The sequence below is a fragment of the Pseudomonas sp. D8002 genome (genome assembly GCF_013385695.1).
Classification (GTDB): Bacteria; Pseudomonadota; Gammaproteobacteria; order Pseudomonadales; family Pseudomonadaceae; genus Aquipseudomonas.
On record NZ_JACAPM010000015.1, the window covers coordinates 114,250 to 170,891 of the forward strand.

General features: G+C 60.4%; 53 protein-coding genes (2 of these 53 only partly in view). 35 read left to right on the top strand and 18 right to left on the bottom strand.

Features of this window, described 5'->3' with window-relative positions:
• From HX807_RS09405 to HX807_RS09420, 4 genes are all read right to left on the bottom strand, one after another.
• On the bottom strand, nt 1–641 hold the 5' end (the start) of the coding sequence (locus HX807_RS09405; RefSeq protein WP_218174058.1) for a hypothetical protein. 1,732 nt of this gene lie to the left of the window's left edge; only the first 641 of its 2,373 coding nucleotides appear in the window; its start codon is at nt 639–641; its stop codon lies off the left edge, out of view.
• Nucleotides 638–949, bottom strand: coding sequence for a hypothetical protein (locus HX807_RS09410; protein WP_134327322.1), 312 nt, complete (start codon nt 947–949; stop codon nt 638–640). The genes HX807_RS09405 and HX807_RS09410 overlap by 4 nt, the downstream gene beginning before the upstream one ends.
• 119 nt (nt 950–1,068) lie before the next feature.
• Entirely contained in the window at nt 1,069–4,416 is a 3,348-nt protein-coding gene (locus HX807_RS09415) for a dermonecrotic toxin domain-containing protein (protein ID WP_023659189.1), read from the bottom strand.
• A 300-nt stretch (nt 4,417–4,716) separates the two neighbouring features.
• On the bottom strand, nt 4,717–5,430 hold the full coding sequence (locus HX807_RS09420) for an SIMPL domain-containing protein (RefSeq protein ID WP_003216012.1): 714 nt from the start codon (nt 5,428–5,430) through the stop codon (nt 4,717–4,719).
• 206 nt (nt 5,431–5,636) lie between these two features.
• Here HX807_RS09420 and HX807_RS09425 point away from each other — a divergent pair, with 206 nt between their 5' ends.
• From HX807_RS09425 to HX807_RS09435, 3 genes are all read left to right on the top strand, one after another.
• Nucleotides 5,637–6,899 carry an ATP-binding protein gene (locus HX807_RS09425; RefSeq protein ID WP_003216013.1) on the top strand — a complete coding sequence of 421 codons (1,263 nt, stop codon included), beginning with the start codon at nt 5,637–5,639 and terminating at the stop codon, nt 6,897–6,899.
• Entirely contained in the window at nt 6,892–7,452 is a 561-nt protein-coding gene (locus HX807_RS09430) for a response regulator transcription factor (RefSeq protein ID WP_003216016.1), read from the top strand. Before HX807_RS09425 ends, HX807_RS09430 begins: the two co-directional genes overlap by 8 nt.
• A gap of 100 nt (nt 7,453–7,552) precedes the next feature.
• Nucleotides 7,553–9,277 carry an ABC transporter ATP-binding protein/permease gene (locus tag HX807_RS09435; RefSeq protein ID WP_003216018.1) on the top strand — a complete coding sequence of 575 codons (1,725 nt, stop codon included), beginning with the start codon at nt 7,553–7,555 and terminating at the stop codon, nt 9,275–9,277.
• A gap of 198 nt (nt 9,278–9,475) precedes the next feature.
• On the opposite strand, the gene HX807_RS09440 is transcribed toward HX807_RS09435, so the two are convergent.
• On the bottom strand, nt 9,476–9,913 hold the full coding sequence (locus HX807_RS09440) for a YhcB family protein (protein ID WP_003216019.1): 438 nt from the start codon (nt 9,911–9,913) through the stop codon (nt 9,476–9,478).
• Nucleotides 9,914–10,060: 147 nt separating this feature from the next.
• On the opposite strand from HX807_RS09440, the gene HX807_RS09445 reads away from it, so the two are divergent.
• From HX807_RS09445 to zapE, 3 genes are all read left to right on the top strand, one after another.
• Entirely contained in the window at nt 10,061–10,690 is a 630-nt protein-coding gene (locus tag HX807_RS09445) for an alpha/beta hydrolase (RefSeq protein WP_102604577.1), read from the top strand.
• A 16-nt stretch (nt 10,691–10,706) separates the two neighbouring features.
• Nucleotides 10,707–12,062, top strand: a complete 1,356-nt coding sequence (locus HX807_RS09450) for a tryptophan--tRNA ligase (protein WP_008437254.1) — start codon at nt 10,707–10,709, stop codon at nt 12,060–12,062.
• Nucleotides 12,063–12,140: 78 nt separating this feature from the next.
• Entirely contained in the window at nt 12,141–13,235 is a 1,095-nt protein-coding gene (gene zapE, locus HX807_RS09455) for a cell division protein ZapE (RefSeq protein ID WP_003216025.1), read from the top strand.
• Nucleotides 13,236–13,429: 194 nt separating this feature from the next.
• Here the strand turns inward: zapE and HX807_RS09460 are convergent, their stop codons facing one another.
• Nucleotides 13,430–14,350, bottom strand: a complete 921-nt coding sequence (locus HX807_RS09460) for a GlxA family transcriptional regulator (protein WP_173406101.1) — start codon at nt 14,348–14,350, stop codon at nt 13,430–13,432.
• Nucleotides 14,351–14,570: 220 nt separating this feature from the next.
• Here HX807_RS09460 and HX807_RS09465 point away from each other — a divergent pair, with 220 nt between their 5' ends.
• On the top strand, nt 14,571–15,707 hold the full coding sequence (locus HX807_RS09465; protein ID WP_003216028.1) for an acyl-CoA dehydrogenase family protein: 1,137 nt from the start codon (nt 14,571–14,573) through the stop codon (nt 15,705–15,707).
• Between the two features lie 123 nt (nt 15,708–15,830).
• Here the strand turns inward: HX807_RS09465 and HX807_RS09470 are convergent, their stop codons facing one another.
• The gene (locus HX807_RS09470) at nt 15,831–16,871 is read right to left on the bottom strand and encodes an NADP(H)-dependent aldo-keto reductase (protein WP_177049800.1); all 1,041 of its coding nucleotides are present in this window, start codon (nt 16,869–16,871) and stop codon (nt 15,831–15,833) included.
• A gap of 248 nt (nt 16,872–17,119) precedes the next feature.
• Here HX807_RS09470 and rplM point away from each other — a divergent pair, with 248 nt between their 5' ends.
• From rplM to HX807_RS09510, 8 genes are all read left to right on the top strand, one after another.
• Nucleotides 17,120–17,548, top strand: a complete 429-nt coding sequence (gene rplM, locus HX807_RS09475) for a 50S ribosomal protein L13 (protein WP_003216032.1) — start codon at nt 17,120–17,122, stop codon at nt 17,546–17,548.
• 14 nt (nt 17,549–17,562) lie between these two features.
• On the top strand, nt 17,563–17,955 hold the full coding sequence (gene rpsI / locus HX807_RS09480; protein WP_003216038.1) for a 30S ribosomal protein S9: 393 nt from the start codon (nt 17,563–17,565) through the stop codon (nt 17,953–17,955).
• 266 nt (nt 17,956–18,221) lie between these two features.
• Nucleotides 18,222–18,818: a ubiquinol-cytochrome c reductase iron-sulfur subunit gene (petA, locus tag HX807_RS09485; RefSeq protein ID WP_003216040.1), complete on the top strand. Its 597-nt coding sequence runs from the start codon at nt 18,222–18,224 to the stop codon at nt 18,816–18,818.
• Nucleotides 18,818–20,029, top strand: a complete 1,212-nt coding sequence (locus HX807_RS09490; protein ID WP_003216042.1) for a cytochrome bc complex cytochrome b subunit — start codon at nt 18,818–18,820, stop codon at nt 20,027–20,029. The genes petA and HX807_RS09490 overlap by 1 nt, the downstream gene beginning before the upstream one ends.
• A complete protein-coding gene (locus tag HX807_RS09495; RefSeq protein ID WP_003216044.1) occupies nt 20,029–20,808 on the top strand; it encodes a cytochrome c1 in 780 nt (259 codons plus the stop codon). The genes HX807_RS09490 and HX807_RS09495 overlap by 1 nt, the downstream gene beginning before the upstream one ends.
• A 145-nt stretch (nt 20,809–20,953) precedes the next feature.
• Nucleotides 20,954–21,571, top strand: a complete 618-nt coding sequence (locus tag HX807_RS09500) for a glutathione S-transferase N-terminal domain-containing protein (RefSeq protein ID WP_003216049.1) — start codon at nt 20,954–20,956, stop codon at nt 21,569–21,571.
• Nucleotides 21,572–21,588: 17 nt separating this feature from the next.
• A complete protein-coding gene (locus tag HX807_RS09505) occupies nt 21,589–22,008 on the top strand; it encodes a ClpXP protease specificity-enhancing factor (RefSeq protein ID WP_008437252.1) in 420 nt (139 codons plus the stop codon).
• A gap of 170 nt (nt 22,009–22,178) precedes the next feature.
• Nucleotides 22,179–22,928 carry a FadR/GntR family transcriptional regulator gene (locus HX807_RS09510; protein ID WP_008437251.1) on the top strand — a complete coding sequence of 250 codons (750 nt, stop codon included), beginning with the start codon at nt 22,179–22,181 and terminating at the stop codon, nt 22,926–22,928.
• A gap of 201 nt (nt 22,929–23,129) precedes the next feature.
• Here the strand turns inward: HX807_RS09510 and HX807_RS09515 are convergent, their stop codons facing one another.
• Nucleotides 23,130–24,284 (bottom strand): phospholipase, encoded by a 1,155-nt coding sequence (locus HX807_RS09515; protein WP_102369912.1) that lies wholly within the window; start codon nt 24,282–24,284, stop codon nt 23,130–23,132.
• 224 nt (nt 24,285–24,508) lie between these two features.
• Here HX807_RS09515 and kdgD point away from each other — a divergent pair, with 224 nt between their 5' ends.
• From kdgD to HX807_RS09540, 5 genes are all read left to right on the top strand, one after another.
• Nucleotides 24,509–25,420, top strand: coding sequence for a 5-dehydro-4-deoxyglucarate dehydratase (kdgD, locus tag HX807_RS09520; protein ID WP_003216058.1), 912 nt, complete (start codon nt 24,509–24,511; stop codon nt 25,418–25,420).
• A gap of 54 nt (nt 25,421–25,474) precedes the next feature.
• Nucleotides 25,475–26,920 (top strand): aldehyde dehydrogenase family protein, encoded by a 1,446-nt coding sequence (locus HX807_RS09525; RefSeq protein ID WP_003216060.1) that lies wholly within the window; start codon nt 25,475–25,477, stop codon nt 26,918–26,920.
• An 87-nt stretch (nt 26,921–27,007) separates the two neighbouring features.
• Entirely contained in the window at nt 27,008–28,372 is a 1,365-nt protein-coding gene (locus HX807_RS09530) for an MFS transporter (RefSeq protein ID WP_167662905.1), read from the top strand.
• 13 nt (nt 28,373–28,385) lie between these two features.
• Entirely contained in the window at nt 28,386–29,939 is a 1,554-nt protein-coding gene (gene garD / locus HX807_RS09535; RefSeq protein WP_177020453.1) for a galactarate dehydratase, read from the top strand.
• 175 nt (nt 29,940–30,114) lie between these two features.
• A complete protein-coding gene (locus HX807_RS09540) occupies nt 30,115–31,056 on the top strand; it encodes an AEC family transporter (RefSeq protein ID WP_003216066.1) in 942 nt (313 codons plus the stop codon).
• On the opposite strand, the gene HX807_RS09545 is transcribed toward HX807_RS09540, so the two are convergent.
• The 6 genes from HX807_RS09545 to gatC all read right to left on the bottom strand — a co-directional run bounded on the left by HX807_RS09545 (nt 31,053) and on the right by gatC (nt 36,312).
• Nucleotides 31,053–31,433: a carboxymuconolactone decarboxylase family protein gene (locus tag HX807_RS09545; protein ID WP_003216068.1), complete on the bottom strand. Its 381-nt coding sequence runs from the start codon at nt 31,431–31,433 to the stop codon at nt 31,053–31,055. The genes HX807_RS09540 and HX807_RS09545 overlap by 4 nt on opposite strands.
• Nucleotides 31,430–32,476 (bottom strand): calcium/sodium antiporter, encoded by a 1,047-nt coding sequence (locus tag HX807_RS09550; RefSeq protein WP_032899620.1) that lies wholly within the window; start codon nt 32,474–32,476, stop codon nt 31,430–31,432. Before HX807_RS09550 ends, HX807_RS09545 begins: the two co-directional genes overlap by 4 nt.
• Before the next feature lie 59 nt (nt 32,477–32,535).
• Complete coding sequence (locus HX807_RS09555; RefSeq protein WP_003216071.1) at nt 32,536–32,907, bottom strand: septal ring lytic transglycosylase RlpA family protein; 372 nt, start codon at nt 32,905–32,907, stop codon at nt 32,536–32,538.
• Nucleotides 32,908–33,100: 193 nt separating this feature from the next.
• Entirely contained in the window at nt 33,101–34,546 is a 1,446-nt protein-coding gene (gene gatB / locus HX807_RS09560) for an Asp-tRNA(Asn)/Glu-tRNA(Gln) amidotransferase subunit GatB (protein ID WP_177049801.1), read from the bottom strand.
• Between the two features lie 10 nt (nt 34,547–34,556).
• Nucleotides 34,557–36,008 (bottom strand): Asp-tRNA(Asn)/Glu-tRNA(Gln) amidotransferase subunit GatA, encoded by a 1,452-nt coding sequence (gatA, locus tag HX807_RS09565; protein ID WP_008437245.1) that lies wholly within the window; start codon nt 36,006–36,008, stop codon nt 34,557–34,559.
• Nucleotides 36,009–36,024: 16 nt separating this feature from the next.
• The gene (gene gatC, locus HX807_RS09570; RefSeq protein ID WP_003216077.1) at nt 36,025–36,312 is read right to left on the bottom strand and encodes an Asp-tRNA(Asn)/Glu-tRNA(Gln) amidotransferase subunit GatC; all 288 of its coding nucleotides are present in this window, start codon (nt 36,310–36,312) and stop codon (nt 36,025–36,027) included.
• Nucleotides 36,313–36,522: 210 nt separating this feature from the next.
• On the opposite strand from gatC, the gene mreB reads away from it, so the two are divergent.
• The 8 genes from mreB to tldD all read left to right on the top strand — a co-directional run bounded on the left by mreB (nt 36,523) and on the right by tldD (nt 47,721).
• Nucleotides 36,523–37,560 carry a rod shape-determining protein MreB gene (gene mreB / locus HX807_RS09575; RefSeq protein ID WP_002555108.1) on the top strand — a complete coding sequence of 346 codons (1,038 nt, stop codon included), beginning with the start codon at nt 36,523–36,525 and terminating at the stop codon, nt 37,558–37,560.
• A gap of 140 nt (nt 37,561–37,700) precedes the next feature.
• Nucleotides 37,701–38,810, top strand: coding sequence for a rod shape-determining protein MreC (gene mreC / locus HX807_RS09580; RefSeq protein ID WP_080673268.1), 1,110 nt, complete (start codon nt 37,701–37,703; stop codon nt 38,808–38,810).
• A complete protein-coding gene (gene mreD / locus HX807_RS09585; protein ID WP_003216081.1) occupies nt 38,810–39,298 on the top strand; it encodes a rod shape-determining protein MreD in 489 nt (162 codons plus the stop codon). The genes mreC and mreD overlap by 1 nt, the downstream gene beginning before the upstream one ends.
• Nucleotides 39,299–39,348: 50 nt before the next feature.
• Nucleotides 39,349–39,945, top strand: a complete 597-nt coding sequence (locus HX807_RS09590) for a nucleoside triphosphate pyrophosphatase (RefSeq protein ID WP_003216083.1) — start codon at nt 39,349–39,351, stop codon at nt 39,943–39,945.
• 70 nt (nt 39,946–40,015) lie between these two features.
• Nucleotides 40,016–41,473: a ribonuclease G gene (gene rng / locus HX807_RS09595; RefSeq protein WP_003216085.1), complete on the top strand. Its 1,458-nt coding sequence runs from the start codon at nt 40,016–40,018 to the stop codon at nt 41,471–41,473.
• 76 nt (nt 41,474–41,549) lie between these two features.
• Nucleotides 41,550–45,365, top strand: a complete 3,816-nt coding sequence (locus tag HX807_RS09600; RefSeq protein WP_177049802.1) for a YhdP family protein — start codon at nt 41,550–41,552, stop codon at nt 45,363–45,365.
• A gap of 48 nt (nt 45,366–45,413) precedes the next feature.
• Nucleotides 45,414–46,262: a carbon-nitrogen hydrolase family protein gene (locus tag HX807_RS09605; RefSeq protein ID WP_008437218.1), complete on the top strand. Its 849-nt coding sequence runs from the start codon at nt 45,414–45,416 to the stop codon at nt 46,260–46,262.
• Between the two features lie 16 nt (nt 46,263–46,278).
• Complete coding sequence (gene tldD, locus HX807_RS09610) at nt 46,279–47,721, top strand: metalloprotease TldD (protein ID WP_010170608.1); 1,443 nt, start codon at nt 46,279–46,281, stop codon at nt 47,719–47,721.
• A gap of 45 nt (nt 47,722–47,766) precedes the next feature.
• Here tldD and yjgA read toward each other — a convergent pair whose 3' ends face one another.
• A complete protein-coding gene (yjgA, locus tag HX807_RS09615; protein ID WP_003216092.1) occupies nt 47,767–48,288 on the bottom strand; it encodes a ribosome biogenesis factor YjgA in 522 nt (173 codons plus the stop codon).
• Nucleotides 48,289–48,396: 108 nt separating this feature from the next.
• Here yjgA and pmbA point away from each other — a divergent pair, with 108 nt between their 5' ends.
• From pmbA to HX807_RS09645, 6 genes are all read left to right on the top strand, one after another.
• Complete coding sequence (gene pmbA, locus HX807_RS09620) at nt 48,397–49,743, top strand: metalloprotease PmbA (protein ID WP_003216094.1); 1,347 nt, start codon at nt 48,397–48,399, stop codon at nt 49,741–49,743.
• 149 nt (nt 49,744–49,892) lie between these two features.
• Nucleotides 49,893–50,288, top strand: a complete 396-nt coding sequence (locus HX807_RS09625; protein WP_008434319.1) for a hypothetical protein — start codon at nt 49,893–49,895, stop codon at nt 50,286–50,288.
• Nucleotides 50,281–51,657, top strand: a complete 1,377-nt coding sequence (locus HX807_RS09630; RefSeq protein WP_008434316.1) for an aspartate ammonia-lyase — start codon at nt 50,281–50,283, stop codon at nt 51,655–51,657. The genes HX807_RS09625 and HX807_RS09630 overlap by 8 nt, the downstream gene beginning before the upstream one ends.
• 27 nt (nt 51,658–51,684) lie before the next feature.
• The gene (locus tag HX807_RS09635) at nt 51,685–52,128 is read left to right on the top strand and encodes a hypothetical protein (RefSeq protein WP_003216099.1); all 444 of its coding nucleotides are present in this window, start codon (nt 51,685–51,687) and stop codon (nt 52,126–52,128) included.
• 1 nt (nt 52,129) lies between these two features.
• A complete protein-coding gene (locus HX807_RS09640; protein WP_003216101.1) occupies nt 52,130–52,741 on the top strand; it encodes a superoxide dismutase in 612 nt (203 codons plus the stop codon).
• A gap of 31 nt (nt 52,742–52,772) precedes the next feature.
• Nucleotides 52,773–53,666, top strand: a complete 894-nt coding sequence (locus HX807_RS09645; RefSeq protein ID WP_003216102.1) for a ZIP family metal transporter — start codon at nt 52,773–52,775, stop codon at nt 53,664–53,666.
• A 13-nt stretch (nt 53,667–53,679) separates the two neighbouring features.
• Here HX807_RS09645 and HX807_RS09650 read toward each other — a convergent pair whose 3' ends face one another.
• A complete protein-coding gene (locus HX807_RS09650) occupies nt 53,680–54,630 on the bottom strand; it encodes a GlxA family transcriptional regulator (RefSeq protein ID WP_087692865.1) in 951 nt (316 codons plus the stop codon).
• 114 nt (nt 54,631–54,744) lie between these two features.
• Between HX807_RS09650 and HX807_RS09655 the strand changes: the two genes are divergently transcribed.
• Nucleotides 54,745–55,746 carry an SLAC1 anion channel family protein gene (locus HX807_RS09655; protein ID WP_008434304.1) on the top strand — a complete coding sequence of 334 codons (1,002 nt, stop codon included), beginning with the start codon at nt 54,745–54,747 and terminating at the stop codon, nt 55,744–55,746.
• 20 nt (nt 55,747–55,766) lie between these two features.
• Here HX807_RS09655 and HX807_RS09660 read toward each other — a convergent pair whose 3' ends face one another.
• Entirely contained in the window at nt 55,767–56,039 is a 273-nt protein-coding gene (locus HX807_RS09660) for an HPr family phosphocarrier protein (RefSeq protein ID WP_003216108.1), read from the bottom strand.
• A 16-nt stretch (nt 56,040–56,055) separates the two neighbouring features.
• On the bottom strand, nt 56,056–56,642 hold the 3' portion of the coding sequence (gene rapZ, locus HX807_RS09665) for an RNase adapter RapZ (RefSeq protein ID WP_003216111.1). It continues 271 nt past the right edge of the window; the window shows 587 of its 858 coding nt (coding positions 272–858); the start codon falls outside the window, past its right edge — the gene reads right to left on this strand; the stop codon is at nt 56,056–56,058.

Consider the following 56,642-nt stretch of genomic DNA (forward strand, 5'->3'; position numbering starts at 1 on the left):
TCCCAGCGAGCTTGAAGTTGTCGGCCGAACGCTTCCAAATCATTGATTTTTGTCCGGTCTTTTTTTTCTATTTCCATTTCAGGAAAATTTAAAACCCCACCACGTGCGGGTCTGTCGTGCGCTAGAGCACCCGCTGCAATTTCCCATGCGAAATAAGTGTGTGTCTGGGTATCAGAGAGATTTTGTGCTGTGCCCATACCGACATAGGTATTGAACGTTACCGTGAACTTTTCATGCGGGTCGAACCCGGCTGCCAATAAACCCCCACTGAAGTATCCTGCGGGGTCCATGAACAGGCGCACGTTCTGGAACTTGACGTTTCGTTCGCCTTCAGTGCCACTTTCTATATTTTCGATCTGCGTCTTTACACGATTGGCATAGGCATCGATATGAGCCTCTCGCTCATTGTAGATATACCCATCGCCTGGCGCGTGAACAAAGTCGGGTCCGTAAATGGTTGCCTTGTAGATATCAGACTCGTTCCTGGCGGTAGTGCCAACGTTGTCCGTTTCATAAATATCGGTACTCTTCAATGGCGTTGGCGGTATCCGTTCCAGCGCCTCGGTACGTTGTTCTTGAGTCGTACCGGGTAGCGGTGTTTGTGGGTAATGGACAATGTTAAGTTGAGCTGAGCTTGTCATTTCAGATTACCTGGCTGGATGTTGATTGCACGCATCTGCGCCGCCATAAACTGTGGATGAGGAGTACGGTGATCTACGCCATGAGTGGTGCAGCGTCCAGGCGTGTTCCGCTCGTTGAGGGTGAGGATGTAGTTGTCCATTGCACGGGTTATAAGTTGAAAAGATTTATCACCAACGCACTTCAATGTGTCCGGACCAGCAGACGCCCGGCGATTAAGCATTTTCTGAAGCTGGTAACCGGTTATTACCGCTGAAACTTCTTGAATTAAGTGCCAGGCAAAAAAAATGCTGCCCGAAGGCAGCGGCATTGCAGTCCTGCTCCCTGAAATGGCAGGTAAACGCTACGCGAACGAGAACGGCGGTCACCACGGTTGCCGCCGTTCGGGTTACCCAGGTTGAGACAAGCGCCTGCGTCGCGGCGATCGCCTTAAAACACCTGTGCGCCGCCATAAACGGTGGACTGTATCCACCGCGGGTCCATAGGATCGCTCCAGACGTGCCGAGGCGGCGTACCACCATCTCCGATCAGGATTTGCCGGCCCTCGTCGCTCCATTCCTGCATGCGTTGTGCGAATTGGCCGTGGTACTCGTTGGCCGGACAAGTGATACCGGCCCATGGGTCCACTATCCACGCATCAGCCCATTCGGGCTCGGCAAATCCAGCGGTCAAGAGGTTAGGCTGACTTGCGGGGCCGCCGACCACGCTGAAGGTGTGTCCCTGCACTTGTGCAATGCGGGCAAAGCCGCCACTGGCGTTAACGGTATCGGTGGCGACCCTGGCCATCTGGTCGCAATTGCCAGCACCCGTTTTCAGGATGACCTCCGAGTAGTTGGGCGCGCCGGTTCGAGTGTATAGCCAGGTCACTATTTCATTGGCCACGTCGCTGCGCAGACTGTTACCGGCATCGGCCAGGGTTTTCTGGTTGGCCGACCGTATACCGGTTGTCTGGAACTGTTCCTCCACCGTTCTCTTGCCCCAACGGGCGTAGGCCTTGTTTTGCTCGTTGACCGTGAGCTGCCCGAAATAGTGAGGCTTTTGAAGGGGCTCAAGTTGTATGGTCTTGGCGGCCACCTCTACCTTCTTGTCCCAGGCATAGACTGCCAGTAGAACTTCACGTTTCTTTTCATCGGACAGTCCGGCCAGGACTCGGTCCAGTTGGGTGGCTTGATCGGGTGTGAAGTTGTATTCAAGGCTCAGTTTTTTTGCCAGTGAGTCCAGGGAGGGCAGTATCACCAGATCGTTATTGTGGGTTTTTCCGGAAATGTCACGATAGAGGTCCTTGTACTCGTCATGCAGCCTGATGATGTCCCGGCTGGCCGGATCGGTGTTTGCGGCGATGCGTTGAAAGTTGAGCGCAGGGTTCGAACCGTCGTATTCGGCCACGTAGTAAATGCCGGTATCGCCCTCGACCACCACATAATCTATTCCTGCGTAGGGTATTTTTATGCCCCTCAGGACGCGCTGGTCATCACTGAGATCACTGATCTGGTCCAGCTTTACAACCACGGTTTCCTGGTTGAGCGCCCGTGGTTGACCGATATCTTCATAGCCGAAGTCCGGCTCATTGAGCACCACCCCGCTGGTTTGGTTGCGGTAGGTAACCGGCGTGTGCCCGGGCACCGACATCAGCTCCTGGCTGGATGTGTCGCTCACTCTATACAGCCTGTGCTCATGCACCACGGTCCGCGCGCCTTCCTGCGTTGGGGCGCCCGGCAAGAGACGCCGATGCTCAAGTGCCTGGGCGTCTTGAGCGACCGATGTATCGGCGTCCTCGATCATTTTTGTGTAGCACAAGCTGTCAATGTTGCGCTTTACGCGGCGCCCAACCGGCGCACAAACGGCTTCAAAATCCTCCAGCGGCTCGGCATGCTCGGTAGGCCCCATCTTGGTCAAGGCGTCCGGTTGTGCGGGGTCGTAGCGGTAAACGTCATCCCCGACCACTACATCGGTATGGGTTGCACGCTTGATCAGGAAGGTCTGGTCTGCGGACAGGCCCTCAGGTACCAGCACGCTTGCCCCTGCAGCTCCCGGCTCGACTTCGCGCGTGAGGGCGATGCGGGTGGAGGACTCAAGGGCTTTCGAGGCCCTCTCTATCCCTTTCTCCACCAGTGAAGTTGCGCCCGAAGCCACCGTCGGCAGCGCATTGAGCACTCCGAACACGATATGGTCGGCCCCGCCTTTCTTGCCGTGCTTGACGTCATCGATGCCGATACCGGCCTCCGCTACGCCGGAGGCGACGTAGAACACCTCGAGGGCTACGGCGACTTCGGGCATCACCAGTGCCAGCGGCGTCATCAGCATCGCGACCTTGGTGGCGGTTTCCAGGCCTTTGAGGATGTTGGCTTTGGTCACGTCGCTGTCGGTGACGATTTGGGTCTCGGCATCCTTGTACGAGCGATCTTTCTGGCGGGCAGTAATGGCCTCGAATGGGTCCTGGGCGAGGGGTTCGGTGGTGATGAAAGTCTGCGGGTTGAATTCATTCAGGCGCTCCAACACATCGGCATCCGGCGCGTCTTTGCGGTGCCAGCCACCCAGCCCGGTCAGTGTCTGGTTCACGCCGTCGGAGAACGTCCGGTCGGCCTGGTCACGCAGCGTGAAATGGGTTGAAAGGGCTTCGCGCTTGGTGGGGTCGGCAGCTTGCTCAGCCAGCCAGTTTTTCATCTGGGCCTGGCTGTCAAAGCGATGAATAGGCGACGAGTTGCCGGGAATATACAAAAGCGTGGGGCTGATGATCTTGCCGTCATCGGTGACCTTGGGGTTTTTGTCGGTGATGTACAGCAGGTCCGAAGATTGAAAACCGTTGATGCTGAGCAGACCCATTTCCAGGCCTGGGTCCTGGGCGGCAGAGGCTTTCAGGTCCTCGACGCGGAGGTTCGACCAGTCTTTATCGGTGGTCAAGTTCGCTGCGCGTAGCGCCAGTTCCTTGTCGCTTGGGCTCAGGCTGCCGGTCTTTTCCTGGAGCAGGATGGCGGCAACGAAGGAGGCCTTGGTCAATGCCGTGTATTTGCTTTCGTGGCTGGGCCAGAACGTATCCAGGAATGTTTTATACGGCGCGGCGCGTTCGGTGTTCCACACCAATTCCCTGAATTGCTCCGGGGTCTTTTTGATCCGCATCGACTCGTTGTATTGCTGGCGCTGGCCGGGCGGGGAGGCGCGGTATATAAACTCATAGGTCTGCTGGGCATTGACGGCAGAGTCAATGGCAAGCCCCGCCTGGCCCAGCGGCGAAAACGTCAGTAGCCGTTCCAGCCAGGTATGCAGGGTCGTGCGTGTTTTTTCCTCGGGCGTCTGGTGTTCATCGGTGTTGTTTTTTTTCTGCACATCTTGCAGGGCCGCCTGGGTCAAGGTTATCCGGTTCAGTACCTTTGCATTGCGAGGAGGCCTTCCCCGTGTCGGGTCGTAGTTGAAGGTAGTAATAAACGTGTTGTCCGGATCAACGTCCTCGCCCCACTTTTTCTTGATTTCGGCCTTGATAAGGTTGGCGGTGCTTTCCAGGGGCGTCTCGAACCCTGTCGTTGCACTGCGAATGTAGTTTTCGACTGTCTTGTTGTATGGCAATCCCGGGATCAACACGTCGTGAGTGTGACGGCGGGGTCGTGATGCGGGAGTGTCGGTGGCCCGATCGGCTGCCTTTACGGGCTGCCCTGGCGAATATGTCTGCCGTGAAGTATCCGTACCTTGGCGGGGTTTTCCCTGTTCTTCGGCAATACCTGCCGAGGAGGGGGTATCAAGGAAGAAGCCGTTGTTTGCCGCGATGGAACCTATGGTGGTCATATGACAAATCCTGATGTGCATGGTGTGCAGGAATGATGTGATGTCCGCCATAGGTGGTTCAGCGTGTAGGCGTGTTCCGTTCTTTGATGGGGAAGATGTAGTTCGCCATTACGCGGGTTATAAGCTGAAAAGATTTATCGCCGGTGCGCTTCAAGGTGTGTGGACCAGAACACTCTCAGCCATTGAGTATTTTCTTAAGCTGATATCCGGTTATTACCGCTGATACTTCTTGAATGAAGTGCGCAGGCAAAAAAAAACGCTGCCCGTGGGCAGCGTCATTGCAACTGGGGTACCACTCGATCAAGGCATCTGGACTTCGATCACGCCATCTGCGGTCATGTTGACCTGGCTGGTGCCGGCTTCGACTTCCGGCGTCGGTGCCGAATCCATCGCTGCGGCTTTCATCATCATCCCGCCACGGGCATACGGCTGTGGATAACCGTTGGTGTTGAAGTTCAGGTTGACGATCTTGTAGCCCTTGCCGCCCAGCGCATCGGTGGCCAGTTGGGCACGGGCCTTGAATGCGGTGACCGCTTCTTTAAGCAGGGCATCTTCGCTGGCCTTGCGGGTCGGGTTGGCGATGGCGAAGTCCATGCTGTCCATTTTCAGGTTGGTCAGCATGTCGCCGGTGAGCTTGGACAGGGCGGCGAAGTCGGCACTTTCCATGCGCAGCTCAGCGCGTTCACGCCAGCCGGTGATTTTCTGGTTCTTGTTGTCGTAGATCGGGTAGCTGTTGCGGCTACCCTGGCGCAGGGTCACGCCTTTGACTTCGCGGGCCTGGGCCAGCGCCTTGTTCATGGTGGTGGTGATTTCGGCGGCAAGCTTGGCCGGGTCGGTGTTCTGCGACTCGGTGTACAGGGTGACGATCATCTGGTCGCGCGCCACTTCCTGGCTGACTTCGGCACGCAGGGAAATCTGGTTGTAATGCAGTTCGTCAGCGGCCATGGCCGGCAGGCTGGCGAGGGTAGCGGCGCCGAGGGTGAGGGTGGCTGCACTGCGAATGAAACGAGACATGTAAGCTCCTTGAGATGTTCGTGTTCGGTAAGACTGTAGACGCAAGGTTTCAGTTCTTCGGGTTTACACATTCGCTACAAGTTGGCGGATGCCGACGAACGGTCATGATCCTGACCCCTGCGTCAAAGAGCCACACACGCCGTGCCAGCGCTGTCGCTTCGTTTATACTCCGTGCGATCCGCCTGCAGCGCTCATCGGGAGAGCTCATGCTCGCCGCCGTAAAACTGACTTCCGCCACCCGCCAGAACCTTTGGCGCCTGACGTTCATCCGCACCCTGGTGCTGGCCGCACAGGCCGGTTCGGTGGGGCTCGCCTATTGGTTCAAGCTGCTGCCGCTGCCCTGGTTGCAGTTGGCCGTGACCCTCGGCTTCTCCACGGTGCTGTGTGTATTTACCGTCATCCGGCTGCGCACCACGTGGCCTGTGACCGAGCTGGAATACGCCCTGCAACTGGCCTGCGACCTGTTTATCCACAGCGTATTGCTGTACTTCTCCGGCGGCTCCACCAACCCGTTCGTGTCCTATTACCTGGTGCCACTGACCATCGCGGCGGTGACCTTGCCGTGGCGTTATTCGGTGGTGCTGTCGGGTATTGCCCTGACCCTGTACACCCTGCTGCTGGCACAGTTCTACCCGTTGCAGACCTTCCCCATCGCCCGGGAAAACCTGCAGATCTACGGCATGTGGCTGAGCTTTGCCCTGTCGGCGGCGGTCATCACCTTTTTTGCCGCACGAATGGCGGAAGAGCTGCGCCGCCAGGAAGAGCTGCGCGCCATTCGCCGTGAAGAAGGCCTGCGGGACCAGCAGTTGCTGGCCGTCGCCACCCAGGCCGCCGGCGCGGCCCACGAATTGGGCACGCCGCTGGCGACCATGAGCGTACTGCTCAAGGAAATGACCCAGGACCACCACGACCCGGCCCTGCAAGACGACCTGAGTGTGCTGCAGGAACAGGTCAAGCAGTGCAAGCTGACCTTGCAGCAGCTGGTGCGCGCCGCCGAGGCCAATCGCCGCCTGGCGGTGGAGATGCAAGACGTAACCCAGTGGCTGGACGAAGCCCTGAACCGCTGGCACCTGATGCGTCCCGAAGCCAGTTACCGGTTTCACCTGCTGGGCCAGGGCACGGTGCCGCGCATGGCACCGCCGCCGGACCTGACCCAGGCGCTGCTGAACCTGCTGAACAACGCCGCCGATGCCTGCCCGGAAGGGTTGGAAGTGACCCTGGACTGGGATGCGGAAGACTTCACCATCAGCATTCGCGACCACGGCGCCGGTGTGCCGCTGGCGATTGCCGAGCAGATCGGCAAGCCCTTCTTTACCACCAAGGGCAAAGGCTTCGGCCTGGGCCTGTTTTTGAGCAAGGCCAGCGTGACCCGCGCGGGCGGCTCAGTGAAACTCTATAGTCATGAGGAAGGCGGCACGCTCACCGAGCTGCGCCTGCCCCGTGTCGCACGAGGAGACATCGATGAGTGACGAGATCCAAGTCGAAGGCGAAGAACTGCCGCACCTGCTGCTGGTAGATGACGACGCCACCTTTACCCGCGTGATGGCCCGCGCCATGAGCCGTCGTGGCTTTCGCGTCAGCACCGCAGGTTCCGCCGAGGAAGGCCTGGCCATCGCCACGGCCGACCTGCCGGAATACGCGGCCCTGGACCTGAAAATGGACGGCGACTCCGGCCTGGTGCTGCTGCCCAAGCTGCTGGAGCTGGACCCGGAAATGCGCGTGGTGATCCTCACCGGCTATTCCAGCATTGCCACCGCCGTCGAGGCGATCAAGCGTGGCGCCTGCAACTACCTGTGCAAGCCGGCAGATGCCGACGACGTGCTGGCCGCCTTGCTCTCCGAGCACGCCGACCTCGACACCCTGGTGCCGGAAAACCCGATGTCAGTGGACCGCCTGCAGTGGGAACACATCCAGCGGGTGTTGACCGAGCACGAAGGCAACATCTCCGCCACGGCCCGCGCCCTGGGCATGCATCGTCGAACGTTGCAGCGCAAGTTGCAGAAACGCCCGGTTCGACGTTGAACGGCGACTGAACAATCTGCTTCAGGCCGCACGGAGCCCTGAACCGATCGTCTATGATCGGTTCAAACGCCTGTTATTTTTTTCCTACCGAGCCTGAACAATGAATCAGAACGCTGAGTATTCCGCGGTCAATGACGCGGTGCGTGGGCAATTTTTAAGGAAAGTCTGGGCGCTGATCACCCCCTACTGGCGCAGTGAGGAGAAGTTCAAGGCCTGGCTGTTGTTGCTGGTGGTGCTGGGGCTTTCGCTGTTCAGTGTGGCGGTGTCGGTGTGGTTCAACAGCTGGAACCGCGACTTCTATAACGCCCTGGAAAAGAAGGACTACGACGCCTTCACCCACCTGCTGATGTATTTCAGCGTGATCGCCGTGGTGGCGATCGTCACCGGGGTGTTCACTTCCTATTTGCAGCAAATGCTCACCATCCGCTGGCGGCGCTGGCTGACTGAAACCTACTTCGCCAAGTGGCTGAGCGAGAAGAACTACTACCACCTGGAATATGGCGGCTACACCGATAACCCCGACCAACGTATCTCCGAAGACCTCAACGCCTTTACCAGCAGCACCCTGAGCCTGGGCCTGGGGTTTATCAGTAACCTGGTGAGCCTGGTGTCGTTCTCGGTGATCCTGTGGGGCGTGTCCGGCAGTATCGAGGTTTGGGGCATCACGATTCCCGGCTATATGTTCTGGGCGGCACTGGTATATGCCGTGCTGGGCAGTTGGTTGACCCACTTGATTGGTCGAAAACTGATCGGCTTGAGCAACCGCCAGCAACGCTTCGAGGCCGACTTGCGTTTCAGCCTGGTGCGGGTGCGCGAGAACGCGGAAAGCATCGCGCTGTTCAATGGCGAGCCGAATGAACACCAGCAACTGAGTGCACGTTTCGGGCGGGTGTGGAGCAACTTCTGGAGCATCATGCAGCTCAAGAAGCGCCTGAACTTTTTCACCAGTGGTTACTCGCAGATCGCGATCATCTTCCCGTTTGTGGTGGCAGCGCCGCGTTACTTTTCCGGCCAGATAGAGCTGGGCGTGCTGATGCAAGTGGCCAGTGCGTTTGGCAGCGTGCAGGGCAGCCTGAGCTGGTTTGTCGACGCGTACACCGTGTTGGCCAGCTGGCGTGCGACCTGTGATCGTCTGCTGAGCTTTGGCGAGGCGATGGAAGAAAACGAAGGCCGCAACATGGGCATCGAGTTGCAACGCCAGGGCGGCAATTTGCAGATGAGCAACCTCAGCCTCGATCTGGCGGATGGTCGTCACTTGCTGGATGGCGCCAACCTGACGGTTGCCGAGGGTGAGCGATTGATGCTCAGCGGGCGTTCCGGCAGCGGCAAGTCAACCTTGCTGCGGGCCATGGGCAATCTCTGGCCAAACGGCCACGGCAACATCCGCTTGCCGGCCGAGCGTTATCTGTTCCTGCCGCAAAAGCCGTACCTGCCGATTGGTACCTTGCGGGGTGTGTTGAGTTATCCACAGGAGGAGGGCGCGTACCCGGCGCAACGTTATGCACAGGTCCTGGAAACCTGCCGCCTGGCGCACCTGATTCCACGCTTGGATGAGGCCAATCACTGGCAGCGCATGCTGTCGCCGGGTGAGCAACAGCGCCTGGCGTTTGCGCGGGCGTTGTTGTTTGAACCGCAATGGCTGTACATGGACGAGGCCACCTCGGCGATGGACGAGGAAGATGAGGCGGCGCTGTATCAGGCGTTGATCGATGAATTGCCGGGGTTGAGCATCGTCAGCGTCGGGCACCGCAGCAGCCTCAAGCGTTTCCATGGGCGGCACGTGCGGATCGAGAACGGGCAGCTACAAGAACAGCCAGTGTCCTGAAGTCGGACTCGGTCAATGTGGGAGCGGGCTTGCTCGCGAATACGGTGGGTCAGTTAATACATAGGGTGACTGATAGACCGCATTCGCGAGCAAGCCCGCTCCCACATTGGATCAGTGTCGTCTGGTCGACCTGGTGCCAACAAAAAAGCCCGGCTGATCATCGATCAGCCGGGCTTTTTCATGCCGCTTGAAAAGCTATTACTTTTTCAAGCCGTAATGCTCATCCAGCATCCCCGGGGCGTTTGGCGTTTTTGGCGCGTAATCCCGTGGCGGTTCCTGATTTTCCCGCGGAGGGGTCAGGCGTTCCCGTGGAGCGTGCGGTGCATCGGAATGCAGCGCGGCCAGCAGGCGCTGGCGGGTGATGTCGTCCAGGGCCAGGCGGTTGGCACCCTCGGCGAGATGATCCTGTACTTCCTGATAGCTCTGAGTGAGCTTTTTCACCAGGGTCGCGGTGCTGTTGAAGTGGGTAACAACCTCGTTCTGATAACTGTCAAAACGTTCCTGAATGTCATCCAGCTGACGCTGCGTGCGGTTAGGCGCGGCATTCGGCAGCAGGCGGGCAACCAGGAATCCAATGGCGACACCGGCAACCAAGGCGAGAGTCGGCAACAACCAAACTAAGAGCGAGTGTTCCACGAGTCCTTCCTCTATAAACGGCTTTGCTTTACGTTAACGGCTCGGACCTGCGCTGTATACCGCGATTAAGCTCGCAATGATGCCATGCACAGACTTTTAGCTAGACGAGTCGACCCCTTGAGAGGTCACGGAGTTCCTTCCTTGCTGATGCGTGAAACCCCCGTTTTGATCGATGGCCCGGTAGGCCAACTGGACGCCCTGTATCTGGATCACCCCGAGCCACGTGGCCTGGCGCTGATCTGTCACCCGAACCCGGTGCAGGGCGGCACCATGCTCAACAAAGTCGTATCGACCCTGCAACGCACCGCGCGCGATGCCGGCTTGATCACGTTACGTTTCAATTATCGCGGTGTCGGCACCAGTGCCGGTACGCACGATATGGGCACCGGTGAAGTCGACGACGCCGAAGCGGCAGCCACCTGGCTGCGTGAAAAGCATCCCGACCTGCCGATCACCCTGCTGGGTTTTTCCTTCGGCGGGTTTGTCGCGGCCACCCTCGGCGGCCGCCTGGAAGCCAAGGGCGAAAAACTCGCGCACCTGTTCATGGTGGCCGCGGCCGTGATGCGCCTGCGGGATAACGACGTGTTGCCACAAGGCTGCCCATTGACCGTGATCCAGCCGGAAACCGACGAAGTGGTCGACCCGCAACTCGTCTACGACTGGTCCGCGGCCCTGAATCGCCCCCATGAGCTGCTGAAAGTGGCAGAATGCGGACACTTTTTTCATGGCAAGCTGACCGATCTCAAGGATCTTGTGCTGCCACGTCTTTCGAATTGATGACAAGCGATCACCCATGACGACCCGTACCCGCATCCTCACCGGCATCACCACCACCGGCACGCCGCACCTGGGCAACTACGCCGGCGCGATTCGCCCGGCGATCCTTGCCAGCCAGGACGCCAACGCCGACTCCTTCTACTTCCTGGCCGACTACCACGCCCTGATCAAGTGCGATGACCCGCAGCGCATCCAGCGCTCGCGCATGGAAATCGCCGCGACCTGGCTGGCCGGTGGCCTGGATGTGAACCGGGTAACCTTCTACCGCCAGTCCGACATCCCGGAAATCCCCGAGCTGACCTGGCTGCTGACCTGCGTGGCGGCCAAGGGCCTGCTCAACCGTGCGCACGCCTACAAGGCCTCGGTGGACAAGAACCTGGAGAACGGCGAAGACCCGGATGCGGGGATCACCATGGGCCTGTACAGCTACCCGGTGCTGATGGCTGCGGACATCCTGATGTTCAACGCCCACAAGGTGCCGGTCGGTCGTGACCAGATCCAGCACGTGGAAATGGCTCGCGACATCGGCCAGCGCTTCAACCACCTGTTCGGCAAGGGTAAAGAATTCTTCACCATGCCCGAAGCGCTGATCGAAGAAAGCGTCGCCACCTTGCCGGGCCTGGATGGCCGCAAGATGTCGAAGAGCTACGACAACACCATCCCGTTGTTCACCAGCGCCAAGGACATGAAGGACGCGATCTCGCGGATCGTCACCGACTCCCGCGCGCCGGGCGAAGCCAAGGATCCGGACAACTCGCACCTGTTCACCCTGTACCAGGCATTTGCCACCCAGGCCCAGGAAGAAGAGTTCCGCGGCGAACTGCTGCAGGGCCTGGGCTGGGGTGAGGCGAAGAACCGTCTGTTCCAACTGCTGGACGGCCAGTTGGGTGAAGCGCGCGAGCGTTATCACCAACTGATGTCGCGCCCGTCGGACATGGAAGACCTGCTGCTGGTCGGCGCCCGCAAAGCCCGCGCCGTGGCTGCACCGTTCCTGGCCGAACTGCGTGAAGCGGTGGGCCTGCGCTCGTTCGTCAATCCGGTCGCCGTGGCTGCCACCACCAAGAAGAAAGCTGCGAAAGCCGCACGCTTTGTCAGCTTCCGCGAAGACGACGGCAGCTTCCGCTTCCGTTTGCTGGCGGCCGAAGGCGAGCAACTGCTGCTGTCGCGCAACTTTGCCGACGGTAAAACCGCAGGCGCCGTAACCAAGCAGCTGCAATCGGGTCAGGCGCTGGATGTACGCAGTGAAGCCTCGAGCTTCAGCGTGTGGCTGGACGGTGAAGTCGTCGCCGATAGCCCGGCGTTCGCCGACAGCGCCTCGCGGGATGCGGCGATCGAAGCCTTGCGCGTTGCGTTGACCCCAATCGAGGATTGACCCGACCAAGGGTTGATTGCCATTCTTCAGGGCCGTCGTTACAGTGGCGGCCCGTTTTTGTTGCCTTGCTAACGAATTATGACGCCCCTAGAACGATATCAAGCTGATCTGAAACGCCCTGAATTCTTCCATGACGCTGCCCAGGAAACTGCGGTGCGCCATTTGCAGCGCCTGTACGACGATCTGGTCCAGGCCTCGCAGAACAAGCCGGGCATGTTCAGCAAGCTGTTTGGCAAGAAAGACCATACGCCGGTCAAGGGCCTGTATTTCTGGGGTGGTGTTGGCCGGGGCAAGACTTACCTGGTGGACACCTTCTTCGAAGCGCTGCCGTTCAAGGAAAAGGTCCGCACCCACTTCCACCGCTTCATGAAGCGCGTGCATGAAGAGATGAAGACCCTGCCGGGCGAAAAGAACCCGCTGACCATCATCGCCAAGCGCTTCTCGGAAGAAGCCCGGGTGATCTGTTTCGATGAGTTCTTCGTGTCCGACATCACCGACGCGATGATCCTCGGCACCCTGATGGAAGAGTTGTTCAAGAACGGCGTGACCCTTGTCGCCACCTCGAACATCGTGCCCGACGGCCTTTACAAGGACGGCCTGCAACGCGCGCGTTTCCTGCCGGCCATCGCCCTGATCAAGCAGAACACCGACATCGTCAACGTCGACAGCGGCGTCGACTACCGCCTGCGTCACCTTGAACAAGCCGAACTGTTCCACTACCCGCTCAACGAAGTGGCCCAGGAAAGCCTGCGCAAGAGCTTCCGCGCGCTGACGCCGGAATGCACCCAGGCGATTGAAAACGACAAGCTGATCATCGAAAACCGCGAAATCATCGCACTGCGCACCTGCGATGACGTGGCCTGGTTCGAATTCCGCGAACTGTGCGACGGCCCTCGCAGCCAGAACGACTACATCGAACTGGGCAAGATCTTCCACGCGGTGATCCTGAGCGGTGTCGAGCAGATGAGCGTCACCACCGACGACATCGCGCGGCGCTTTATCAACATGGTCGACGAATTCTACGACCGCAACGTCAAGCTGATCATCTCGGCGGAAGTCGAGCTCAAGGACCTCTACACCGGCGGCCGCTTGAACTTCGAATTCCAGCGCACCTTGAGCCGCTTGCTGGAAATGCAGTCCCACGAGTTCCTGTCGCGGGCGCACAAGCCGTAAGCGATGTGCTTGAAATGAAAAAGGCCCGCAGCGATGCGGGCCTTTTTTTATGCAAAATTTCCAGGTCAACAGAAAGCAACTGTGGGAGCCGGGCTTGCCCGCGATAGCGGTCTGTCGGTTGATGCCTCTGGTGCCTGGCACGCCGCCATCCCAGGCAAGCCAGCTCCCACATTTTTACTGCGTATACCCTTTGGTTACGCGGCCTGCTGGAACTGCTGGCGATACTGGTTGGGCGACAGCTCGGTATGCTGGCGGAACAGCCGCGCAAAGAAGCTCGCGTCGTCGTAGCCCACCTCGTAACTGATGGTCTTGATGCTTTTGCGGCTGCCGGACAGCAGGCCCTTGGCTGTCTCGATGCGCAACCGTTGCAGGTAGTGCAGCGGCTTGTCACCGGTGGCGGTCTGGAAGCGGCGCATGAAGTTGCGGATGCTCATGCCGTGTTCCCGGGCCACGTCTTCGAAGCGGAACTTGTCGGCGAAGTGCTCTTCGAGCCAATGCTGGATCTGCAGGATGATCACGTCCTGGTGCAGCTTCTGCCCGCCAAAACCGATGCGCCCGGGGGCGTAGCTGCGTTGCACTTCGTAGAGGATGTCGCGGGCCACGGCCTGGGCGATGTTGGCGCCGCAGAAGCGTTCGATCAGGTAGATGTAGAGATCGCAGGCCGAGGTGGTGCCGCCGGCGCAGTACAGGTTGTCGGCGTCGGTCAGGTGCTTGTCCTGGTTCAGCTGCACCTTGGGAAAGCGTTCGGTGAAAGCGTTGAAGAAGCGCCAATAGGTGGTCGCTTCCTTGCCATCCAGCAGGCCGGCTTCGGCGAGCCAGAACACCCCAGTGGCTTCGCCGCACAGCACCGCGCCACGGGCGTGTTGTTCACGCAGCCAGGGCAGCACTTGGGGGTAGCGTTGGCACAACGAGTCGAAATCGTCCCAGAAGGCCGGGAGCACGATGATGTCGGCGTTTTCGAGGCCGCCGTCCACCGGCATGATCACATCGCTGAAGCTGCGCACCGACTGCCCGTCGGGGCTGACCAGGCGGGTTTCGAAGGCGGGGGTGAGGCCCTGGCCCAGCTGTTTGCCGTAGCGCAGGCTCGCGAGGTGGAAGAAATCCTTGGCTTGCATGAGGGTTGAAGCGAATACCCGATCAATGGCCAAAATGCTGACGCGCCGCAAGGGCGTGGAGATTTGGTTAGACATAATTTCATTTATTCTTATAGGGGAAAGTGGTCGCCAGACGGCTGGATCGTCTTATTTTTTGTCGCATGTGTCCAGTGTCCTGTGACGCCTTCGCGGCTTAGGCTCTGTGATCCCGGTCTTGTCCGACAATTCACACAGGTGACCCATGATTCCCAGAACCTTGTTCAGCTCGGAGCACGAACTCTTCCGCCAGAGCGTGCGCACCTTCCTCGAAAAAGACGCGGCGCCGTTCCACGGGCAATGGGAAAAGCAGGGGTACATCGACCGCAACCTGTGGAACAAGGCGGGGGAGGCGGGGATGCTCTGCTCGCATTTGCCGGAAGAGTACGGCGGCCTCGGGGCGGACTTTCTCTACAGCGCGGTGGTGATCGAGGAGATCAGCCGCCTGGGATTGACCGGGATTGGTTTCTCCCTGCATTCGGACATTGTTGCGCCCTACATCCTGCATTACGGCAGTGAGGCGCTGAAGCACAAGTACCTGCCCAAGCTGATCTCCGGGGAAATGGTCACGGCGATTGCCATGACCGAGCCGGGGGCCGGGTCCGACCTGCAAGGGGTCAAGACCACGGCGGTGCTGGATGGCGATGAATACGTGATCAATGGCTCCAAGACGTTCATCACCAATGGCTTCCTGGCTGATCTGGTGATCGTCGTGGCCAAGACCGATCCCAAGGCCGGCGCCAAGGGCACCAGTCTGTTTCTGGTGGAGGCCAACACGCCGGGCTTCGACAAGGGCAAGCGCCTGGAGAAGGTCGGGATGAAGGCCCAGGATACATCGGAGCTGTTCTTCCAGGATGTGCGGGTGCCCAAGGAGAATCTGCTGGGCCAGGCGGGGATGGGCTTTGCCTACCTGATGCAGGAGTTGCCGCAGGAGCGTTTGACGGTGGCGATTGGCGCGTTGTCGTCAGCCGAGGCGGCGCTGCAATGGACGCTGGAATACACCCGCGACCGCAAGGCGTTCGGCAAGGCGATCATCGACTTCCAGAACACCCGATTCAAGCTGGCGGAGATTGCCACTGAAACCCAGATCGGCCGGGTGTTTGTCGACAAGTGCATGGAGTTGCACCTGGAAGGCAAGCTCGATGTGCCCACGGCCGCGATGGCCAAATACTGGGCCACAGACCTGCAGTGCAAGGTGCTGGATGAGTGTGTGCAACTGCACGGCGGGTATGGGTTTATGTGGGAATACCCGATTGCGCGGGCGTGGGCAGATGCGCGGGTGCAGCGGATTTATGCGGGGACGAATGAGATCATGAAGGAGATTATTGCGCGGGCGCTTTGAATTCTTGGTGTTTTTGAGGGCCGCTTCGCGAGCAAGCCCGCTCCCACATTCGACCGAGTTCCACCTTTGGAATGCAGTCGAATGTGGGAGCGGGCTTGCTCGCGAAGGCGGTCTAGAGATCAATCAAGGCGCAGGATTCGGATGATCCTTCTGAATCGCCTCAATCCCTGCCAGCACCTCATTCGACAGTTTCAGGTCGGCGCTGGCGATGTTGCTGTCCAGCTGCTCCAGGGTCGTGGCGCCAATGATGTTGCTGGTCACGAACGGTTGTTGGGTTACAAACGCCAATGCCATCTGCGCCGGGTCCAGGCCGTGCTCACGGGCCAGTGCCACGTAACGGCTGCATGCAGCTTCCGACTGCGGGTTGAAGTAGCGGCTGAAGCGGCTATAGAGGCTCAGGCGGCCCTTGGCCGGGCGTGCGCCACCTTCGTACTTGCCGCTGAGCATGCCGAACGCCAGCGGTGAATACGCCAGCAAACCGCACTGTTCACGGATGGCGATCTCCGCCAGGCCCACTTCAAAGCTGCGGTTGAGCAGGTTGTAGGGGTTCTGGATCGACACCGCACGGGTCCAGCCGCGGGCTTCGGCCAGGGCCAGGAACTTCATGGTGCCCCACGGGGTTTCGTTGGACAGGCCGATGTGGCGGATCTTGCCGGCCTTGACCTGCTCATCCAGGGCTTCGAGGGTTTCCTCCAGCGGCGTCAGGTCTTCGTCGGCCTTGTGCTTGTAGCCCAGTTGGCCGAAAAAGTTGGTGCTGCGCTCGGGCCAGTGCAACTGGTAGAGGTCGATCCAGTCGGTTTGCAGGCGCTTGAGGCTCGCGTCCAGGGCTTCGGCGATGTGCTTGCGGTTGTGCTTGAGGCTGCCATCGCGGATGTAGTCGATGGTGTTGCCGGGGCCGGCGATCTTGCTGGCGAGGATCCAGTCGGCACGGTCGCCGCGGCTTTTGAAGTAATTACCGATGTAGCGCTCGGTGGTGGCGTAGGTGTCGGCCTTGGGCGGCACCGGGTACATTTCCGCGGTGTCGAGGAAGTTGATCCCCGCGGCCTTGGCCCGTTCGATCTGTGCGAAGGCCTCTGCCTCGCTGTTCTGCTCGCCCCAGGTCATGGTGCCCAAGGCTATCGCGCTCACGTTCAGATCGGTTCGGCCCAGCTGTCGATAGTCCATCGGGTACTCCTTCGAGGAAAACAATCATAAAAGCAGGTTGAAATTTTTTTGGCAATCTGCATAATTGCCCACCTCTTTCTGCAGTGGAAGTGATGCGCCGCCTGCCGAAGAATCTTGCCGTTGAACGGACGCGCCGACCCGAGCCCCCGATAGCGTCTGTATCCGGCTGCCTTTGACTTGTCAAAGTACGCACTATTCAGTAAGATCCGCCGTCTAATTTACAGGGCGGCCCCTGAGGCTATTAAAGAATGACAACTTTTACTGCAAAACCAGAAACAGTTCAGCGCGACTGGTTTGTCGTCGACGCCGCTGGTCAGACCCTGGGTCGTCTGGCCACTGAAGTCGCCAGCCGTCTGCGTGGCAAGCACAAGCCTGAGTACACCCCTCACGTTGATACCGGTGACTACATTGTCATCATCAACGCCGAGCAGGTACGTGTTACCGGCAACAAAGCGCAAGACAAAATGTACTACCGTCACTCCGGTTTCCCAGGCGGTATCAAGTCTTCGAACTTCGAAGGCCTGATCTCCAAAAAGCCTGAAGCCCCGATTGAAATCGCGGTCAAAGGTATGCTGCCGAAGGGCCCACTGGGTCGCGACATGTATCGCAAGCTGAAAGTCTATGCGGGCGCTGCTCACCCTCATGCTGCTCAGCAGCCCCAAGAACTGAAGTTTTAACGGAATAGTTCATTATGTCGGCGACTCAAAATTACGGCACTGGCCGTCGCAAAACCGCTACCGCTCGCGTTTTCCTGCGTCCGGGTACTGGTAACATCTCGATCAACAACCGCACTCTGGAAAATTTCTTCGGTCGCGAAACTGCCCGCATGGTAGTTCGTCAGCCGCTGGAATTGACCGAGACCGTTGAAAAGTTCGACATCTACGTCACCGTTATCGGTGGCGGTGTAAGTGGTCAAGCTGGCGCAATCCGCCACGGTATCACTCGCGCTCTGATGCAGTACGACGAAACCCTGCGTGGCGCTCTGCGCAAAGCTGGCTTCGTGACTCGCGATGCTCGTGAAGTTGAACGTAAGAAAGTTGGTCTGCGTAAAGCGCGTAAGCGTCCGCAGTACTCGAAGCGTTAATTCGCTTTTACGTTCCAGAAAACGCCCAGCCTCCTCACGGAGCTGGGCGTTTTTTATTGCCTGCTATTTATGTAAAAAAATCTGTGTGACAACTTGCCACATCCGTAGAGCCCCTATACTCAAAGGCTTGGAGCCAGTGCCGGGGGTAATTACCTTGTCAGACGTGGGGCTTTTCATTACCATTCGGCAAAATTTTTATAAGTTCAGATTTAACACTTAGTAGACGCCTGATTTAACAGGCCACAAAGCTGATGGGAGAGGACTGAATGAGCAATGACGGCGTGAATGCAGGCCGGCGTCGCTTCTTGGTAGCAGCCACATCCGTGGTGGGTGCTGCAGGAGCGGTGGGGGCTGCGGTCCCGTTCGTGGGGTCATGGTTTCCCAGTGCCAAGGCGAAAGCCGCAGGTGCACCGGTGAAGGTGAATGTCAGCAAGATCGATCCAGGCCAGCAAATGATTGCTGAATGGCGCGGTCAGCCAGTGTTCATCGTTCGTCGTACCGAGGAAATCCTGGGAAATCTGAAGAAGATCGAGGGCCAGCTGTCCGACCCCGACTCGAAGAATTCCGACCAACCCGCTTACGTCGATAAGGAAATTCGCTCGATCAAGCCGGAAATTCTGCTGCTGATCGGTATCTGCACCCACTTGGGTTGCTCTCCCACCTTCCGCCCGGAAGTGGCGCCCGCGGACCTGGGCAAGGACTGGGTCGGGGGCTATTTCTGCCCGTGCCACGGTTCTCACTACGACCTCGCTGGCCGCGTCTACAAGTCACAACCTGCACCACTGAACCTGCCAGTTCCGCCACATCACTACGAGACTGACAGTGTCATTGTCATTGGCGTCGACGAGGGGGAGAAAGCCTGATGAGCAAGTTCATGGATTGGGTGGATGCGCGCTTCCCCGCGACCAAGATGTGGGAAGACCACCTCAGCAAGTACTACGCACCGAAGAACTTCAACTTCTTCTATTTCTTTGGCTCCCTGGCACTTCTGGTACTGGTCAATCAGATCGTTACCGGTGTCTGGCTGACGATGAGCTACACCCCGTCGGCAGAAGAAGCCTTCGCCTCCGTCGAATACATCATGCGCGACGTCGAGTACGGCTCGATCCTGCGTCTGCTGCACTCCACCGGCGCCTCGGCGTTCTTCATCGTCGTCTACATGCACATGTTCCGTGGCCTGCTCTACGGCTCGTACCAGAAGCCCCGCGAGCTGGTATGGGTGTTCGGCATGCTGATCTACCTGGCGCTGATGGCCGAGGCCTTCATGGGCTACCTGCTGCCGTGGGGCCAGATGTCCTATTGGGGCGCCCAGGTGATCATCTCGCTGTTCGGTGCGATCCCGGTCATCGGCAACGACCTGACCCAGTGGATTCGCGGTGACTACCTGATCTCCGGGATCACCCTGAACCGCTTCTTCGCCTTGCACGTGGTGGCCTTGCCGATCGTGATCCTGGGCCTGGTAGTGCTGCACATCCTGGCGTTGCACGAAGTGGGTTCGAACAACCCCGACGGCGTGGATATCAAGAAGCACAAGGACGAAAACGGCGTACCACTGGACGGCATTCCGTTCCACCCGTACTACACCGTGAAAGATATCGTCGGTGTGGTGGTGTTCCTGTTCATCTTCTGCTCGATCGTGTTCTTTTTCCCGGAGATGGGCGGTTATTTCCTCGAGAAACCGAACTTCGAACAGGCGAACGCCTTCAAGACCCCGGAACACATTGCCCCGGTCTGGTACTTCACTCCGTTCTACGCGATCTTGCGGGCGATTCCCGACAAACTCATGGGCGTTATCGCCATGGGCGCAGCGATTGCGGTGCTGTTCGTGCTGCCGTGGCTCGACCGTAGCCCGGTCAAGTCCATGCGCTACAAGGGCTGGCTGAGCAAGATCTGGCTGTGGGTGTTCTGCATTGCGTTCGTGATCCTGGGTGTACTGGGCGTACTGGCGCCGACTCCGGAGCGTACGTTGCTGTCGCAGGTCTGCACCTTCCTGTACTTCGCCTACTTCATTCTGATGCCGTTCTACACCCGGCTCGAGAAGACCAAACCGGTACCGGAAAGGGTGACTGGCTGATGAAAAAATTATTCGTTGCATTCATTCTTGCGGCTCTGCCGCTGCTGTCTTTCGCCGCTGAACACGGCCCAGAGCTGGAAAAAGTCGACATCGACGTGTCGGACAAAGCCGCAATGCAGGACGGGCTGCGTACGTTCACCAACTACTGCATGGGCTGCCACAGCGCCAAGTTCCAGCGTTACGAGCGAGTGGCCGACGACCTGGGCATTCCCCATGACGTGATGCTGAGCCACTCGGTGTTCACCGGGGCGAAGATCGGCGACCACATGACCATCGGCATGCAACCGGCCGACGCCAAGACCTGGTTCGGGGCTGCACCGCCCGACCTGACCCTGGTGGCCCGTGTGCGTGGCACCGATTGGCTCTATGGCTACCTGAAATCCTTCTATGAAGACCCGACGCGTCCCTACGGCGTGAACAACAAAGTGTTCCCGAACGTCGGTATGCCTAACGTTCTGGTCGGCCTGCAAGGTCGCCAAGTGGTAGGATGCAAGCAAGTACAAATCGTCGAAGACGGCAAGAAGCAGTATGATCCGCTCACCGGTACGCCTTTGACTCATGAAGCGTGCGATCAGCTGACCATAGTGCCGAAGACCGGCACGCTGAACGAAGAGCAGTTCGACGAGAAGGTCAAGAATCTGGTGACCTTCCTGGCCTACTCGGCCAACCCAGTGAAGCTGCAGCATCAGCGCATTGGTACCTATGTGTTGCTGTACCTGGCCTTCTTCTTCGTGTTCGCCTATCTGCTGAAACGCGAATACTGGAAGGATGTGCATTGATCCAACCGTAAGTAATTGCTGTTAATCTTGCGCGCCCAGCGGCATCTCTGAAGGTAAGTCTGGTTTATCCAGGCATCACGGAGATGCTCACTGGGCGCGCTCGTTTTTGAGCTTCCGATAATTTCAACAAGCGAGGAGGACCGCCATGGGCGTGACCAATCGGTTGGCCTGTTACTCCGACCCCGCCGACCACTATTCCCACCGAGTACGCATCGTGCTCGCAGAGAAGGGTGTCAGCGCAGAGATCATCAGTGTGGAGGTGGGACGTCACCCGCCGAAACTGATCGAAGTGAACCCTTACGGCAGCTTGCCCACCCTGGTCGATCGTGACCTGGCGTTGTGGGAGTCAACCGTGGTGATGGAATACCTGGATGAGCGTTATCCCCATCCACCGTTGCTGCCGGTGTATCCGGTGGCGCGTGCCAACAGCCGCCTGCTGATCCATCGGATCCAGCGTGACTGGTGTGGCCTGGTGGACCTGATTCTGGATTCACGCAGCAAGGAAGCGGCCCGGGTTCAGGCGCGCAAGGAATTGCGCGAGAGCCTGACCGGTGTTTCGCCGTTGTTTGCCGACAAACCTTTTTTCCTCAGCGAGGAACAAAGTCTGGTGGATTGCTGCCTATTACCCATACTCTGGCGCTTGCCGATTTTGGGCATAGAACTGCCGCGGCCTGCCAAGCCGCTGCTTGACTACATGGAGCGCCAGTTTGCGCGTGAGGCTTTCCAGGCGAGTCTGTCTGGTGTCGAACGCGATATGCGCTAAGGCTTAAGGAGCCGTTGATGAACTCCAGTCGACCTTACCTGGTCCGCGCGCTCTATGAGTGGATAGTGGACAACGATTGCACCCCGCACATGCTGGTCAATTCCGAGTTTCCCGCGGTTCAGGTACCGCAAGGTTTTGCCAGTGACGGACAAATCGTCCTGAACGTTTCACCCAGTGCCGTGCGACACCTGCACATGGACAATGAAGCGGTCAGCTTTGAAGGGCGTTTCGGCGGTGTGCCGCATACGCTGTTCGTGCCCATCGGTGCCATCCTCGGGATCTACGCCCGGGAAAATGGCCAGGGCATGGTGTTTGATCTGGAGTCTTCCCTTGAGGATGACGAAGCGATCGAGCTCGAAGGCGAAGATGATGTGCCGCCGCCGGATTTCGAGCCACCGCGTCCAAGCGGTCGGCCGAGTCTGAAAGTGGTGAAGTAACAAGGCGCGGGCCCTCGGGCCAGCGTTGAAAATGCCTCGGTGATGCCGGGGCATTTTTTTGCCTGGCGAAAACCCCGGCGGTTATAGATGAAAGTCATGACAGGACGGTGATCGTACAACCGCCATGGGCTATCATGCGTGCTTCAGATCGCCGAGATAGATGATTCATCATGGAAAACTCCAGCGCCGCCCCTCGTCTTCCCCGCAAGCGCCGCAGCCTTGCCCAGGAATTGGTCACGGTGTTGTCCGAGCAGATCCGCGACGGCCAACTCAAACGTGGCGACAAACTGCCCACCGAGTCGGCGATCATGGACGCCCACGGGGTCAGCCGCACCGTGGTGCGTGAAGCCATCTCGCGATTGCAGGCCGCCGGGCAGGTAGAAACCCGCCATGGCATCGGTACCTTTGTGCTGGATACGCCAAGCCCCAGCGGTTTCCGGATTGATCCGGCCACTGTCGTCACCCTGCGTGATGTGCTGGCCATCCTTGAACTGCGGATCAGCCTGGAAGTGGAGTCTGCCGGGCTTGCTGCCCAGCGCCGTAGCGACGAGCAATTGGCCGGCATGCGTGCTGCCCTCGATGCGCTGAACGAAAGTGCGGCCCACGCCGGTGATGCGGTGGCGTCGGACTTCCAGTTCCACCTGCAGATTGCCCTGTCCACCGGCAACCGCTACTTCACCGACATCATGACCCACCTGGGCACCAGCATCATTCCGCGCACGCGGCTGAACTCGGCACGCCTGGCCCATGATGACCAGCAGCACTACATGAGCCGCCTGAGCCGCGAACACGAAGAGATCTATGAGGCGATCGCGCGCCAGGACTCGGACGCGGCGCGGGCGGCCATGCGGTTGCACCTGACCAACAGCCGTGAGCGGCTGCGCCATGCCCATGAAGAGGCGGAAGCGCAGCGCGGTTGATTCCAGGCTGGACGTAAGCGTGTGGCTTGAAAGCCCATTGTGGCGAGGGAGCTTGCTCCCGTTGGGCCGCGCAGCGGCCCCAAATCCATTGCCCCGAGTTCTGTCTGAGAGAACCCCGTGTTCTTGCCGGGGCTGCTTCGCAGCCCAACGGGAGCAAGCTCCCTCGCCACAGGTTAGTGCGCGAGGCTTAACTCACGTCTTTCAGGCCGGCTGATTCGGCGTGTAGTCCTTGAGCAGCAGATACGTGCTCCAACCCCACCAGTCATTGGTCCACTGCTTGTCGTTCAGGTTGTTGACGTCCTTGCGTCGCAGCACCTTGTCGCCTTCAGCCTTGAACAGCGGTGAGAAGTTGTTCGCCGGGTTCTGCGCGGCGTTCAGGTCCGGCACATACAGCGGTGCCTTGAAGTTGGCCGGGGAGGGCGCCATGCCGCTGATAAACGTTTCGAAGATCTCATCGGCCGAGGCCTGCACGGCGCGTTTGACCATGGCGCGGTTGGCCGCATCGTTGCTGTCGAAATAGCGTTTATCACCGTAGGCATGCCACTGCTCGCCCAGGGCGTTGCGCACATTGAGCCCGAACTTACTGTCTTCATCGTGCATGAAGCGGCTGATCAGCGAGCCCAGTTCACCCGGTGTCACCACCGCCGCCAGTTGCTTGCGCGGTACCCGCAGGTGCCCGGCGGAAAATAGATCGGTCAAAAAGTGATCAGCAAAGCTGTTCATGGCATAGGCCAGTTCCAGCGCCTGGTCGGTGCCGGTCTGATGCGCCACGACGGCTTGTTGCAAGGCTGCCGTATGCCCCGCCAGATAGGCCGCCAAAGCCCATTCGCCAAAGTGGTCGGCATTGTCTGCCGCCAGTTTCAGGTAGCGCCCCAGCGGAATCAGCGCCGAGACGGCACTGCCGCCGCCGGTGATGCGGTTCCATTCCTCGGACAAGGTGTCACCCAGTGCGTCATAGGCTTCATGGGGTTGCTTGCCGTCCTTGATCGCCTGGTTGACCGCATTGATCTCCTTTTGCATCACCGCGAGGATCTTGCCCGCTTCTTCCCGTGATGCTGGCAATACCGCCAGCGAGTTGAACGCATCGGTAAAGCGCTGCACACGATCAGCGGGCGATGTGCCTTCGTTGATGGGGCGCCCGGGGATGCCATAGAAATCACCGCCCAGGGCGATGATCTGGCCGTAGCTCAGGGCCAGGCCATTGGGCAAGTGCAATTCGACCTGCCGGGCGGGAATCGGCGGGGCGTCCTTGACGAAACGCAACAGGGTGTCGTCGCCGATGGCGGTGTGTTCGCCGCCTTCAAAACGCAGGGTTGGCGGGGTTTTCACAGGTGTGGCAAGTTCAAGATCTGACATGTTAGCTCCTTGCTATGTCGTAGGAATCTTCCGTAATAACTGTATGTATATACAGCTAATCCGAGCATAGAGGAAAAACTTCCTACGTCAAGAAAGCAGCAATCAGGAAGGGCGGCGATGAATTGCAGTTGACGAATATTTTTATAGTTGTACGATGACGTACGACATCAAGATAACCATCCGTAATCTCACAACAGAAAGTCTTCGCCCAGGGTGTTCGAATAATGAATCCACAAGAACTGAAGTCCATCCTCTCTCACGGTCTGCTGTCTTTCCCGGTGACCGATTTCAATGCCCAGGGTGATTTCCACCAGGCGGGCTACATCAAGCGTCTGGAATGGCTGGCCCCTTATGGCGCTACCGCCTTGTTCGCCGCTGGCGGCACCGGTGAGTTTTTCTCCCTGGCGGCCAGCGAATATTCGCAAGTGGTGAAAACCGCCGTTGATACCTGCGCCACCAGCGTGCCGATTCTTGCCGGTGTCGGCGGTGCCACCCGCCAGGCCATCGAGTACGCCCAGGAAGCCGAGCGTCTTGGCGCCAAAGGCTTGCTGCTGCTGCCGCACTACCTGACCGAAGCCAGCCAGGATGGGGTTGCCGCCCACGTTGAAGCGGTGTGCAAGTCGGTCAAGATCGGTGTAGTGGTCTACAACCGTAACGTCTGCCGCCTGACCGCGCCGCTGCTGGAACGCCTGGCCGAGCGCTGCCCGAACCTGATCGGTTACAAGGACGGCCTGGGTGACATTGAATTGATGGTGTCGATCCGTCGTCGCCTCGGTGACCGTTTCAGCTACCTGGGCGGCTTGCCGACTGCAGAGGTTTACGCCGCTGCCTACAAGGCCCTGGGCGTGCCGGTTTACTCCTCGGCGGTGTTCAACTTCATTCCAAAAACCGCGATGGATTTCTACCACGCCATTGCCCGGGAAGATCACGCCACCGTCGGCAAGATCATCGACGACTTCTTCCTGCCGTACCTCGACATCCGTAACCGCAAGGCCGGTTACGCGGTGAGCATCGTCAAGGCCGGGGCGAAAATCGTCGGCTACGACGCAGGCCCCGTGCGTACCCCGCTGACCGATCTGCTGCCGGAAGAATACGAAGCCCTGGCCGCGTTGATCGACAAGCAAGGCGCGCAATAACCCATCACCAAGGCCGCTGAGTAATCAGCGGCTTTTTGCGTCAGGAGAGAATTCGTGTCCCAAGCCAAGCGTTTTGAAAACTACATCGGTGGCCAGTGGGTTGCCGGCGCCGACTACTCGGCCAACATCAATCCGTCGGAGTTGTCTGATGTCATTGGCGAATACGCCAAGGCTGACCTCGCCCAGGTCCACGCGGCCATCGACGCTGCGCGCGCTGCTTTTCCGGCGTGGTCCACTTCCGGGATCCAGGCGCGTCATGATTCGCTGGATAAAGTCGGCACCGAAATCCTCGCCCGTCGCGAAGAACTCGGCACCCTGCTGGCCCGGGAAGAGGGCAAGACCCTGCCGGAAGCCATCGGCGAAGTGACCCGCGCCGGTAACATCTTCAAATTCTTCGCCGGTGAATGCCTGCGCCTGTCCGGCGACTACCTGCCGTCGGTGCGTCCGGGCGTCAACGTTGAAGTGACCCGTGAGGCGTTGGGCGTGGTTGGCCTGATCACGCCGTGGAACTTCCCGATTGCCATCCCGGCCTGGAAGATCGCCCCGGCCCTGGCCTACGGCAACTGCGTGGTGCTCAAACCGGCTGAACTGGTACCGGGCTGCGCCTGGGCCCTGGCCGAAATCATCTCCCGCGCCGGCTTCCCTGCCGGTGTGTTCAACCTGGTGATGGGCAGCGGCCGTGTGGTCGGCGATGCCATGGTCAACAGCCCGAAAGTCGACGGCATCAGCTTCACCGGCTCGGTGGGCGTGGGTCGTCAGATCGCCGTCAGCTGCGTGTCGCGCCAGGCCAAGGTGCAGTTGGAAATGGGCGGCAAGAACCCGCAGATCATTCTCGACGACGCCGACCTCAAGCAAGCCGTCGAGCTGTCGGTGCAGAGCGCGTTCTACTCCACCGGCCAGCGTTGCACCGCGTCCAGCCGCTTTATCGTCACCGCCGGGATTCACGACCAGTTCGTCGCGGCCATGGCCGAGCGGATGAAGTCGATCAAGGTCGGCCACGCCCTGAAAACCGGCACCGACATCGGCCCGGTGGTTTCCCAGGCCCAGCTGGACCAGGACTTGAAGTACATCGACATCGGCCAGAGCGAAGGCGCCCGGCTGGTCAGCGGCGGTGAGCTGGTGACCTGCGACACCGAAGGCTACTTCCTCGCGCCGACGCTGTTTGCCGACAGCGAAGCCGCGATGCGCATCAGCCGTGAAGAGATCTTCGGCCCGGTGGCCAACGTGGTGCGCGTGGCGGATTACGAGGCGGCGCTGGCGATGGCCAACGACACCGAGTTCGGCCTCTCGGCCGGTATCGCCACCACCTCGCTGAAATACGCCAACCACTTCAAGCGTCATTCCCAGGCCGGGATGGTGATGGTCAATCTGCCGACTGCCGGTGTGGATTACCACGTTCCATTCGGCGGCCGTAAGGGTTCATCCTACGGTTCGCGTGAGCAGGGTCGCTATGCGCAAGAGTTCTACACCGTGGTGAAAACCAGCTACATCGGTTCGTAACGGCTGCACCCTGTGGCGGGTCCGTGCCCGCCACAGGCTTACAATTTGATTACCCGCAAAAAAAATAATTAGTGGGAGTACATCTTCATGCAAGCGACCAAGCCGACCCATGTCCGCTATTTGATCCTGCTCATGCTGTTCCTGGTGACCACGATCAACTACGCCGACCGGGCCACCATCGCCATTGCCGGCTCCAGCCTGCAAAAAGACCTCGGCATCGACGCGGTCACCCTTGGCTATATCTTCTCCGCATTCGGTTGGGCCTACGTGGCCGGGCAAATTCCCGGCGGCTGGCTGCTGGACCGCTTCGGTTCGAAAAAAGTCTACGCCCTGAGTATCTTCACCTGGTCACTGTTCACCGTGCTGCAAGGCTATGTCGGTGAATTCGGTGTTTCCACGGCCATCGTTGCGCTGTTCATGTTGCGCTTCCTGGTGGGCCTGGCTGAAGCGCCATCCTTCCCCGGAAATGCGCGCATCGTGGCGGCATGGTTTCCTACGGCTGAACGCGGGACTGCCTCGGCGATCTTCAACTCGGCGCAGTACTTCGCGACTGTGTTGTTCGCACCGCTGATGGGTTGGATCGTCTACACCTTCGGCTGGCAGCACGTGTTCGTGGTGATGGGCGGCATCGGTATCGTATTCTCGCTGATCTGGCTGAAAGTTATCCACAGCCCGCGCCAGCACCCGATGATCAACGAGGCCGAGTTCCAGCACATCGCTGCCAACGGGGCCATGGTCGACATGGACCAGGACAAGGGCAGAGGCAAGAAAACCGACGGCCCGAAGTGGGATTACATCCGTCAGTTGCTGACCAACCGCATGATGCTCGGCGTGTACCTGGGCCAGTACTGCATCAATGGCATCACCTATTTCTTCCTGACGTGGTTCCCGGTGTACCTGGTTCAAGAACGCGGCATGACGATTCTCAAGGCCGGCTTCATCGCGTCCTTGCCGGCGATCTGCGGCTTTATCGGCGGCGTGTTGGGCGGAGTGATTTCCGACTACCTGCTGCGCAAGGGCCATTCGCTGACCTTCGCCCGCAAGGCGCCGATCATTGGTGGCTTGCTGATTTCCAGTAGCATCGTCGCGTGCAACTACGTCGACATCGAATGGATGGTGGTGGGCTTCATGGCCCTGGCCTTCTTCGGTAAAGGCGTTGGCGCACTGGGCTGGGCGGTGGTGTCCGACACCTCGCCGAAACAAATCGCAGGTTTGAGCGGCGGTCTGTTCAACATGTTCGGCAACCTGGCCTCCATCAGCACCCCGATCGTGATCGGCTACATCATCAGCACCACAGGCTCCTTCAAGTGGGCGCTGGTGTTTGTCGGTGCCAACGCATTGCTGGCGGTGTTCAGCTACCTGGTAATCGTTGGCCCGATCAAGCGTGTAGTGCTCAAGGAGCCGCCAGCCAAAGGCCCCGAGCTGACTAAACTTTCCCAAGCGCATTCCTGAAGGGGCCCGCGTCATGCAGTTGATTGAACATGCCGATTCGCCACGCTCCATCCGTTTGCACGCGCTGGATAACGTGGTGATTGTGGTCAACGACCAGGGCGTACCGGCGGGGACCGAGTTTCCCGACGGCCTGGTGACGGTGGATTTCATTCCCCAAAGCCACAAGGTGACGCTGGAAGACATCCCCGAAGGCGGCCGCATCATTCGCTACGGCCAGACCATCGGTTATGCCCTGCGCCCGATTCCCCGCGGCAGTTGGGTGCAGGAAGATCAACTGCGCATGCCCACGGCGCCGCCGCTGGACAGCTTGCCGCTGTCCACTGAAGTACCCGAGACCCAGGCGCCGCTGGAAGGTTTTACCTTCGAGGGTTATCGCAATGCCGACGGCACCGTGGGCACACGCAATATCCTCGGGATTACCACCACGGTGCAGTGCGTCACGGGCGTGCTGGACCATGCGGTGAAGCGCATCAAGGACGAGTTGCTGCCCAAGTACCCGAACGTCGATGACGTGGTGGCGCTGACCCACAGCTACGGCTGCGGCGTGGCGATCACGGCCACCGACGCCTACATCCCGATCCGCACCGTGCGTAACCTGGCGCGCAATCCGAACCTGGGCGGTGAAGCCCTGGTGATCAGCCTGGGTTGCGAGAAGTTGCAGGCCGGGCAGGTGATGCATGAAAACGACAGCTCGGTAGACCTGAGCGAGCCATGGCTGTATCGGTTGCAGGACTCCAGCCACGGCTTTACCGAAATGATCGAACAGATCATGGAACTGGCCGAAACCCGCCTGAAGAAACTCGACCTGCGCCGGCGGGAAACCGTACCGGCGTCGGAGTTGATCCTCGGTATGCAGTGTGGCGGCAGTGATGCGTTCTCGGGGATTACCGCGAACCCGGCGCTGGGTTATGCCTCGGATTTGCTGCTGCGGGCGGGCGCGACGGTGATGTTTTCCGAAGTGACCGAAGTGCGCGATGCGATCTACCTGCTGACTTCCCGTGCCGAGAACCAGGACGTGGCCCGGGAACTGGTGCGGGAAATGGACTGGTACGACCGCTACCTGGCCAAGGGCGAGGCGGATCGCAGCGCCAACACTACGCCCGGGAACAAGAAGGGTGGGTTGTCGAATATTGTCGAGAAGTCGTTGGGGTCGATCGTCAAGTCGGGCAGCAGTGCGATCAATGGCGTGCTTGGCCCGGGCGAGCGGTTCAATCGCAAGGGCCTGATCTTTTGCGCCACGCCGGCGAGTGATTTTGTGTGCGGCACGTTGCAGTTGGCGGCGGGGATGAATTTGCATGTGTTCACCACCGGGCGTGGCACGCCCTATGGGCTGGCGATGGCGCCGGTGGTGAAGGTTTCGACGCGCACCGAGCTGGCGCAGCGTTGGCCGGACCTGATTGATATCGATGCCGGGCGGATCGCCACTGGGCGGGCAACGATCGAGGAGTTGGGTTGGGAGTTGTTCCACTTCTACCTGGATGTGGCCAGCGGCAAGAAGCAGACATGGGCGGAGCAGCACAAGCTGCATAACGACATTACGTTGTTCAATCCCGCGCCGATTACTTAAGACCGAGTCGCCTGCTTCGCGAGCAAGCCCGCTCCCACATTTGACTGCATTCCAAAGGTAGAACTCGGTCAAATGTGGGAGCGGGCTTGCTCGCGAAAGCGGTAGTCCAGACGAAGCTGGCCATGCTGGCTTATCATTAGCCACCTACCGACGCCCACCCAAGGTTCTCCCCGGCATGCTGGCAATCTTCCTACAAACCCTGAACATCACCGCGCCGGTGTTTGCCATGCTGTTCCTGGGCGTACTGCTCAAGCGCATCAACTGGATCAACGACAACTTTATCCACATCGCTTCGGCCCTGGTGTTCAACGTCACCATGCCGGCGTTGCTGTTCCTCGGGATTCTCCATGCCGACCTGCATTCAGCCCTCAAGCCCGGCCTGCTGATCTACTTCGCCGTCGCTACGCTGCTGAGCTTCGCCCTGGCCTGGGGCTGGGCGATCTTTCGATGCCCGCGGGAAGATCGCGGCATCTACGCCCAAGGCGCGTTTCGCGGTAACAACGGGGTGATCGGCCTGGCCCTGGCCGCCAGTATGTACGGCGACTACGGGATTTCCCTTGGCGCGGTGCTCGCGGCGCTGGTGATCCTGTTCTACAACACCCTGTCGACCATTGTGCTGGCGGTGTACAGCCCGGTGATCAAGTCCGACCCGTGGAGCATTTTCAAAAGCGTGCTGGCCAACCCGTTGATCATCAGCGTGATCGCGGCGGCGCCCTTCGCGTACTTCCAGATTGGCTTGCCTGGCTGGCTGGAATCCTCCGGGCAGTACCTGGCGGACATGACGTTGCCATTGGCGTTGATCTGTATCGGTGGCACGTTGTCGTTGGCGGCGCTGCGCAAAAGCGGCGACATGGCCCTGAGCGCCAGCCTGATGAAGATGGTCTGGCTGCCGGTGATCGCGACCCTGGGGGCGTGGCTGCTGGGGTTCCGTGGGCCGGAGTTGGGGATTCTGTTCCTGTACTTCGGCGCGCCCACGGCGGCGGCCAGTTTTGTCATGGCGCGGGCGGCGGAGGGCAATCATGAACTGGCGGCCGCGATTATCGTGATCACCACCCTGATGGCGGCGGTGACCACGAATATCGGGATTTTCGTGTTGCAGGCGGGTGGCTGGATCTAGGCGTCTTTCTGGTAGCTGTCGATCACTTCCTGAGCGGCGCGAAAGGCGTCAATCGCCGCCGGCACACCGGCATACACCGCACAATGCAGCAGCGCCTCGCGAATCTCCTCCACGGTGCAACCGTTGTTCAGCGCGCCGCGCACGTGGCCCTTGAGTTCCTGCGGGCACTTGAGGGCGGTCAACGCGGCGAGGGTGATCAGGCTGCGGGTTTTCAGCGGCAACCCTTCGCGATTCCACACGCTGCCCCAGGCATGCTCGTTGACGAAATCCTGCAGCGGCTGGCTGAACTCCGTGGCATTGCCCAGCGCCCGATCGACAAACACATCACCCATCACCTGGCGGCGCATTTCAACGCCGGGCTTTTTCTGTTCGGTCATTGCGATTCCCTCTTGTGTTGGCGGCGCCAGGCTTGCAGCGAGGTGAACAACAGGAAAGCCACCAGCGCTGGCAGGACGTAATACAGCATCAGTTGTTCAAGCTTGTTGGCCAGCGGCATGCCGAAGGTGAACGACACCACGTGCAGCCCGTACACCAGGTACAGGCCCAGGAACACCAGGCCTTCGGCCCGGGTGACGCGGTAGCCCGAATAAAACACCGGCAGGCACAGGGCGACCACGCCGAGCATTACCGGCAGGTCGAAATCCAGGGCATTGGGCGACACCGACAACGGCGAGGGCGCCACCAGGGCGGTAAAGCCCAGCACCCCAAGCAGGTTGAACAGGTTGCTGCCGATCACGTTGCCCACGGCAATTTCCCGCTGGCCGCGCAGGGCGGCGATCAGCGAGGTGGCCAGGCAGGGCAGGGAAGTGCCGACGCCAATCAGCGTCAGGCCGATGATGCGTTCCGACAGGCCCAGGTCAGAGGCCACGTCCACCGCCGCGCCCAGCAGCAGGTGCCCGGCCAGTACGAGGATCAACAGCCCACCGAGCATCAGCAGCACGCTGCTCAGCCACGGCGCCTGCACCACAGTGTCCCGGGTGCGCGGGCGGCGGGAGTGGCGGGTCTGGTAAAGCAGCACGCCGAGGTAGGCCACCAGGGCCACCAGCAGTAACAGGCCATCGATCGGCGTGAGTTCTTCATTGGCGGCTAGCACAAACACCAGCAGGCTGGCGATGATCATCATCGGGATATCCAGGCGTACCAGTTGCCGGGAGACCCGCAGCGGAATGATCAGGGCTGCCAAGCCAAGGGTCACGAGGGTGTTGAAGATGCTGCTGCCGATCACACTGCCCACGGCGATGTCGGTGTTGTCCGCCAGGGTCGCTTGCAAGCTGATCGCCATCTGCGGCGCGCTGCTGCCGAAGGCGACGATGCTCAGGCCGATGATCAGCGGGCGCACCTTGAGGCTGGCCGCCAGGCGCACGGCGGCGCGCACTAATACTTCTGCGCCGAAGATCAACAGCAGCAGGCCGCTGATCAGTTCGATCAGGCTAAAGGGCGAGAGGGCGGTTAATGCGGAAATGGCCTGGGCTCCGTCGGTCAGTTGCTGAGGGCTTGCACGCGAACGCGCGCGGTGCCGCTGCCGATCATACCGATCTGTTCGGCGGCCTTGCGTGAAAGGTCGATCAGGCGCCCACGGGTATGCGGGCCGCGATCATTGATGCGGACAACGACGCTTTTGTTGTTGTCGAGATTGGTGACCTTCACCTGCGTGCCGAAGGGCAGGCGACGATGGGCGGCGGTCAGGGCATTCTGGTTGAACGGTTCACCGCTGGCAGTGCGGTTGCCGTGGTGTTTGGCGCCGTAGTAGGACGCGGAGCCGGTTTCGTCATAGCCGTTGGGGTCGATGAGGCCGCTGGCGCAGCCGGCGAGCAGAGAGAACAGGGCCAACAGGCCGAGTAGACGCTTCATTTTCAAGGTTTCCCCCTTACAGATGTGGGAGCGGGCTTGGGTGGGAGCGGGCTTGCTCGCGAATGCAGTGTGTCAGGCAACGAATAGGCTGACTGATCCACCGCTTTCGCGAGCAAGCCCGCTCCCACACAAGCCCGCTCCCACAAGGGGTCAGAGTTGGACGTGAGGTCCTGCTCCGACCATTTCACCGCGTTTAGCCTTCGAGTTTGCTTTTCAGCAGTTCGTTGACCTGTTGCGGGTTGGCCTTGCCTTTGGAGGCTTTCATCGCCTGGCCGACAAAGAAGCCGAACATCTTGCCCCGCTTGGCTTCATCCGCCGCACGGTATTGTTCAACCTGCTCGGCATTGGCTGCCAGCATCTCGTCGAGCACGGCCGAAATCGCGCCGCTGTCGGTGACTTGTTTCAGGCCGCGCTTCTCGATGATCTCGTCAGCGTTGCCTTCGCCGGCGGCCATGGCTTCAAACACGGTCTTGGCGATTTTGCCGGAGATGGTGTTGTCCTTGATCCGCAGCAACATGCCGCCCAGTTGCTCGGCCGACACCGGTGCTTCGTCGATTTCCAGGCCCTGTTTGTTCAACAGGCTGCCCAGCTCAACCATCACCCAGTTGGCCGCCAGTTTGGCGTCGCCGGCAATGCTCACGACTTTTTCGAAGTAGTTGGCTTGCTCGCGGCTCGACGCCAGCACGCTTGCGTCATACACCGAAAGCCCGAACTGCGCCTGGAAACGCTCGCGTTTCTGCGGTGGCAGTTCCGGCAGCGTGGCGCGCACGTCAGCCAGGAACGAGTCCTCGATGACCACCGGCAACAGGTCCGGATCGGGGAAGTAACGGTAGTCGTTGGCTTCCTCCTTGCTGCGCATGGCGCGGGTTTCGTCTTTGTTCGGGTCGTACAGGCGGGTCTGCTGGATCACCTTGCCGCCGTCTTCGATCAGCTCGATCTGGCGACGTACTTCGGTGTTGATCGCCTTCTCGATGAAACGGAACGAGTTGACGTTCTTGATCTCGCAGCGGGTGCCGTACTCGGCCTGGCCCTTTGGCCGCACCGACACGTTGCAGTCGCAACGCAGGGAGCCTTCGGCCATGTTGCCGTCGCAGATCCCGAGGTAACGCACCAGCGCGTGGATCGTCTTGACGTAGGCCACGGCTTCCTTGGCGCTGCGCATGTCCGGCTCGGAAACGATCTCCAGCAGCGGGGTGCCGGCGCGGTTCAGGTCGATGCCGGTGGCGCCGTTGAATTCTTCATGCAGGCTCTTGCCGGCATCTTCTTCCAGGTGCGCACGGGTCACGCCGACACGTTTGATGGTGCTGTCTTCCAGCGGGATGTCCAGGTAGCCCTTGCCGACGATCGGCAATTCCATCTGGCTGATCTGGTAGCCCTTGGGCAGGTCCGGGTAGAAGTAGTTCTTGCGGGCGAACACGTTGTGCTGGCCGATCTCGGCATCGATGGCGAGGCCGAACATCACCGCCATGCGCACCGCTTCCTGGTTCAGCACCGGCAGCACGCCGGGCATGCCCAGGTCTACCAGGCTGGCCTGGGTGTTGGGTTCTGCGCCGAACGTGGTGGCGCTACCGGAGAAAATCTTCGATTGGGTGGCGAGCTGGGTATGAATCTCCAGCCCGATCACGACTTCCCATTGCATAGTGTTCTCCTCAGAAGCCGGTAGGGGTGCGAGTGTGCCAGTCAGTGTTCAACTGGTACTGGTGCGCCACATTGAGCAGGCGGCCTTCCTGGAAATACGGGGCGAGCAGTTGCACGCCCACCGGCAAGCCATCGACGAAACCTGCAGGCATGGACAAGCCCGGCAGACCGGCGAGGTTGGCGGTGATGGTGTACAGGTCTTCCAGGTACTCGGCGATCGGGTCGCCGGTCTTGGCGCCGATCTTCCAGGCCGGGTTCGGCGTGGTTGGGCCGAGGATCACGTCGACTTCATTAAAGGCAGCCATGAAGTCGTTCTTGATCAGGCGACGGATCTTTTGCGCCTTGAGGTAGTACGCGTCGTAGTAGCCGGCCGACAGGGCGTAGGCACCGACCATGATCCGGCGTTGTACTTCCGCGCCGAAACCTTCGCCACGGGAGCGCTTGTACAGGTCGGTGAGGTCTTTCGGGTTTTCGCAGCGGTAGCCGAAGCGCACGCCGTCGAACCGCGACAGGTTGGAGGACGCTTCTGCCGGGGCGATCACGTAGTAGGCCGGAATCGCGTGCTGGTTGTTCGGCAGGCTGATTTCCTTGATCACGGCGCCGAGCTTTTCCAGCTCCTTGACGCTGTTGTGCACCAGTTCGGCGATGCGCGGGTCGAGGCCGGCGCTGAAATACTCTTTCGGCACGCCGATGCGCAGGCCTTTGATCGAGGTATTCAGGCTGGCGCTGTAGTCCGGCACGGGTTCATCAATGCTGGTGGAGTCCTGCGGATCGAAGCCTGCCATGCCTTGTAACAAAATTGCGCAGTCTTCAGCGGTGCGTGCCAGGGGGCCGCCCTGGTCGAGACTGGAGGCGTAGGCAATCATGCCCCAGCGGGAAACGCGACCGTAGGTCGGTTTCAGACCGGTGAGGTTGGTGAAAGCGGCCGGTTGGCGGATCGAGCCGCCAGTGTCGGTGGCCGTGGCGGCAGGTAACAGACGAGCGGCAACCGCGGCCGCCGAACCACCGGACGAACCGCCGGGCACGTGCTCGAGGTTCCACGGGTTTTTCACCGCGCCGTAGTGGCTCGACTCGTTGGCCGAGCCCATGGCGAATTCGTCCATGTTGGTCTTGCCCAGGGTCACGGCCCCGGCAGCGGCCAGCTTGGCGACCACAGTGGCGTCGTAGGGCGCCTTGAAATTGTCGAGCATCTTCGAGCCGCAACTGGTGCGAATGCCCTGGGTGCAGAACAGGTCCTTGTGGGCAATCGGCGCACCCAACAGGGCGCCGTTCTCACCGTTGGCGCGACGTGTGTCGGCGGCCTTGGCCTGGCTCAGGGCCAGCTCTTCGGTGATGCTGATGAAGCTGTTGACCTTAGGGTCCAGCTCGGCGATACGCGCCAGCAGGGTCGTGGTCAGCTCTTCGGAAGAAAACTTTTTGTCGGCGAGACCGCGGGCGATCTCGGCCAGAGTCAATTGATGCATTGCAGGCTCTTTCCCTTTAGTCGATGACTTTCGGAACCAGGTACAGGCCGTTTTCGACCGCTGGCGCGATGGACTGGTAAGCCTCGCGATTATTGCGCTCGGTCACGACGTCGGCGCGCAGGCGCTGGCTGGCTTCCAGCGGGTGAGCCAGGGGCTCGATGCCGTCGGTATTCACGGCTTGCATTTGGTCGACCAGCCCGAGAATGCTGTTCAGGGCTGCGGTGGTCTGTGGAAGATCGGCTTCATTGAGGCCCAGGCAGGCCAAATGAGCGATTTTTTCCACGTCGGAGCGTTCAAGCGCCATGGGATTCTCCAGTGGAAAACAGAACGGAAGCTATCCGTGTGTTAGATTGTAGGAACACTACCGCATTTCTACGGTCATATGGCCGCGATTGTGGGGGTTGGTGCACAGAAAGTCGGCCAATTTAGCACATTGGCGCCTTGCCCAAAATCCCTGTCGTTGTTAGAGTTTGCCGCACTTTTTTACCCACGCGTTGCCTAGGGTCCCTTTCCCATGTTCAAGAAACTGCGTGGCATGTTTTCCAGCGATCTTTCCATCGACCTGGGCACTGCCAACACCCTTATTTACGTGCGCGAGCGCGGTATCGTCCTGAATGAGCCATCGGTTGTGGCCATTCGGACCCATGGTAATCAGAAAAGTGTCGTTGCCGTTGGCACCGAGGCCAAGCGCATGTTGGGCCGAACACCGGGCAACATTGCTGCCATTCGTCCGATGAAGGATGGCGTGATTGCTGACTTCAGTGTCTGCGAAAAGATGCTGCAGTACTTCATCAACAAGGTTCACGAAAACAGTTTCCTGCAGCCCAGCCCTCGTGTGCTGATCTGCGTTCCGTGCAAATCCACCCAGGTGGAACGTCGTGCCATCCGTGAGTCGGCCCTTGGCGCCGGTGCCCGTGAAGTGTTCCTGATTGAAGAGCCAATGGCCGCTGCGATCGGTGCCGGCCTGCCGGTTGAAGAAGCGCGCGGTTCGATGGTGGTGGATATCGGTGGTGGTACCACTGAAATCGCCCTGATCTCCCTCAATGGTGTGGTGTATGCCGAATCCGTACGGGTTGGCGGCGACCGCTTCGACGAAGCGATCATCACCTACGTGCGTCGCAACTACGGCAGCCTGATCGGCGAATCCACCGCCGAGCGCATCAAGCAGGAAATCGGTACCGCTTACCCGGGCGGCGAAGTTCGCGAAGTCGATGTTCGCGGTCGCAACCTGGCCGAAGGCGTTCCACGTGCATTCACCCTGAACTCCAATGAAGTGCTGGAAGCTCTGCAAGAGTCCCTGGCCACCATCGTTCAGGCGGTGAAGAGCGCCCTGGAGCAATCGCCTCCGGAACTGGCTTCCGATATCGCCGAGCGTGGCCTGGTACTGACCGGTGGTGGCGCCTTGCTGCGCGACCTCGACAAGTTGCTGGCCCAGGAAACCGGTTTGCCAGTGATCGTCGCTGAAGACCCGTTGACCTGCGTCGCCCGCGGCGGTGGCCGTGCACTGGAAATGATGGATAAACACACCATGGACCTGCTCTCCAGCGAATAAGAATTTGCTGGTTTGCCCATGTTTCGCTCACAGGCAGCACTTTGCAGTGCTGCCTGTTGGCGTTTATCTTCTTCAATCTGCATCCAGGCCGGTTTGATGCCGTATGAATAAAGAAAACATTTGCCTGGGAGGAGCGGCTTATTAAACCGCTTTTTTCCAAAGGCCCCTCATTGGGCGTGCGCCTGTTGGTGCTGGTCGTGCTATCGGTTGCGCTGATGGTGGTCGATGCCCGCTTCACACTGCTCAAGCCAGTGCGTAGCCAGATGTCGCTGGTCCTGATGCAGACGTACTGGATCACTGACCTGCCGCAGCGTCTCTATCAGGGTGTCGCCAGTCAATTTGGCAGCCGCACCGAACTGGTGGCGGAGAACGAAAAACTCAAGACCGAAAACCTGCTGCTGCAGGGGCGCATGCAAAAGCTCGCGGCCCTCACCGAGCAGAACGTTCGGCTGCGCGAGTTGCTCAATTCCTCTGCGCTGGTCAATGAGAAGGTCGAAGTGGCCGAGTTGATCGGTATGGATCCGAACCCCTTCACCCATCGCATCATCATCAACAAGGGTGAGCGCGACGGCGTAGTCCTTGGCCAACCGGTGCTCGATGCCCGTGGCTTGATGGGCCAGGTGGTGGAGTTGATGCCTTATACCTCTCGCGTCCTGTTGCTGACCGACACCACCCACAGCATCCCGGTGCAAGTCAACCGCAACGGCCTGCGGGCGATTGCCAGCGGTACCGGTAACCCGGAACGCCTGGAGTTGCGTCACGTCGCAGACACCGCCGACATCAAGGAAGGCGACCTGCTGGTCAGCTCCGGCCTGGGTCAGCGGTTCCCGGCAGGCTACCCGGTCGCGACGGTCAAGGAAGTGATCCACGATTCCGGCCAGCCGTTCGCCATTGTGCGTGCCGTGCCGACCGCCGCATTGAACCGCAGCCGTTACCTGTTGCTGGTGTTCAGTGACAACCGCACCCCGGAAGAGCGTGCCAACGAAGCCGCCCAGGCCCAGGAAGCGGAAGACAAGCAAAACGGCACCGCGCCGATCATTCCGGCCACCGTGCCAAAACCGGCGGCACCTGCTGCCCCGGCAGCCGCTCCGGCAACGCCAGCCGCGCCGGTTGCGACACCGGTCAAGCCTGTGGCCCATAGCGCGCGTCCGGCCAAGCCTGCGGCTGCAACACCTGCCGCTGCCAAACCGCCCGCCGCCGCCAAACCACCGGCCGCGGCCCCGGCAACCACTCGGCAGAGGGAAGAATAATGGCCGGTACTCATTCGCGTAACGGCTGGATCGTCTGGCTGACCTTTGCCATCGGCTTGCTGCTCAGCGTTTCGCCGCTGCCGCAATTCATGGAGATCCTGCGCCCGCTGTGGCTCGCCTTGCTGCTGGCGTTCTGGGCCCTGGCGCTGCCGCACAAGGTCGGGATGGTCACGGCCATGTGCCTGGGGCTGATGGAGGATGTGCTCTACGGCACCCTGCTCGGGCAGAACGCGTTGATCCTGACCCTGATTACCTTCCTGGTGCTGTCATTGCAGCAGCGCCTGCGGATGTTCCCGATGTGGCAACAGTGCCTGGTGATCCTGGTGATCTTCGGCCTGGCGCAGTTGGTACAGCTGTGGCTTAGCGCCTTGACCGGCAACCGCCAACCGACCCTGGCGCTGGTGTTGCCCGCGCTGGTCAGCGCGCTGTTGTGGCCCTGGGTCAGTTTTGGCCTGCGTGGATTGCGTCGTCGCTATAAAATCAATTGAATGGATCGCGAGGCTCTGCCTGGTTATCGAACCCTACAGGGAGAGTCTGCATGAATTCGCTTTATCTGGCCTCGGGCTCCCCGAGGCGGCGTGAGCTGCTGACACAGATCGGCGTGCCGTTCACCGTCGTCAGCGCCGCCATTGATGAAACTCCCCTTACAAATGAATCGCCCGCGTCCTACGTAGAACGCCTGGCGCGCGGCAAGGCTGCGGCCGGTCGAGCGACCTTGGCCGATGCCACCGGCGCCTGTGTGCTGGGCGCGGACACAGCCGTGATCCTCGACGGACGGATCCTCGGTAAACCCGTGGATCAAGCCGACGCCCTGGCCATGTTGCTGGCCCTTTCCGAGCGTGAACACGAAGTCTTGACGGCCATTGCCCTGATTGACGGCCAGCGTTGCGAAACGCAGCTGGTCAGCAGTCGTGTGCGCTTTCGCAGGATTTCAGCGGACGAAGCCACCACTTATTGGCACAGCGGCGAGCCCCAGGACAAGGCGGGCGGCTATGCTATCCAAGGCTTGGCGGCAGTGTTCGTCGCCGGACTCAATGGCAGCTACTCTGCCGTCGTTGGCCTGCCGGTCTGCGAAACCGCAGAACTGCTGGGCCAATTCGGCATACCCTGTTGGCAAAACCTTACCGTGCGCTAAACGCCGTATTCCAGCGCCAAGCCTTAAGCGATCGGTCACTATTGTGAAAACGCCTGAACGAGACCCAGCCATGAGTGAAGAGATTCTGATCAATATCACGCCGATGGAATCGCGCGTGGCGGTGGTAGAGAACGGTGTTCTGCAAGAAGTGCACGTCGAGCGCACCCAAAAGCGCGGGATCGTCGGCAATATTTATAAAGGCAAGGTCGTGCGTGTGTTACCGGGGATGCAAGCGGCGTTCGTCGACATCGGCCTGGACCGCGCTGCGTTTATCCATGCTTCGGAAATCTCCCTGCGCGAAGGCCCGGCGGTCGAAAGCATCAGCGCCCTGGTGCACGAAGGGCAGAGCCTGGTGGTGCAAGTCACCAAGGATCCGATTGGCTCAAAGGGCGCACGCCTGACCACGCAACTGTCGATTCCTTCGCGCTACCTGGTGTACATGCCGCGCACGGCCCACGTCGGTATTTCCCTGAAAATCGAAGACGAAGCCGAGCGCGAGCGCCTGAAAAAGGTGGTCAGTGACTGCGTGGCGCTGGAAGGTATCAAGGAGGCCGGCGGCTTTATCCTGCGTACTGCCGCAGAAGGTGCCGGTGCCGATGAAATCCTCATGGACATCCGCTACCTGCGCCGCCTCTGGGACCAGATCGGCGCGCAGATCAAGACCATTGGCGCCCCCAGCGTGATCTACGAAGATCTCGGCCTGGCCCTGCGCACCTTGCGCGACCTGGTCAGCCCGAAGATCGAGAAAATTCGCATCGACTCGCGGGAAACCTTCCAGCGCACTACGCAATTTGTTGCCGAGCTGATGCCGGAAATCGCCGATCGCCTGGAGCATTACCCCGGCGAGCGGCCGATTTTCGACCTGTATGGCGTCGAAGACGAAATCCAGAAAGCCCTTGAGCGCAAAGTGCCGCTCAAGTCCGGCGGTTACCTGGTGGTGGACCCGGCGGAAGCCATGAGCACTATCGACGTGAATACCGGTGCCTTTGTGGGCCATCGCAATCTCGAAGAAACCATCTTCAAGACCAACCTCGAAGCGGCCACCGCGATCGCCCGCCAGCTGCGCCTGCGCAACCTGGGCGGGATCATCATCATCGACTTCATCGACATGGAAGACGAAGAGCACCAGCGCCAGGTGCTGCGTACCCTGGAGAAGCAACTGGAGCGCGATCACGCCAAGACCAACATCATCGGCATCACCGAGCTGGGCCTGGTGCAGATGACCCGCAAGCGCACCCGCGAAAGCCTGGAGCAAGTGCTGTGCGAGCCGTGCAGCAGTTGCCAGGGGCGCGGTAAGTTGAAGACCCCGGAAACGGTTTGCTACGAGATTTTCCGGGAAATCTTACGGGAGGCACGCGCCTACCAGGCCGAGGGCTATAGAGTTCTGGCTAACCAGAAGGTGGTCGACCGTTTGCTGGATGAAGAATCCGGCAACGTAGCCGAGCTGGAGGGTTTTATCGGGCGCACCATTCGCTTCCAGGTCGAAACCATGTATTCCCAGGAACAATATGACGTGGTGCTGCTCTGATTCGCGTTAGTTCTTATCAACGAGACGGGCAGGCCTTGATCTGCCGTCCGACTATTGCCTTTGAGGGTCGCCTGACATGGAGCGTCTGATACGCTTTTTTGCCGCATTGACCCGCTGGGGCCTCGGCCTGTGCGCCTTGCTGCTGGTATTGGCGGCGGTGTACGTGAGCCTGGGCCGTGAATTGACGCCGTTGGTGGCGGAATACCGTGGCGAAATCGAGGCCAAGGCGCGTATTGCGCTGGATATGCCCATGAACATCGGCAGCCTGGAAGGGCGCTGGAGTGGCTTCGCGCCGGTATTGTTGGCTCACGACGTGATGGTCGGCGAGGGCAGCAGCGCCCTGCGCCTGGACCAGGTGCAAGTGGTGCCGGATATCTGGGCCAGCCTGCTGGCGCGTGAAGTGCGCATTGCCCACCTGGAAGTCAGCGGCCTGCAAGTCAGCGTGAAGGAAGACCAGGACGGCCACTGGGCGCTGCAAGGCCTGCCGGTGCAGGATGACCAGCCGCTGGATCCCGAACAACTGCTGACGCGCATGCAAATGGTCGGGCAGGTTTCATTGCTCGACAGCCAGGTGACGCTGCAGCCGTTCGACCAGGCTCCGCTGACCTTGACCTATGTCGGCGTGAGCCTGCAGACCGGCGCCAACCGCCAGCGCCTGGACGCGCGCCTGACCCTGCCCGACGGCCAGCCCCTGGCGTTGAACCTGCGCACCCGAATCCGCGCCAGCCAGTGGAAAGACGGCGAAGCCGAGGCTTACCTGAGCTTGCCCCAGAGTGACTGGGCAAAATGGATCCCGGCAAAACTGACCCAGCAATGGAAACTTTCCGAACTCAAGGCTGGCGGCGAATTCTGGCTGACCTGGGCCAAGGGCACCGTGCAAAGCGCCGCCGTGCGCCTCAACGCTCCGCAGCTCAAGGGCAGCTATGCCGATCGCAAGCCGACTCATATTGAGAACCTGGCCCTCACTGCGTACCTGCAACGCAGTGACAGCGGCCTCAAGGTGCTGTTTGACTCGCTCGCAATGAACCTCGGCGACACCCGCTGGGAATCGCGCCTGCAACTGCAGCAAACCCTGGCCACCGACAAGGCCCAGGAAGTCTGGAACCTGCAGGCCGATCGCCTCGACCTGACACCGATCACGCCATTGCTGCACGCCTTGGCACCCTTGCCGGAAGCCGTGGCCACCACCCTGGATCATCTGAAGGCCACTGGCACGCTGCGGAACGTGTCGCTGGATTATCGGCCTCAAGACACCACCGACCAGCGCGTGAGCTTCGCGGCCAACCTCGACCGTATTGGTTTCGACGCTTACTTCGGCGCGCCGGCAGCCCGCAATGTCAGCGGCAGCATCAGCGGTGACCTGGGCAAGGGTGAGCTGCGCATGGACAGCAAGGATTTCTCCTTGCACCTGTTTCCGATCTTCGCCAAGCCCTGGCAGTACATCCAGGCCAACGCCCGCCTGACGTGGAAGCTCGACAAGGAAGGCTTCACCCTGATCGCGCCGTATATCAAGGTGCTGGGCGAGGAGGGCAAGGTCGCCGCCGACTTCCTGATTCGCCTGCATTTCGACCATAGCCAGGAAGACTACATGGACCTGCGGGTCGGTATGGTCGACGGCGATGGGCGCTTCACCCCCAAATACCTGCCGGCGGTGTTGAGCCCGGCACTCGATGAGTGGCTGCGCACTGCGATTCTCAAGGGGGCAGTGGACGAGGGCTTCTTCCAGTACCAAGGCTCGCTGAACCACGACGCACTGCCTGCCTCGCGCAATATCAGCCTGTTCTTCAAGGTGCATGATGCCGAGCTGGCATTCCAGCCGGGCTGGCCGCACGTGAGCAAGGTCAAGGGTGAAGTGTTTGTCGAGGAAAGCGGCGTGCGCATCCTGGCCAGCAAGGGCCAGCTGCTCGACACCAAGGTCAATGATATCTACGTCAACATTCCCCACGCCCCCGAAGGCAAGGACAGCCACCTGCTGCTCACCGGCAACTTTGCCGGTGGCCTGGGCGATGGCCTGAAAATCCTTCAGGAAGCGCCGATCGGCACCGCCTCGACCTTCGCCGGCTGGAAAGGCGAGGGCGACCTGCAAGGCAAGCTGGACCTGGATATTCCCCTGGCCAAGGGCGCCGATCCCAAGATCGTGGTGGATTTCAAGACCGACAAGTCCCGCCTGCAACTGGCCGAGCCTACGCTGGACCTGAGCCAGCTCAAGGGTGATTTCCGCTTCGACAGCGCCAAGGGCCTGAGTGGCCAGAACATCAGCGCCCAGGCCTTCGACCGACCGATCACCGCGCAGATTTTCGCCGATGGCAAGCCAGGCGACCTCAACACCCGCGTCACCGCGAAAGGGCAGGTGACCGTCAAGCGGCTGACTGACTGGCTGAAGGTCAGCCAGCCGTTGCCGGTGTCCGGCGATATCCCCTACCAATTGCAGCTCAACCTCGATGGCGCCGACAGCCAGTTGATGGTCAGCTCCAACCTCAAGGGCGTGGCCGTGGACCTGCCGGCGCCGTTCGGTATGCCGGCGAGCCAGGGCCGCGACAGTGTGTTCCGCATGACCTTGCAGGGTAAGGAGCGCCGTTACTGGTTCGATTATGGCGAGTTGGGCAGCTTCACCTTCGCCGCCCCGGCGGACAATTTCGCCGACGGCCGGGGTGAGCTGTTCCTGGGAGATGGCGATGCGGTGTTGCCGGCCGGCAAGGGCTTGCGAATCCGCGGCGTGTTGTCGGAGCTGGATATCGACCCCTGGAAAAAGCTCGTGGACCGCTACGCCGGCAACGACCCGGGTGGCAGCGCCAAGCAGTTGTTGAGCGGGGCCGATTTCAAGGTCGGCAAGCTGACCGGTTTCGGCACCCAGTTCGACCAGGTCAGCGTGCAGCTGGACCGCAAACCCGCTGCCTGGGGCTTGCAGTTCGACAGCCAGCAGGCCAAGGGTACCGTGGGGTTGCCGGACGCCAAGGGCGCGCCGATTGCAGTCAACCTGCAGTACGTGAAGCTGCCTGCGGTGGATCCGACCGTGCAGGCGGATGAAAATGCGCCGGACCCATTGGCTGATGTTGATCCCAAGGATATTCCCGCGCTGGATATCTCGATTGCCCAGTTGTTCCAGGGCCCGGACCTGGTAGGTGCCTGGTCTCTGAAAGTTCGCCCGACCACCAGGGGCATGGCGTTCAACAGCCTGAACCTGGGGCTCAAGGGCATGGTGCTCCAGGGCGCCGGCGGTTGGGAAGGTGCACCCGGTGCCAGCAGCAGTTGGTACAAGGGCCGCCTCGATGGCAAGAACATTGGCGACGTGCTCAAGGGCTGGGGATTTGCGCCGAGCGTGACCAGCGAAGATTTTCACGTGGACGTGGACGGCCGCTGGCCGGGTTCGCCGGCCTGGGTAGGTCCCAAGCGTTTCTCCGGCAGCCTGGACGCCAGTTTCCGCAAAGGCCAGTTTGTTGAAGTGGACGGCGGTGCGCAGGCCCTGCGGGTGTTTGGCTTGCTGAACTTCAACTCCATCGGTCGCCGGTTGCGCCTGGACTTCTCGGACCTGCTTGGCAAGGGCTTGAGTTATGACCGGGTCAAGGGCTTGCTGGCCGCCAGTAACGGCGTGTTTGTAACCCGTGAGCCGATCACCATGACCGGCCCGTCGAGTAACCTGGAGATCAACGGCACCCTGGACCTGGTGGCAGACCGCGTCGATGCCAAGTTGCTGGTGACGCTGCCGGTCACCAACAACCTGCCGATTGCTGCATTGATCGTCGGCGCGCCGGCCATTGGCGGGGCGCTGTTCCTGATCGACAAGCTGATTGGCGACCGTGTTTCGCGTTTCGCCAGCGTGCAGTACAAGGTAGAAGGCCCGTGGAAGGACCCGAAAATCACCTTCGACAAGCCATTTGAAAAGCCAAACTGAGTACCTGTGGAGTAGCATGGCCTCATGCCTTTTCTGGAGTGTGGGCCCATGTCCTTTGCGGTAATTCAAATGGTCAGCCAAAGCGATGTGCTGGCCAACCTGGCCCAGGCCCGGCGCCTGCTGGAGCAAGCGGCGGCGGGCGGTGCAAGGCTTGCGGTACTCCCGGAAAACTTCGCCGCCATGGGCCGTCGCGATGTGGCCGATATCGGTCGCGCCGAGGCCTTGGGCGAAGGTCCGATCCTGCCATGGTTGAAACAGACCGCCCGCGACCTCACCTTATGGATAGTGGCCGGCACTTTGCCGCTGCCCCCAAAGGATCAGCCGAACGCCAAGTCCAATGCCTGCTCGCTGCTGATCGATGATCAGGGCGAAATCGTTGCCCGCTACGACAAGCTGCACCTGTTCGATGTCGATGTGGCCGATGCCCGGGGTCGTTATCGTGAATCCGATGACTATGCTCATGGTAGCCAGGTGGTCGTCGCGGATACGCCGGTCGGCCGCCTGGGGCTGACGGTGTGTTACGACTTGCGCTTCCCGGAGCTATACAGCGAATTGCGCGCTGCGGGTGCCGAGTTGATCACCGCGCCCTCGGCCTTTACAGCGGTAACCGGCGCCGCGCACTGGGATGTGCTGATCCGTGCGCGTGCCATCGAGACCCAGTGCTACCTGCTGGCGGCCGCCCAGGGTGGCGTGCATCCGGGGCCCAGGGAAACCTTCGGGCATGCAGCGATCATCGACCCATGGGGGCGCGTGCTGGCACAACAGGATCAAGGCGAGGCGGTGTTGTTGGCCGAACGCGATAGCAGCGAACAGGCGTCGATACGGACGCGCATGCCGGTGGCGGGCCACCGGCGCTTTTTCTCGCAGGGCGCACAGCGACCTGCTTCAGAACGATGAATTTAAGGCCAAACCTATGAGCGAGTTGTTGTCCTCAGTCAGTGAACACCTCCTGGCGCCTGGTGGCGTGACCATCGAAAGCTTGCAAACGGTCCTCGGCGATCTGGCCGGGCCAGGCATCGACGCGGCCGACCTGTATTTCCAGGGGCAGATTTCCGAGTCCTGGGCCCTGGAAGACGGGATCGTCAAGGAAGGCAGCTTCAACCTCGACCAAGGCGTGGGTGTGCGTGCGCAGTCCGGTGAAAAAACCGGCTTTGCCTACAGCAACGCCATCACCCTGGAAGCCCTGGGGCTGGCGGCTCGCGCAGCGCGTTCGATCTCCCGTGCCGGGCAAAACGGCACGGTGCAGGCGTTCAGCACCCAGGACGTGGCCCAGCTGTATGCCCCGGATAACCCATTGGAAGTGATCAGCCGCGCCGAAAAGGTCGAGCTGCTCAAGCGTGTGGACGCGGCGACCCGTGCCCTGGACCCGCGTATCCAGCAAGTCACCGTAAGCATGGCCGGGGTGTGGGAACGCATCCTCGTGGCCTCCACCGATGGCGGCCTGGCGGCGGATGTGCGGCCGCTGGTGCGCTTCAATGTCAGCGTGATCGTCGAACAGAATGGCCGTCGCGAGCGCGGTGGCCACGGCGGCGGCGGGCGTACCGACTACCGTTATTTCCTCACCGAAGACCGCGCCATGGGGTATGCCCGTGAAGCGTTGCGCCAGGCCCTGGTCAATCTGGAAGCAATTCCGGCCCCGGCGGGTACGTTGCCGGTGGTATTGGGCTCTGGCTGGTCCGGCGTGCTGCTGCATGAAGCGGTGGGCCACGGCCTGGAAGGTGATTTCAACCGCAAGGGCAGTTCCGCCTACAGCGGGCGCATGGGCGAGATGGTTGCGTCCAAGCTCTGCACCATCGTCGATGACGGTACCCTGGCCGGGCGTCGCGGTTCGTTGAGCGTCGATGACGAAGGCACCCCGACCGAGTGCACCACGCTGATCGAAAACGGTGTGCTCAAGGGCTACATGCAAGACAAGCTCAACGCGCGCCTGATGGGCGTGGCCCGCACCGGTAACGGTCGTCGCGAGTCCTACGCGCACCTGCCGATGCCGCGCATGACCAACACCTACATGCTCGGCGGCGAAAGCGATCCGGCCGAAATCATCGCCTCGGTGAAACGCGGCATCTACTGCGCCAACCTCGGTGGTGGGCAGGTGGACATCACCAGCGGTAAGTTCGTGTTCTCCACCAGCGAGGCGTATTTGATCGAAGACGGCAAGATCACCGCGCCGGTCAAGGGTGCAACGTTGATTGGCAACGGCCCGGAAGCCATGAGCAAGGTGTCGATGGTCGGTAACGACCTGTCGCTGGACAGCGGTGTGGGGACGTGCGGCAAGGATGGTCAGTCGGTGCCGGTGGGTGTCGGCCAGCCAACCTTGAAAATCGATGCGATCACCGTGGGTGGCACGGGGTCGTAAGAACGGGAGCTTCGGGTGGCGAAGGCCGCCACCCGGGGAAGAGGGTCAGCGCAGGCCGCGTTGACTATCGTCCAGCTCACGGATGTATTTGAAGATTTTTCGGCTGGAGGCCGGTGGCTTGCTTTGCGCCAGTTCGTGCTGGGCCTGACGGATCAGGGAGCGCAATTGTTGGCGATCGGCATCCGGGTACTCGATGACGAACTTCTCCAGTACCGCGTCATCGCCAGCGATCAGGCGATCGCGCCAGCGTTCCAGGTTATGGAAGCGCTCGTTGTACTGGCGAGTGGAGGCATCGAGTTGATCGAGCAACGTCAGAATGGCGTCAGTGTCCTGGTCGCGCATCAGTTTGCCGATGAACATGAGGTGCCGTTTACGCGCGATATTCGCGGTGTGCTTGGGCGCATCGTTCAGAGCCCGGCGCAGGGCGTCGGTCAATGGCAGTTTTGCACACAAGTCAGGCTTGAGTGTTGTAAGGCGCTCGCCGAGGTCAACCAGAGCATGCAGCTCGCGTTTGACCTGAGATTTGCTTTTCTCCCCATCGAGGGAGTCGTCGTAAGAATCAACCATGGTGGCAGTCCGCAAAGAAACGCCGCCATGATAACCAGTCGGGGGCCGCTTGTCCGGCCCGGTCGCTAGAAGGCCTTAACCGAAAGCAGAATTTGAGTGGAGAAAACCATGAGTGCAGCCCAAAGCGTCGGTCCGCAAGCGTTACCGGCACTGCAGGAACAAGTCGAGCAGATCATTGCCGAGGCCAAGCGCCAGGGGGCCAGTGCCTGTGAAGTGGCGGTGTCCCTGGAGCAGGGGTTGTCGACTTCGGTGCGCCAGCGGGAAGTGGAAACCGTCGAATTCAACCGCGACCAGGGGTTTGGCATCACCTTGTACGTGGGCCAGCGCAAGGGCTCGGCCAGCACTTCTGCCAGCGGCCCGGAAGCGATTCGCGAAACCGTTGCAGCAGCGCTGGCGATTGCCAAGCATACCTCCGAAGATGAAAGCTCCGGCCTGGCTGATGCAGCCCTGATGGCTCGGGACTTGAAGGATTTTGACCTGTTCCATGCCTGGGACATCACCCCGGAACAGGCTATTGAACAGGCTTTGACCTGTGAAGCGGCGGCATTCGATGCCGACAGCCGGATCAAGAACGCCGATGGCACCACCTTGAGTACTCATCAGGGTTGCCGCGTATACGGCAACAGCCACGGTTTTATCGGCGGTTATGCCTCGACGCGTCACAGCCTGAGTTGCGTGATGATCGCCGAAGCCAACGGCCAGATGCAGCGTGATTACTGGTACGACGTGAACCGCCAGGGCGAATTGCTGATGGACCCGGTACTCATCGGCCAGCGTGCCGCGCAGCGTGCTGCCAGCCGCCTGGGCGCGCGCCCGGTGCCGACCTGTGAAGTGCCGGTGTTGTTCTCGGCGGAACTGGCCGGTGGTTTGTTCGGCAGTTTCCTTGGGGCGATTTCCGGCGGCAACCTGTACCGCAAGTCGTCGTTCCTGGAAGGTGCGATTGGCCAGAAGCTGTTCCCGGAATGGCTGACCATCGATGAGCGCCCGCACCTGATGCGCGCCATGGGCAGTTCGTCGTTTGACGGTGATGGCCTGGCCACCTATGCCAAGCCGTTCGTCGAGAACGGTGAGCTGGTGTCCTATGTGCTGGGCACCTACGCCGGTCGCAAACTCGGCCTGCCAAGCACCGCCAACTCCGGTGGCGTACACAACCTGTTCATCACCCATGGCGATGAAGACCAGGCGGCGCTGTTGCGGCGCATGGGCCGTGGCTTGCTGGTCACCGAGTTGATGGGCCATGGTCTGAATATGGTCACGGGTGATTACTCCCGTGGTGCGGCGGGTTTCTGGGTGGAAAACGGCGAAATCCAGTTCGCCGTGCAGGAAGTGACCATCGCGGGCAACATGCGTGACATGTTCAAGCAGATTGTCGCGGTGGGTAATGACCTGGAACTGCGCAGCAACATCCGCACCGGTTCGGTGTTGATCGAAAAGATGACAGTCGCCGGCAGCTAATCCGCCGACAGACGCCATAAAGAAGGCGCGCCACCCATTGGGTGGCGCGCCTTTTTTTGTGCCTGGAATTCCGAGTGATTTCCTCAGGCTCTTGTTTTGATTCTCAATATCATTTAATAATAAATATCATTACCGAATGAGTGTGGATCATGAGTTCTGTCCTGCATGAGGATCCCTACCTGGAAAGCTGGCGTTGGATGAGTCGTCAGATTCGTTGCGGCCTTGCTCCCGACGAGCCCCGCCTGATCGAACATTATCTGGCCGAAGGCCGGTACCTCGCCTGTTGCACTGCGACCCACCCGTGGACCATCGGCGAAACCTCATTCCGCCTGCTGCTGGACACCGCCTCCGACATCGCCTTGCCCTGGCACTGGCGGTCCATGTGCCTGGACCAGGCCTGGCGCCCGTTGCGCGACCTAGAAAAACTTTCCCACTGTGCCTGCCGCCTCAAGCGCTGGCAGACCTTTGCCTGGCAATTGGCGACCTGCGAATTGCTGCCATCGATTTCTCACTCTGACCTGGTGCAAGGATCTTCCGATGAGTAACACCCGTATCGAACGCGACAGCATGGGCGAACTGCAAGTGCCCGCCGAGGCCCTGTATGGCGCACAAACCCAGCGTGCGGTGAACAACTTTCCCATCAGCCACCAGCGCATGCCGGCGCAGTTCATTCGTGCGTTGATCCTGGCCAAGGCTGCCGCCGCTAAAGCCAACGTCGAGCTGAAACAACTGAGCGAAGCCCAGGGCAAGGCCATCGTTGATGCCGCCCAAGGCTTGCTGGAAGGCGATTTCATGCAGCATTTCCCGGTGGATATCTTCCAGACCGGTTCCGGCACCAGCTCCAACATGAACGCCAACGAAGTGATTGCGACCCTCGCCAGCCGCTTGCTGGGCGAGCCGGTCAACCCTAACGATCACGTCAACTGCGGCCAGAGCAGCAACGACATCATCCCCACCACCATTCACGTCAGCGCGGCGCTGGTGCTGCATGAGCAAACCCTGCCGGCGCTGCTGCACCTGGTCCAGGTGATCGAGCACAAGGCCGAGGAGGTGCACCGTTTCGTCAAGACCGGTCGGACGCATCTGATGGACGCCATGCCGGTGCGCATGAGCCAGGTGCTCAATGGCTGGGCGCAGCAGCTCAAGGCCAATATCGGCCATCTGCAAGACCTGCTGCCGAGCTTGCAGGCGCTGGCCCAGGGTGGCACTGCAGTCGGCACCGGGATCAATGCGCATCCGGAGTTTGCAGCGCGCTTCAGCCAGCAACTGAGCAGCCTGACCCACGTCCAGTTCACCCCAGGCAAGAACCTGTTCGCGCTGATCGGCTCCCAGGACACGGCCGTCGCGGTCTCCGGGCAGCTCAAGACCACCGCCGTGTCCCTGATGAAAATCGCCAACGACCTGCGCTGGATGAACTCCGGCCCATTGGCGGGCCTTGGTGAAATCGAGCTGGAAGGCCTGCAGCCGGGCTCTTCGATCATGCCCGGCAAGGTCAACCCGGTGATCCCGGAAGCCACCGCCATGGTTGCCGCACAAGTCATCGGCAACGACACGGTGATTACCATCGCCGGCCAGTCCGGCAACTTCGAACTCAACGTGATGCTGCCGATCATTGCCCAGAACCTGCTCGGCAGCCTGGAGTTGCTGGCCAACTCCAGCCGCCTGCTGGCCGACAAGGCCATCGCCAGCTTCAAGGTCAACGAAGCCAAGCTCAAGGAAGCGCTGTCGCGCAATCCGATCCTGGTGACCGCACTCAACCCGATCATCGGTTACCAAAAGGCCGCCGAAATCGCCAAGAAGGCCTATCAACAAGGCCGTCCGGTGATTGATGTGGCGCTCGAACATACCGACTTGCCCCGCAGCCAACTGGAAATCCTGCTGGATCCGGAAAAGCTCACGGCCGGCGGCGTGTAATCACCGACCCTGCTTTGGAGGCTCACCATGGAGCACTGGAAACGCACGATCGAACGGGCCAATCGCTGCTTTATGGCGGGCGAGCTGGTAGATGCCCGCGAGGCCTACCTGCAAGCCCTGGCGCTGGCTCAAGTGTTGTTTGAGCGCTGGGCGGATGCCGACGAAGCGGTGGCGGCTTGCGTCATTTCCCATCACAACCTGGCCGACCTGCACTTGCGCCTGAACCAGCCGGAAGAAAGCGCGGAATACCTCTGCGCCATTCACCAGCGCCTGTTGCAGACCATGCAAGACACCCGTCTTAACCCGCTATTGCGGGAAGCGGCCCTGCGCCAGAGCAGCAAGACCTACGTCGAACTGCTGAATTTCATCAGCGATCACGGTGAGTACCCACGTACCCACCGCCTGCTGGGCAGCAACGTGGCGCCATCGGATGCGTCGACCCGCAACAGCCCTTTTTATGGAGCTCATTGATATGTCCTACACCTTGCCGGCCTTGCCTTACGCCTACGATGCCCTTGAACCGCATATCGACGCGCAAACCATGGAGATCCACTACACCAAGCACCACCAGACCTACATCAACAACCTCAACGCAGCCGTCGAAGGCACCGAGTTTGCCGCTTGGCCGGTGGAGAAACTGGTGTCCAGCGTCCAGCAACTGCCGGAAAAACTCCGGGCGGCGGTGATCAACCAGGGCGGCGGCCACGCCAACCACTCGTTGTTCTGGGCTGTCATGTCGCCCAAGGGCGGCGGCAAGCCAGACGGCGCGCTGGGTAACGCCATCGACGAGCAGTTGGGCGGTTTCGACGCCTTCAAAGAGGCCTTCACCAAAGCTGCCTTGACCCGTTTCGGCAGCGGCTGGGCGTGGTTGAGCGTGACGCCGCAAAAGACCCTGGTGGTGGAAAGCAGCGGCAACCAGGACAGCCCGTTGATGAACGGCAATACGCCAATCCTCGGCCTGGACGTCTGGGAACACGCTTATTACCTGCTGTACCAGAACCGTCGTCCGGAATACATCAATGCGTTCTACAGCGTCATCAACTGGCCGGAAGTTGCCGGCCGCTACCAGGCTGCGCTGGGCTGAAACTCCTCTATAACAAGATCTAAGGCCGACTATGGGCACTGAAACACTGGCGATCAGCAGCGTGCGAATGTTTCGTTATGCGTTTGGCTCGCTGCTGCTATTGGCAGGAACTGCATTGCTGGTGGCCCAAGGGCTGGCCTGGCTTGACCTGGAACCGCGCATCCTGCGTGCCTTGCAGGGCGGGGCCATCTGCGCGCTCGGCACCGCCCTGGGTGCCGTGCCGGTACTGGTGATCCGCCGGATGCCATTGGCGGTGAGCGACACGCTGCTCGGCTTCGGTGCCGGGGTGATGTTGGCCGCTACGGCGTTTTCGCTGATCGTGCCGGGTATTGCGGCTGCCCAAAGCCTGGGGCTGACGCCATGGGCTGCCAGTGGATTGATCAGTTTCGGCATCATGCTGGGCGCGTTCGGGCTGTATCTGGTGGATCGCAAGGTCTCCGGCGCCACCCCGGAAATGCTGGTGGGCAGTCCGGAGCATCCGGTGATACCGCCGCGTATCTGGCTGTTTGTGTTCGCCATCATTGCCCACAACATTCCCGAAGGCATGGCCGTGGGTGTCTCGGCAGGCGGCGGCATGCCGGATGCCGACAGCCTCGCCATGGGTATCGCCTTGCAGGATGTGCCGGAGGGACTGGTGATTGCGTTGGTGCTGGCCGGGGCAGGGATGTCGCGGGTCAAGGCGTTCCTGATCGGCGCGGCGTCAGGGCTGGTGGAGCCGGTGTTTGCGGTGCTGTGTGCCTGGCTGGTGAGCCTGGCTCAGGTGCTGTTGCCGCTGGGGCTGGCGCTGGCGGCCGGGGCCATGCTGCTGGTGGTGACTCACGAAGTCATTCCCGAGTCGCGGCGCAATGGCCATGACAAGCTCGCCAGCCTGGGGCTGTGTATCGGGTTTTGCTTGATGATGGTGATGGATACGGCGTTGGGCTGAGGCTGTCGCGCTTCTACAAGAAGCGCTTGCGGTAGTCGCTGGGGGTAACGCCCAGGCGGCGAACGAAGGCGCGCCGGAACCCATCAACATTGGCATAGCCGACCTGATCGGCCAGGCGTTTGAGCGAGACATTCGAGCCTTCGATCAGCCGCCGTGCCTGGTCGATACGTGCCAGCTCCACGAACTCGGCAGGGGTGAATCCACCCTCGGCCTTGAATACCCGGGCAAAGTTGCGTTCGCTCATGTCAGCGCGCTGGGCCAGCAATGCCACGCTCAGGTCTGCGGCCAGGTTGTCGACGATATAGGTCTGTATCTGGCGAATGTTCGTGCGCTCTGCGGTCTGTGCCGCCAGTTGGGCGCTGAACTGTGACTGGCCGCCCGGCCGTTTGAAGTACATCACCATTTCCCTGGCCACACTGAGCGCCAAATCACGGCCGTGGTCCTCCTCGACTAACGCGAGCGCCAGATCCATACCGGCCGTCACACCGGCGGAGGTGTACAGGTTACCGTCGCGGATAAAAATGCTGTCCGGTTCGACCACGGCATCGGGGTATTGCCTGGCCAGCAATGCACTGGAATTCCAGTGCGTGGTGACGCGTCGCCCGACCAGCAAGCCAGCAGCCCCCAGCACAAAAGCGCCACTGCAAACCGAGCCTATCCGCCGCACGCGCGTGGCCTGGTAGCGTACCCAGTCCCGCAGGTGGGCGTCGTGTGCCACGTCATTCACGCTGGGGCTTCCAGCGATCAGCAGCGTATCGATAGCCCCCTTGAACGTCTCGATGGAGTCATCCGTGGCCAGGCGAAGCCCATTGGTTCCCTTGATCTGCCCGGCGACGGTACCGATGACCGAGATCCGGTATGCACGGGAATTACCCAATTGCCTGGCCGCTTCAGCGAACACATCGGCAGGGCCGACGACATCCAGCATTTGCACACGGGGAAACGCCAGGAGGGCAATTCGCATGGTGTCGGTCTCCGTAGTGGAAATGGCTGAAATCGTCGTTAAGCGACACTATAGGACAGAGGGGAGGTAGGCGACACTGTCCGTCACGTGCTTTATCGTCAACCGGAGACCCGCATGAGCATCTGTAACGCGCCACTTCCCCCCTTCGCTGTCGAATCGAGCGAGCGGTCGGGGTCCATCAAGAACCTTCCCATCAATTTGTTTGGCGCCGTGATGGGGTTGGCCGGCCTGAGCCTGGCCTGGCAGTCCGCCAGTGAATATGTGGCTTACGCGCAAATGATCGGAGCGGTCATTGGTGGGTTTGCCATTCTGGTGTTTATCGCACTGGTGGCGGGGTATCTCACCAAATGGGTTAAATACCCTGCGGCGGTCAAAGCCGAGTTCAATCACCCGATATCAGGAAATTTCTTTGGCACGGTGACGATCGCGTTGCTGCTGCTGTCGGCAGTCGTAGGTTCAGCTAGCACCCTGATCAGCCAGGGGCTTTGGATGTTGGGTAGCCTGCTGACCATGATCCTGGCGGCAATTGTGCTCTCGCGACTGTTGTCCGGTAATCAGGAGTCGCAATATGCGGTGCCTGCCTGGCTGATCCCGGGGGTGGCGGCGCTCGACATCGCGGTGACAGGTGCCCACATGCCCATGGCGTGGGCATACGAGTTCAATCTGTTCGCGATGGCGGTAGGGAGTGTGATTGCGCTGGTGTTCTTCACGCGAATTTTTTCACGTCTGGTTCACGAGCCGGTGATGGCCAAAGGTATGACACCTTCGCTGATGATACTTATCGCCCCCTTTGAAGTCGGCTTTCTGGCTTACACCAACTTCTTTGGCAGCGTCGACTATTTTGCCAGCGTGCTCTTCTACTTTGGCCTGTTCCTGTTTGGGGTGCTGGCATTCAAAGTATTCCGTCAGGCCGCGCCTTTTTCTCCTGCCTGGTGGGCAATCAGCTTTCCGATTGCGGCATTGAGCAACGCTGCGTTGAAATATGCCGATGCCAAAGGAAGCGTGATCCTGGAAGCGATTGCCTATCTGATCCTGGCTTTCCTGACGATCGCCCTGGCCGTACTGACGGTCAAGACGTTGAAGATTCTGTTCAACGGCAAACTGCTGTCCAACTGACGCAGGGGAGGGGCGATTACCTACTCGCCCTCATCAAAGAAATTATTGATCAACGCTACCAGGGCATCCATCGCTTCCTGCTCTTGCTCGCCTTCGGTCTTCAAATGAATCTTCGTGCCCTTGCCCGCAGCCAGCATCATCATGGCCATGATGCTTTTGCCGTCGACCATGGATTCCGGGGTGCGCCCGGCGCGGATCTGGCAAGGGAACTGCCCGGCGACGCCGACGAACTTGGCCGAGGCCCGGGCGTGCAGGCCCAGCTTGTTGATGATTTCAATTTCCAGAGCGGGCATCGCGGGGGTGTTCCTTTCAGCTGAGGTCGCGGTGGCGAACCTGGACGTTCTTGAGGGTTTGTTGCAGCACCTTGCCCAGGCGTTCGGTCAGGTAGACGGATCGGTGGTGGCCGCCGGTGCAGCCAATGGCGATGGTGACATAAGCCCGATTGCTGGCCGCAAAACGCGGCAGCCATTTGAGCAGGTAGCTGGAGATGTCCTGGTACATTTCCTCGACATCCGGTTGCGCCGCCAGGTACTCGGCCACAGGTTGGTCCAGCCCCGACTGATCGCGCAGTTCCGGCTTCCAGTACGGGTTGGGCAGGCAGCGCACATCGAACACCAGGTCGGCATCTACCGGCATGCCGCGCTTGAAACCGAACGACTCGACAAGGAACGCCGTGCCTGGCTCCGGCTGGTTCAGCAGACGCAGCTTGATCGCATCCCGCAGTTGATACAGGTTCAGGCTGGTGGTGTTGATCTTGAGGTCGGCCAGGTCAATGATCGGCCCCAGCAGTTTGGTCTCGTCCTCGATGGCTTCGGCCAGGGAACGATGAGGGCTGCTCAACGGGTGGCGGCGACGGGTTTCAGAGAAGCGCTTGAGCAGGGTCTCTTCGTCGGCGT

Bases quoted from the DNA above. Each gene is read 5' to 3' on its own strand.
- HX807_RS09410 (WP_134327322.1), bottom strand. From the start codon at position 949: ATGCCGCTGCCTTCGGGCAGCATTTTTTTTGCCTGGCACTTAATTCAA.
- HX807_RS09415 (WP_023659189.1), bottom strand. From the start codon at position 4,416: ATGACCACCATAGGTTCCATCGCGGCAAACAACGGCTTCTTCCTTGAT.
- HX807_RS09420 (WP_003216012.1), bottom strand. From the start codon at position 5,430: ATGTCTCGTTTCATTCGCAGTGCAGCCACCCTCACCCTCGGCGCCGCT.
- HX807_RS09425 (WP_003216013.1), top strand. From the start codon at position 5,637: ATGCTCGCCGCCGTAAAACTGACTTCCGCCACCCGCCAGAACCTTTGG.
- HX807_RS09430 (WP_003216016.1), top strand. From the start codon at position 6,892: ATGAGTGACGAGATCCAAGTCGAAGGCGAAGAACTGCCGCACCTGCTG.
- HX807_RS09435 (WP_003216018.1), top strand. From the start codon at position 7,553: ATGAATCAGAACGCTGAGTATTCCGCGGTCAATGACGCGGTGCGTGGG.
- HX807_RS09445 (WP_102604577.1), top strand. From the start codon at position 10,061: ATGCGTGAAACCCCCGTTTTGATCGATGGCCCGGTAGGCCAACTGGAC.
- HX807_RS09450 (WP_008437254.1), top strand. From the start codon at position 10,707: ATGACGACCCGTACCCGCATCCTCACCGGCATCACCACCACCGGCACG.
- zapE (WP_003216025.1), top strand. From the start codon at position 12,141: ATGACGCCCCTAGAACGATATCAAGCTGATCTGAAACGCCCTGAATTC.
- HX807_RS09460 (WP_173406101.1), bottom strand. From the start codon at position 14,350: ATGCAAGCCAAGGATTTCTTCCACCTCGCGAGCCTGCGCTACGGCAAA.
- HX807_RS09465 (WP_003216028.1), top strand. From the start codon at position 14,571: ATGATTCCCAGAACCTTGTTCAGCTCGGAGCACGAACTCTTCCGCCAG.
- HX807_RS09470 (WP_177049800.1), bottom strand. From the start codon at position 16,871: ATGGACTATCGACAGCTGGGCCGAACCGATCTGAACGTGAGCGCGATA.
- rplM (WP_003216032.1), top strand. From the start codon at position 17,120: ATGACAACTTTTACTGCAAAACCAGAAACAGTTCAGCGCGACTGGTTT.
- rpsI (WP_003216038.1), top strand. From the start codon at position 17,563: ATGTCGGCGACTCAAAATTACGGCACTGGCCGTCGCAAAACCGCTACC.
- petA (WP_003216040.1), top strand. From the start codon at position 18,222: ATGAGCAATGACGGCGTGAATGCAGGCCGGCGTCGCTTCTTGGTAGCA.
- HX807_RS09490 (WP_003216042.1), top strand. From the start codon at position 18,818: ATGAGCAAGTTCATGGATTGGGTGGATGCGCGCTTCCCCGCGACCAAG.
- HX807_RS09495 (WP_003216044.1), top strand. From the start codon at position 20,029: ATGAAAAAATTATTCGTTGCATTCATTCTTGCGGCTCTGCCGCTGCTG.
- HX807_RS09500 (WP_003216049.1), top strand. From the start codon at position 20,954: ATGGGCGTGACCAATCGGTTGGCCTGTTACTCCGACCCCGCCGACCAC.
- HX807_RS09505 (WP_008437252.1), top strand. From the start codon at position 21,589: ATGAACTCCAGTCGACCTTACCTGGTCCGCGCGCTCTATGAGTGGATA.
- HX807_RS09510 (WP_008437251.1), top strand. From the start codon at position 22,179: ATGGAAAACTCCAGCGCCGCCCCTCGTCTTCCCCGCAAGCGCCGCAGC.
- HX807_RS09515 (WP_102369912.1), bottom strand. From the start codon at position 24,284: ATGTCAGATCTTGAACTTGCCACACCTGTGAAAACCCCGCCAACCCTG.
- kdgD (WP_003216058.1), top strand. From the start codon at position 24,509: ATGAATCCACAAGAACTGAAGTCCATCCTCTCTCACGGTCTGCTGTCT.
- HX807_RS09530 (WP_167662905.1), top strand. From the start codon at position 27,008: ATGCAAGCGACCAAGCCGACCCATGTCCGCTATTTGATCCTGCTCATG.
- garD (WP_177020453.1), top strand. From the start codon at position 28,386: ATGCAGTTGATTGAACATGCCGATTCGCCACGCTCCATCCGTTTGCAC.
- HX807_RS09540 (WP_003216066.1), top strand. From the start codon at position 30,115: ATGCTGGCAATCTTCCTACAAACCCTGAACATCACCGCGCCGGTGTTT.
- HX807_RS09545 (WP_003216068.1), bottom strand. From the start codon at position 31,433: ATGACCGAACAGAAAAAGCCCGGCGTTGAAATGCGCCGCCAGGTGATG.
- HX807_RS09555 (WP_003216071.1), bottom strand. From the start codon at position 32,907: ATGAAGCGTCTACTCGGCCTGTTGGCCCTGTTCTCTCTGCTCGCCGGC.
- gatB (WP_177049801.1), bottom strand. From the start codon at position 34,546: ATGCAATGGGAAGTCGTGATCGGGCTGGAGATTCATACCCAGCTCGCC.
- gatA (WP_008437245.1), bottom strand. From the start codon at position 36,008: ATGCATCAATTGACTCTGGCCGAGATCGCCCGCGGTCTCGCCGACAAA.
- gatC (WP_003216077.1), bottom strand. From the start codon at position 36,312: ATGGCGCTTGAACGCTCCGACGTGGAAAAAATCGCTCATTTGGCCTGC.
- mreB (WP_002555108.1), top strand. From the start codon at position 36,523: ATGTTCAAGAAACTGCGTGGCATGTTTTCCAGCGATCTTTCCATCGAC.
- mreD (WP_003216081.1), top strand. From the start codon at position 38,810: ATGGCCGGTACTCATTCGCGTAACGGCTGGATCGTCTGGCTGACCTTT.
- HX807_RS09590 (WP_003216083.1), top strand. From the start codon at position 39,349: ATGAATTCGCTTTATCTGGCCTCGGGCTCCCCGAGGCGGCGTGAGCTG.
- rng (WP_003216085.1), top strand. From the start codon at position 40,016: ATGAGTGAAGAGATTCTGATCAATATCACGCCGATGGAATCGCGCGTG.
- HX807_RS09600 (WP_177049802.1), top strand. From the start codon at position 41,550: ATGGAGCGTCTGATACGCTTTTTTGCCGCATTGACCCGCTGGGGCCTC.
- HX807_RS09605 (WP_008437218.1), top strand. From the start codon at position 45,414: ATGTCCTTTGCGGTAATTCAAATGGTCAGCCAAAGCGATGTGCTGGCC.
- tldD (WP_010170608.1), top strand. From the start codon at position 46,279: ATGAGCGAGTTGTTGTCCTCAGTCAGTGAACACCTCCTGGCGCCTGGT.
- yjgA (WP_003216092.1), bottom strand. From the start codon at position 48,288: ATGGTTGATTCTTACGACGACTCCCTCGATGGGGAGAAAAGCAAATCT.
- pmbA (WP_003216094.1), top strand. From the start codon at position 48,397: ATGAGTGCAGCCCAAAGCGTCGGTCCGCAAGCGTTACCGGCACTGCAG.
- HX807_RS09625 (WP_008434319.1), top strand. From the start codon at position 49,893: ATGAGTTCTGTCCTGCATGAGGATCCCTACCTGGAAAGCTGGCGTTGG.
- HX807_RS09630 (WP_008434316.1), top strand. From the start codon at position 50,281: ATGAGTAACACCCGTATCGAACGCGACAGCATGGGCGAACTGCAAGTG.
- HX807_RS09635 (WP_003216099.1), top strand. From the start codon at position 51,685: ATGGAGCACTGGAAACGCACGATCGAACGGGCCAATCGCTGCTTTATG.
- HX807_RS09640 (WP_003216101.1), top strand. From the start codon at position 52,130: ATGTCCTACACCTTGCCGGCCTTGCCTTACGCCTACGATGCCCTTGAA.
- HX807_RS09645 (WP_003216102.1), top strand. From the start codon at position 52,773: ATGGGCACTGAAACACTGGCGATCAGCAGCGTGCGAATGTTTCGTTAT.
- HX807_RS09650 (WP_087692865.1), bottom strand. From the start codon at position 54,630: ATGCGAATTGCCCTCCTGGCGTTTCCCCGTGTGCAAATGCTGGATGTC.
- HX807_RS09655 (WP_008434304.1), top strand. From the start codon at position 54,745: ATGAGCATCTGTAACGCGCCACTTCCCCCCTTCGCTGTCGAATCGAGC.
- HX807_RS09660 (WP_003216108.1), bottom strand. From the start codon at position 56,039: ATGCCCGCTCTGGAAATTGAAATCATCAACAAGCTGGGCCTGCACGCC.